34 protein-coding genes are annotated in these 43,843 nt (G+C 58.8%); 24 read left to right on the top strand and 10 right to left on the bottom strand.

The features are described 5' to 3' along the window. The first annotated feature begins 120 nt into the window (after window positions 1-120). Together JWQ24_RS12705 and JWQ24_RS12700 are read left to right on the top strand one after the other, a co-directional pair. Entirely contained in the window at window positions 121-657 is a 537-nt protein-coding gene (locus tag JWQ24_RS12705) for a TRAP transporter small permease subunit (RefSeq protein WP_299808184.1), read from the top strand. Between the two features lie 58 nt (window positions 658-715). After that, window positions 716-2,122 carry a TRAP transporter large permease subunit gene (locus tag JWQ24_RS12700; protein WP_299808181.1) on the top strand — a complete coding sequence of 469 codons (1,407 nt, stop codon included), beginning with the start codon at window positions 716-718 and terminating at the stop codon, window positions 2,120-2,122. A 198-nt stretch (window positions 2,123-2,320) separates the two neighbouring features. Here the strand turns inward: JWQ24_RS12700 and JWQ24_RS12695 are convergent, their stop codons facing one another. Both JWQ24_RS12695 and apbC read right to left on the bottom strand, forming a co-directional pair. Further along, window positions 2,321-3,409 (bottom strand): TRAP transporter substrate-binding protein, encoded by a 1,089-nt coding sequence (locus JWQ24_RS12695; RefSeq protein ID WP_299808179.1) that lies wholly within the window; start codon window positions 3,407-3,409, stop codon window positions 2,321-2,323. 206 nt (window positions 3,410-3,615) lie between these two features. Beyond that, window positions 3,616-4,758, bottom strand: a complete 1,143-nt coding sequence (apbC, locus tag JWQ24_RS12690) for an iron-sulfur cluster carrier protein ApbC (protein ID WP_299808177.1) — start codon at window positions 4,756-4,758, stop codon at window positions 3,616-3,618. A 249-nt stretch (window positions 4,759-5,007) separates the two neighbouring features. On the opposite strand from apbC, the gene JWQ24_RS12685 reads away from it, so the two are divergent. From JWQ24_RS12685 to JWQ24_RS12670, 4 genes are all read left to right on the top strand, one after another. Continuing rightward, window positions 5,008-5,877, top strand: a complete 870-nt coding sequence (locus JWQ24_RS12685; RefSeq protein WP_299808175.1) for an NAD(P)-dependent oxidoreductase — start codon at window positions 5,008-5,010, stop codon at window positions 5,875-5,877. A gap of 159 nt (window positions 5,878-6,036) precedes the next feature. Continuing rightward, window positions 6,037-7,638: an ATP-binding protein gene (locus tag JWQ24_RS12680; protein WP_299808172.1), complete on the top strand. Its 1,602-nt coding sequence runs from the start codon at window positions 6,037-6,039 to the stop codon at window positions 7,636-7,638. Between the two features lie 55 nt (window positions 7,639-7,693). Further along, window positions 7,694-7,912: a DUF1289 domain-containing protein gene (locus JWQ24_RS12675; protein WP_299808169.1), complete on the top strand. Its 219-nt coding sequence runs from the start codon at window positions 7,694-7,696 to the stop codon at window positions 7,910-7,912. Window positions 7,913-7,922: 10 nt separating this feature from the next. Then, a complete protein-coding gene (locus JWQ24_RS12670) occupies window positions 7,923-8,435 on the top strand; it encodes a TIGR02281 family clan AA aspartic protease (RefSeq protein ID WP_299808167.1) in 513 nt (170 codons plus the stop codon). Here the strand turns inward: JWQ24_RS12670 and dusA are convergent. From dusA to JWQ24_RS12650, 4 genes are all read right to left on the bottom strand, one after another. Next, the gene (dusA, locus tag JWQ24_RS12665) at window positions 8,432-9,421 is read right to left on the bottom strand and encodes a tRNA dihydrouridine(20/20a) synthase DusA (RefSeq protein WP_299808164.1); all 990 of its coding nucleotides are present in this window, start codon (window positions 9,419-9,421) and stop codon (window positions 8,432-8,434) included. The two genes, JWQ24_RS12670 and dusA, sit on opposite strands and share 4 nt — an antisense overlap. Before the next feature lie 442 nt (window positions 9,422-9,863). Beyond that, window positions 9,864-10,637 (bottom strand): DUF2182 domain-containing protein, encoded by a 774-nt coding sequence (locus tag JWQ24_RS12660; protein WP_299808161.1) that lies wholly within the window; start codon window positions 10,635-10,637, stop codon window positions 9,864-9,866. Between the two features lie 55 nt (window positions 10,638-10,692). Then, on the bottom strand, window positions 10,693-11,325 hold the full coding sequence (locus JWQ24_RS12655) for a DUF1326 domain-containing protein (RefSeq protein WP_299808158.1): 633 nt from the start codon (window positions 11,323-11,325) through the stop codon (window positions 10,693-10,695). Window positions 11,326-12,035: 710 nt separating this feature from the next. Next, window positions 12,036-12,716 (bottom strand): response regulator transcription factor, encoded by a 681-nt coding sequence (locus JWQ24_RS12650; RefSeq protein WP_299808156.1) that lies wholly within the window; start codon window positions 12,714-12,716, stop codon window positions 12,036-12,038. Window positions 12,717-13,362: 646 nt separating this feature from the next. On the opposite strand from JWQ24_RS12650, the gene JWQ24_RS12645 reads away from it, so the two are divergent. The 14 genes from JWQ24_RS12645 to JWQ24_RS12580 all read left to right on the top strand — a co-directional run bounded on the left by JWQ24_RS12645 (window position 13,363) and on the right by JWQ24_RS12580 (window position 33,730). Then, complete coding sequence (locus JWQ24_RS12645) at window positions 13,363-14,277, top strand: response regulator transcription factor (protein WP_299808154.1); 915 nt, start codon at window positions 13,363-13,365, stop codon at window positions 14,275-14,277. Window positions 14,278-14,897: 620 nt separating this feature from the next. Further along, on the top strand, window positions 14,898-15,617 hold the full coding sequence (locus tag JWQ24_RS12640; RefSeq protein ID WP_299808151.1) for a sugar phosphate nucleotidyltransferase: 720 nt from the start codon (window positions 14,898-14,900) through the stop codon (window positions 15,615-15,617). 71 nt (window positions 15,618-15,688) lie between these two features. Then, window positions 15,689-16,825, top strand: coding sequence for a DegT/DnrJ/EryC1/StrS aminotransferase family protein (locus JWQ24_RS12635; RefSeq protein WP_299808148.1), 1,137 nt, complete (start codon window positions 15,689-15,691; stop codon window positions 16,823-16,825). Between the two features lie 2 nt (window positions 16,826-16,827). Then, window positions 16,828-17,520, top strand: coding sequence for a sugar transferase (locus tag JWQ24_RS12630; RefSeq protein WP_299808145.1), 693 nt, complete (start codon window positions 16,828-16,830; stop codon window positions 17,518-17,520). A 17-nt stretch (window positions 17,521-17,537) separates the two neighbouring features. Then, complete coding sequence (locus JWQ24_RS12625) at window positions 17,538-18,545, top strand: SDR family NAD(P)-dependent oxidoreductase (RefSeq protein WP_299808142.1); 1,008 nt, start codon at window positions 17,538-17,540, stop codon at window positions 18,543-18,545. A gap of 119 nt (window positions 18,546-18,664) precedes the next feature. After that, window positions 18,665-19,834: a hypothetical protein gene (locus JWQ24_RS12620; RefSeq protein ID WP_366521440.1), complete on the top strand. Its 1,170-nt coding sequence runs from the start codon at window positions 18,665-18,667 to the stop codon at window positions 19,832-19,834. Next, window positions 19,812-21,083, top strand: coding sequence for a polysaccharide biosynthesis/export family protein (locus tag JWQ24_RS12615; protein ID WP_299808136.1), 1,272 nt, complete (start codon window positions 19,812-19,814; stop codon window positions 21,081-21,083). The genes JWQ24_RS12620 and JWQ24_RS12615 overlap by 23 nt, the downstream gene beginning before the upstream one ends. Window positions 21,084-21,392: 309 nt before the next feature. Further along, window positions 21,393-22,058, top strand: coding sequence for a helix-turn-helix transcriptional regulator (locus JWQ24_RS12610; RefSeq protein WP_299808133.1), 666 nt, complete (start codon window positions 21,393-21,395; stop codon window positions 22,056-22,058). A 269-nt stretch (window positions 22,059-22,327) separates the two neighbouring features. Then, entirely contained in the window at window positions 22,328-23,554 is a 1,227-nt protein-coding gene (locus JWQ24_RS12605; protein WP_299808130.1) for a glycosyltransferase, read from the top strand. Then, window positions 23,551-24,804, top strand: a complete 1,254-nt coding sequence (locus JWQ24_RS12600) for an O-antigen ligase family protein (protein WP_299808127.1) — start codon at window positions 23,551-23,553, stop codon at window positions 24,802-24,804. Before JWQ24_RS12605 ends, JWQ24_RS12600 begins: the two co-directional genes overlap by 4 nt. A gap of 3 nt (window positions 24,805-24,807) precedes the next feature. After that, a complete protein-coding gene (gene asnB, locus JWQ24_RS12595; protein WP_299808124.1) occupies window positions 24,808-26,796 on the top strand; it encodes an asparagine synthase (glutamine-hydrolyzing) in 1,989 nt (662 codons plus the stop codon). Window positions 26,797-26,810: 14 nt separating this feature from the next. Beyond that, window positions 26,811-28,730: a hypothetical protein gene (locus JWQ24_RS12590; RefSeq protein WP_299808121.1), complete on the top strand. Its 1,920-nt coding sequence runs from the start codon at window positions 26,811-26,813 to the stop codon at window positions 28,728-28,730. An 8-nt stretch (window positions 28,731-28,738) separates the two neighbouring features. Further along, on the top strand, window positions 28,739-30,892 hold the full coding sequence (locus tag JWQ24_RS12585; RefSeq protein WP_299808118.1) for a polysaccharide biosynthesis C-terminal domain-containing protein: 2,154 nt from the start codon (window positions 28,739-28,741) through the stop codon (window positions 30,890-30,892). Window positions 30,893-31,006: 114 nt separating this feature from the next. Then, window positions 31,007-33,730, top strand: coding sequence for an AMP-binding protein (locus JWQ24_RS12580; protein WP_299808115.1), 2,724 nt, complete (start codon window positions 31,007-31,009; stop codon window positions 33,728-33,730). Window positions 33,731-34,162: 432 nt separating this feature from the next. Here JWQ24_RS12580 and JWQ24_RS12575 read toward each other — a convergent pair whose 3' ends face one another. Further along, window positions 34,163-34,678, bottom strand: a complete 516-nt coding sequence (locus JWQ24_RS12575; protein WP_299808112.1) for a DsrE family protein — start codon at window positions 34,676-34,678, stop codon at window positions 34,163-34,165. 506 nt (window positions 34,679-35,184) lie between these two features. Between JWQ24_RS12575 and JWQ24_RS12570 the strand changes: the two genes are divergently transcribed. The 4 genes from JWQ24_RS12570 to JWQ24_RS12555 all read left to right on the top strand — a co-directional run bounded on the left by JWQ24_RS12570 (window position 35,185) and on the right by JWQ24_RS12555 (window position 39,825). Beyond that, window positions 35,185-37,347, top strand: a complete 2,163-nt coding sequence (locus tag JWQ24_RS12570) for a hypothetical protein (protein WP_299808109.1) — start codon at window positions 35,185-35,187, stop codon at window positions 37,345-37,347. A 55-nt stretch (window positions 37,348-37,402) separates the two neighbouring features. Next, entirely contained in the window at window positions 37,403-38,425 is a 1,023-nt protein-coding gene (locus JWQ24_RS12565; protein ID WP_299808106.1) for a TAXI family TRAP transporter solute-binding subunit, read from the top strand. Next, window positions 38,422-39,042 carry a type VI secretion system-associated protein TagO gene (locus tag JWQ24_RS12560; RefSeq protein WP_299808103.1) on the top strand — a complete coding sequence of 207 codons (621 nt, stop codon included), beginning with the start codon at window positions 38,422-38,424 and terminating at the stop codon, window positions 39,040-39,042. The genes JWQ24_RS12565 and JWQ24_RS12560 overlap by 4 nt, the downstream gene beginning before the upstream one ends. 96 nt (window positions 39,043-39,138) lie before the next feature. After that, window positions 39,139-39,825, top strand: coding sequence for a class I SAM-dependent methyltransferase (locus JWQ24_RS12555; protein ID WP_299808101.1), 687 nt, complete (start codon window positions 39,139-39,141; stop codon window positions 39,823-39,825). Between the two features lie 189 nt (window positions 39,826-40,014). Here the strand turns inward: JWQ24_RS12555 and JWQ24_RS12550 are convergent, their stop codons facing one another. From JWQ24_RS12550 to asnB (JWQ24_RS12540), 3 genes are all read right to left on the bottom strand, one after another. Continuing rightward, window positions 40,015-40,281 (bottom strand): acyl carrier protein, encoded by a 267-nt coding sequence (locus JWQ24_RS12550; protein ID WP_299808099.1) that lies wholly within the window; start codon window positions 40,279-40,281, stop codon window positions 40,015-40,017. Between the two features lie 58 nt (window positions 40,282-40,339). Continuing rightward, window positions 40,340-41,893: an AMP-binding protein gene (locus tag JWQ24_RS12545; protein WP_299808097.1), complete on the bottom strand. Its 1,554-nt coding sequence runs from the start codon at window positions 41,891-41,893 to the stop codon at window positions 40,340-40,342. Further along, on the bottom strand, window positions 41,893-43,843 hold a 1,951-nt coding region (gene asnB / locus JWQ24_RS12540; RefSeq protein WP_299808095.1), incomplete at its 5' end, for an asparagine synthase (glutamine-hydrolyzing). The genes JWQ24_RS12545 and asnB (JWQ24_RS12540), both read right to left, overlap by 1 nt.

Raw genomic sequence — 43,843 nt, 5'->3', positions numbered from 1 at the left:
ACGGCGCCGGGCCGCGCTGAAATGGTGCCGCCGCATCACGTCGTCGCAGCGCGAAAAGCTGCCCTTTCTCCGTGAGAAAGCGAAGTCGACGGGTGCAGACGGAGTTTTGGGGGGAGCACGGTGGACGTACTCAAAATCACGCGCGTGATCGATCATCTGAGCGATGCCTTCGGGTTCATCGCCAAGTGGATGGTGCTGCTCGCCTGCCTGGTCAGCGCCGGCAATGCGACGATCCGCTATCTGTTCAACTACTCGTCCAATGGCTGGCTCGAGATCCAGTGGTATATGTTCGCCGGCATCGTGTTTCTCGGCGCCGCGCAAACGCTGCGGCTCAACGAGCATGTCCGCGTCGATCTCGTCTATTCCGCGGTCTCGGATCGTGCGCGGCTGTGGATCGACATTGTCGGCATCATCTTCTTCCTGCTGCCGGCGATGATCTACCTGTTGTACCTGACCACGCCGTTCTTCCTGAATTCATGGCGCCTGCAGGAAACCTCAAGCAATGCCGGCGGCCTGATCCTTTGGCCCGTGAAGGGCATCCTGCCGCTCGGCTTCCTGCTGTTGCTGCTGCAGGGACTGGCCGAACTCGCCAAGCGGATCGCGGGCCTCGCAGGTCTCGTCAAGATCGACACCCACTACGAAGCGCCGCTGCAGTAACCCGACTTCTTCATTGCTACCTTGACCACAAAGCCACCTTACCAGTCAGGACCGATCGATGTTTTCCTATGGCGTGATGCCCCCGCTGATGTTCGGCACCATGATCTGTTTCATGCTGATCGGATTCCCGGTGGCGTTTTCGCTGGCCGCGGTGGGCCTGTTCTTCGGCATCGTCGGCATCTTCACAGGCCATTTCGATCCGTCCTTCCTGCAGGCGCTCCCGTTCCGTTTCTACGGCACGATCTCCAATGACCTGCTGCTGTCGATCCCGTTCTTCACCTTCATGGGCGCCATTCTCGAACGTTGCGGCCTGGCTGAAGACCTGCTGGAAGGCACCGGCCAGCTGTTCGGCAAGGTCCCGGGCGGTCTGGCCTATGCAGTGATCATCGTGGGTGCCGTGCTCGGCGCCATCACCGGCACCGTCGCCGCTTCGGTGATCGCGATGGGCGTGATCTCGCTGCCGATCATGATCCGCTACGGCTACGACATGCGCGTCGCCACCGGCGTGATCGCGGCGTCCGGCACCATCACGCAGCTGATCCCGCCGTCGCTGGTGCTGATCGTTCTCGCCGACCAGCTCGGCCGCTCGGTCGGCGACATGTATCTCGGCGCGATCGGGCCTTCCATCCTGCAGGTCGTGATCTTCATCCTCTACATCGTGGTGCTGTCGATCCTGCGGCCGAACTCGATGCCGCCACTGCCGGCCGACGTCCGTCAGCCGCTGAACTGGAAGCTGGTCAGCCGCGTGCTGTGGGGCATGATCCCCTCGATCGTGCTGATCTTCCTGGTGCTCGGCACCATCGGAATGGGTCTGGCGACGCCAACCGAAGCCGGCGCGATGGGCGCGGTCGGCGCGATGGTGCTGGCCGCCCTGCACCGCCGCCTGACGTGGCCGCTGGTCGAGCAGGCGATGACCTCGACCATGCGACTGACCTCGATGGTCGTCTTCATCCTGATCGGTTCGACCTGCTTCAGCCTGGTGTTTCAGGGCATGGACGGCGCACGCTGGATCGAGCACCTGCTCACTGGCCTGCCGGGCGGCGCGCTGGGCTTCCTGATCTTCGTCAATATCTTCGTTTTCTTCCTGGCGTTCTTCCTCGATTTCTTCGAGATCGCCTTCATCATCATCCCCCTGCTCGCCCCGGTCGCGAGCAAGCTGGGCATCGACCTCGTCTGGTTCGGCGTGCTGCTGTGCGTCAACATGCAGACCTCGTTCATGCACCCGCCGTTCGGCTTCGCATTGTTCTACCTGCGCGGCATCGCGCCGCCCGTCGTAAAGAGCAAGGACATCTACTGGGGTGCCATGCCCTGGGTGGCGATGCAGGTCATCCTGGTGATCATCGTGATCTGGTGGCCGGGGCTGGTCACCTACTGGATCGACAACTCGGTGGTAGACACCACCAACGTGAAGATCGACATCCCGCAGATCGAAATGCCGACGCTAGATTTCGGGCCGTCGAAGTAGCGGGCGTTCGCCTTCTCAAGCTTCGCCACTGAAGCCGGAGCAACAGGCAGCGCATCGACAAGATTCCCGCCGCGGTTTACCGCAGCGGGAATTTCGGCAGATGCAGTCATTAGCGACAACTTGAAGATCATCCATCGCGCAAGCAAAAACCCGGCCCCCTCGCGAGGGCCGGGTTTTTCTTCTGTGCTGCGATCTTGATCAGCCGCGGGTGCGGGAACGGATCATGAAGCTGTCGAAGGTGTATTCGGCAACCTGCCACCACAGATATTCGTCGGAGCGGTAGGCCTGCATGGCGTCGATCGACTTCTTGAAGTCGGCGTTCTTGGCGGAGATTTCACCCCACAATTCGTTGGTCGCCTTCAGGCAGGCGTCCAGCACTTCGTTGGTGAAGGGCCGCAACTGCGTGCCGCCGGCCACCAGCTGCTTCAGCGCCGCCGGATTCTGCATGTCGTAACGTGCGGCCATCCAGGTGTTGGCGTTGGTGCAGGCATTGGTGAGGATCGCCTGGTAGTGCTTCGGCAGCGAGTTGAATTTCTCCAGGTTGGTGAAGGCATGCACCGTCGGGCCGCCTTCCCAGAAGCCGGGATAGTAGTAGTACTTGGCAACCTTCTGGAAGCCGAGCTTCTGGTCATCGTACGGACCGACCCACTCGGCGGCGTCGATGGTGCCCTTCTCCAGCGACGGATAGATGTCGCCGCCGGCAAGCTGCTGCGGCACCACGCCGACCTTCTGCAACACCTGGCCGGCGATGCCGCCGATGCGCATCTTCAGGCCGGACAGATCGGCGACGGTCTTGATCTCCTTGCGGAACCAGCCGCCCATCTGGGTGCCGGTGTTGCCGCAGGGATGGCCGATGACGCCGAACTTCTTGAAGAACTCGTTGCCGAGCTCCATGCCGCCGCCCTGGTACCACCAGGAGTTCTGCTGGCGGGCGTTGAGGCCGAACGGCACCGAGGCGTAAATCGCGAAGGTCGGATCCTTGCCGACATAGTAATACGACACCGTATGGCACATTTCGACGGTGCCGTTGGAGGTCGCATCCAGCGCCTGCAGTCCGGGGACGATTTCGCCCGCCGCGAACACCTGGATCTGAAACTTGTTGTCGGTCATTTCGGCGACCTGCTTCGCCATGTATTCGGCGCCGCCATAAATGGTATCGAGCGACTTCGGAAAGCTCGACGTCAGGCGCCACTTGATCTCCGGCATCGACTGCGCGATGGCGGGCGATGCTACTGCAGCGACCGCTGCTCCGGCCGTCGATACTTTCAAAAATTCACGGCGCTTCATTCAATCTCTCCTGTTGCAGGCGTTTTCCCTAGAATTCCCTGGAGCATATTCATCGGAAGAACCGTAGTTGATTCAACCAAAGACGCTCTGGTGAAGGGTTCTGTAACACGGATCAGAGCCGCGGAAAACGCGACGTGCGCCATCGCAGCCCCATTTAAACGAAAGTTCAATGCGGCGAATGCGCTATGCATTTGTGGAGTAACGGATCAGGCGGCGGCGGTGACGCCCTGCAGCTGATCCCGGATCTGGGTCGCGATCGAACGATAGATCGCCGCGTGCGGACCCTCCGGCTCGCTGTGCACGACGGGCGTGCCGGCGTCCGACATCGCCCGGATCGACATGTGCAGCGGCACCTCGCCGAGGAACGGCACGCCGAGCCGCTCGGCCTCATGGCGCGCGCCGCCGTGGCCGAAGATGTCCGACCGCGTGCCGCATTCCGGGCACTGGAAATAGCTCATGTTCTCGATGATGCCGAGCACGGGCACGTTGACCTTGCTGAACATCGCCAGCCCCCGGCGGGCATCGATCAGCGCCAGATCCTGCGGCGTCGAGACGATCACCGCGCCCTTGAGCGGAACGTTCTGCGCCAGCGTGAGCTGCGCGTCGCCGGTGCCGGGCGGCATGTCGACGACGAGCACGTCGAGCCTGCCCCAGGCGACGTCGCGCAGCATCTGCGTAATGGCCGACATCACCATCGGGCCGCGCCAGATCATCGCGGTCTCTTCCTCGACCAGGAAGCCGATCGACATGATCGACAGACCGAAGCGCTGGATCGGCAGCATCTTCCTGTTGTCGTCGAGAACCGGCCTTTCGCGGATGCCGGTCAGCCGCGGCACCGAGGGGCCGTAGATATCGGCGTCCATCAGGCCGACGCGGAGGCCAAGATCGCGCAGTCCCAGCGCAAGGTTAATCGCGGTGGTCGATTTGCCGACGCCGCCCTTGCCGGAAGCCACCGCGATAATGGCTTTGATGCCGGCGATTTCGGCCTGCTGCGCCATCGGCGACCCCGCCGGATTGGCCGGCGGACGATGCGCCGAAACCGGCTGCACGCCAGGCTTGTGGGAATGGCTGTGCGGCGCAGGAGCCGGGGCAGCAGCACCGGGCTTTCGTTCGGCGGTCAACGCCACCATCGCGCCGGTGACGCCGGGGATCGCACGCACGGCGGCCTCGGCCTGTGCCCGCACGCCTTCCCAGGCGCGCGCCTCGGCGGCATCGACATTGATCGAGAACAACACCTTGCCGTCGTTGACGGAGATCTCCGACAACACGTTGGCATGGGGCAACGGCACGCCGCGCGGCGATGTCACCTTGGCCAGACCGTCAAGAACCTGCTGTTTTGTCACGCTCACTGGATGTCTCCCGGACGGCTGAATTCAGACCGGAGACATAGAGCTATTCGGCGTTGAGTGCATGCCGTTTCTGACGGGCCAGCCTCGCAATTTTCCGCACTGCACCAAGCCTGTCCCGGGCTTGCGGCTCGGAACTCAGCGTCTATGCTGCGGCCGAATTCTCAACCGCGGCCTCCGACCACCGGATGCCCTCCTCTTTCCCCACACACCACGTTCGGCGCACAAGCCGACCACGCAAAGGGTATGCACATGGCCAAAATTGCTTTCATCGGTCTCGGCGTCATGGGTTTCCCGATGGCCGGCCACCTCGTCGCCAAGGGCAAGCACGAGGTCACGGTGTTCAACCGCAATTCGGCCAAGGCCGCGGCCTGGGTGGAAAAGTTCGGCGGCAAGACCGCGCCGACGCCGAAGGCAGCGGCCGAAGGCCAGGACTTCGTGATGGCCTGCGTCGGCAATGACGACGATTTGCGCGCAGTCACCATCGGCGCCGATGGCGCGTTTGCGGGCATGGCAAAGGGCGCGATCTTCGTGGACCACACCACCGCTTCCGCCGAAGTCGCCCGCGAACTCGATGCCGCAGCGACCAAGGCCGGGTTTCAGTTCATCGATGCACCGGTGTCCGGCGGCCAGGCTGGCGCCGAGAACGGCGCTCTGACGGTGATGTGCGGCGGAACCGACGCTGCCTACGCCCGGGCCGAGCCGGTGATCGCCGCCTATGCCAAGATGTGCAAGCTGCTGGGACCGGCCGGTTCCGGCCAGCTGACCAAGATGGTCAACCAGATCTGCATCGCCGGGCTGGTCGAGGCGCTATCGGAGGGCATCCACTTCGCCAAGAAGGCCGGGCTCGACGTTAACGCCGTGGTCGAGGTGATTTCGAAGGGCGCCGCGCAGTCCTGGCAGATGGAGAACCGCTACAAGACCATGAACGACGGCAAGTTCGATTTCGGCTTTGCGGTCGAATGGATGCGCAAGGACCTCTCGATCTGCCTCGCCGAAGCCCGCCGCAACGGCGCCAGCCTGCCCGTTACTTCGGTCGTCGACGCGTTCTATTCGGAAGTCGAGACGATGGGCGGCAAGCGCTGGGATACGTCGAGCCTGCTCGCACGCTTGCAGCGATAAAGCCGGCATTCCGGCGGGCCGCAACCGCCCGCCGGGGCCGATTGTCATCAAAAATTAACTGAAATATCGCGTTTCTTAAGGCACCTCTTAATGATTGTGCGGCACTTATAAGGGCCGTGAAAAACCCGCGCGTGCGTGTGCAGGATCTGTTTTGTTGTGATGAGTAAGCCCGCCAACAGGCCCGAAGTGGTCCATCTTCCGGCCGAAACACCGGTCGATGTGCCGGTGCGCAATCGGCGCGTGGCGGCGCAACGCGTTCGCGAAGCCCGCGACAGGTTAACGTCGACCTCTGGAACCCGCCCTGCTTTCGACCGCGAATTGCTCCGGCAATACGCCCAGACACGGCTGTCGGCGTCGCTGGTGGTGACGCTGCTGGTGATCGGCACCGGCTTCCTGTTCGGGTTCTGGTCGCAGCCGATCGAGGCGGCGGTGTGGGCCTGCGGGATGTTCTGCATCCACGCGATGATCATCCATGCCTGCAAGCGCTACCTGGCCGAGCCGCCGTCCGCCAATGGCGCGCGGCGCTGGCGGATGAAGTTCATCCTGTTCGACCTGCTGTACGGCATGTGCTGGACCGTCGTGCTGGTGCATCCGACCGGCGTCGATATAGTCTCGAACTCGCTGATGATGTTCCTGATGCTGCTGGTGGTCGCGGTGTCCAGCATGCTCGCCGCCAGCCTGCCGATCGCCGCCTTTGCGGCGACCGCGCCGGTGACGCTTGGCGTCGCCTTCAACTTCATCATGCGCGGCACGCTCGACAACTACGTGCTGGCCGCCCTCGCCATCGCCGCCGAGGGCTATTTCGCGCTGCTGGCGCACCGGCTGCATTCCAACACGCTGGCGACGCTGGAAGCACGCGCCGAAAAGGACGCGCTGATCGGCGAGCTGGAACAGGCCAAGGCGATCTCCGATGAAGCGCGTCACCGCGCCGAGGCCGCCAACGTCGCCAAGTCGCGCTTCCTCGCCCAGATGAGCCACAAGTTGCGCACGCCGCTGAACGCCATCCTCGGTTTTTCCGAAGTGATGAAGAGCGAGATCTTCGGCGGCCACGCCGTGCCGGTCTACAAGGACTATTCTGCCGACATCCATAATTCCGGCGTGCACCTGCTGAACCTGATCAACGAGATTCTCGACCTGTCGCGGATCGAGGCTGGCCGCTACGAGCTTAACGAGGAAGCGGTGTCGCTGGTCCACGTGGTGGCGGATTGCCATCACTTGCTGAAGCTGCGCGCTTCCAGCCGCGGCATCACCATCCACGAAGTGTTCGAGCACGGCATGCCGCGGATCTGGGGCGACGAGCGCGCGACGCGGCAGATCGTGCTCAACCTGCTGTCGAACTCGATCAAGTTCACGCCGCAGGGCGGCGAGATCTGGCTGAAGGTCGGCTGGACCGCCTCCGGCGGGCAATATCTCAGCTGCAAGGACACCGGCTCGGGCATCGCCGAAGACGAGATCCCGATCGTATTGGCGTCGTTCGGCCAGGGTTCGAACTCGATCAAATCCGCCGAACAGGGCGCTGGCCTCGGCTTGCCGATCGCCAAGAGCCTGATCGACATGCACGGCGGCACCTTCACGCTGAAATCCAAGCTGCGGGTCGGCACCGAGGTGATCGTCACCTTCCCGCCGGAGCGCGTGATGTCGGCGCTGGCGCCGATGACCGAGGATGGCCCGCCGCTGCAGCCGGATTTTGAGACCAGCGTCGCCGACGAACGCCGCCGTCCCCGCAACAAGCCGATCATGAGCGCCGGCACCGGGCTGTAAACGAAATCTGAGACGAGACTTGCGAAAGCGATCCGAACCGCCTCACTATCGAACCATGAGCAAAGAAACGCCGTGCATCGCCGTCTGCATCATCGACCCCACAACCGCCCTCTGCCTGGGCTGCGGACGCACGCTTCCCGAGATCTCCGGCTGGTTCAGGATGGAGAGCACGGAGCGGCTGGACATCATGGCGCAGCTCGACGCGCGCATGATGGAAGCTGGTCTCGCGCCATCGTCCACCTACGCGCCCAGAAAGAAATCCGCGACCTCCTGACAGGTGCGCTGTGAGCCGCGTGCTGCTGCTGGTCGTGCTGGTCGCAGCCACCGCGGGCGCGGCGTGGGCCTATGGCGATCCCGTGCAGATTTCCAAAGCCAGCGCGCTGGTCTCCGACATGCTGCGCAAGCAAATGCCGCCGCCTGCCCGCGCCGTCGAAGTGCCGCGCGGCACGACCGGCGAATTCGGCCTGCAGGCCAAGATCAACGGCGTCAACGCGCCGATGGTGATCGACACCGGCGCCACCTCGGTAGTGCTGACCTGGGAGACCGCGAAGGCCGCCGGGCTGCCGCTTGAAATGCTGGTCTATAATGTCGAGGTCGAAACCGCCGCCGGCCATACGCGCGCGGCGCGCCTAACGCTCGACCGCCTCGCGGTCGGCAAGCTCGTCGAGCGCTCGGTGCCGGCATTGGTCGTGCCGCGCGGCCAGATGAAGACGAATTTGCTCGGCATGAGCTTTCTCGACCGGCTGGAAAGCTGGGAAGTCCGGCCGGACAAATTGATGTTGCGCGGCTACCCTTAAGCCGCAACTTCTTCCGGCGCATCGACTTCGACCAGCGCGATTGCCGCGCGCAGCACATCGATGCCGGCGCCATGCTTGGTGCCGTTTTCCGCCAAATAGCGCCGGAACGCACGCGCACCGCGCACGCCGTGAAACGCGCCGACGAAATGCCGGACCATCGAATGCAGCCGCGTGCCCTGCGCCAGTTGGTCCGCGATGTACGGCATCATCGCCTCGAACACGTCTTTCATCGACGCGTGCGGCGCTGCCTCGCCGAACAGTTCGGGATCGACCGCGAGCAGCCGCCAAGGCTCCTGATAGGCCGCACGTCCCAGCATCACGCCATCAACGCGATCGAGGTGCGCCGCGGCTTCCGCGATGCCGGTAATGCCGCCGTTGATGACGACGGGCACGTCGGGCAGCGACGCCTTCAGCCGGTAGACGCGGTCGTAATCGAGCGGCGGGATGTTGCGGTTTTCCTTCGGCGACAGGCCATTCAGCCACGCTTTTCGCGCATGCACGACTAGGCCATCGGCACCGGCGGCGATCACCGCGCGCGCCAGGGTATCGAGCGCCACTTCGGGGTCCTGGTCGTCGATGCCGATCCGGCATTTCACGGTGACCGGCACTTTAACCGCCGCCTTCATCGCCGCAACGCCGCGCGCGACCAGCTCCGGCTCGGCCATCAGGCAGGCGCCGAAGCGGCCGTCCTTCACGCGATCGGAGGGGCAACCGACGTTGATGTTGATCTCGTCATAGCCAAAATCCTCACCGATCTTGGCGGCCTCTGCGAGGTGCGCCGGTTCGGAGCCACCGAGCTGCAGCGCCACCGGATGCTCGCTGGCGTCGAAGCCCAGCAGCCGCACGCGGTCGCCGTGAATGATCGCGCCGGTCGTCAGCATCTCCGTATAAAGCCGCGCCCGCCGCGACATCAGCCGGTGAAACACGCGGCAATGGCGATCAGTCCAGTCCATCATCGGGGCAATAGCAAATCTAGCTTCTAACATATTGTTTTCATTGAACTCTGCAGCGTGATTCCGTCCAACCGATTTCTGGGCCGACAAATGATCCGAGCGACAGAGCTAATGCATTTTCCCTTTTTTTTCAACCAGTTGAACCATTTATGGCTTCGTCATCCAGCTCGCCTTCGCTGATCTTTGTTCGATCCAGAACTGTACTTCTGCACCGGCCAAGCGCGCGCAATACCGCGATGGTACATGCTACCGGCGACGACCGCTGCGACCTCGCTAGCGTCGAGCAAACGATCAGAAGGCCACTCAAAGTCGGAAGCAAAATAGCGCGACACTCTGGCCGTGCCCAGGCCCGCAATGCCCCGATCGTAGTTTCGGCGATAGCAGAGTAAGAAAACTTGCATACGGCAGGATGGGCCTAAAATGCTGCGATAGATCATTCTGTCGAACGGCTGTGAACTATCGTAGAGTTTTGTTTTCAAGCTGCGCGCGCAAGAACTATGGTGCCAGATACGATCATGGCCACACCAGCGGCGCGACTGAGCCGGTGGCCTAGCGGCAGCAACTTCTCGCATGCGACATAGAGGGCGAAGGCCGCAATCCAGACAAGGTTCATGACTCCGCTGACAAACAACAGCACCATCAGGAACCCGCAACAGCCGAGGCAGTAGCTGCCGTGCCGGAGCCCCATGCGTAGTGCGCCCAACGCGCCCGGTCTCCAGTGCCGGCTCAGGAATAGAACCGGGCTCTGGCAATAGCGAAGGCAGGCGGTCTTGATCGGCGTGAACTGGTAGAGCCCGGCCGCAAGTAGAATGACGCCGTCGAGCGTAGCGCTGTTGCTCGCCATCGCCATGGACAGCAGCCCGGTGCGTTCAAGCCCCCACTGTGCCGAGGCCGCGATGAGGCTGAAACCTGCCCATACCAGAAGATAACCACCAAGAAAGATCCAAGCTTCCACGGAGGGACTAGCCGCTTCCCCGTGCTTGCGCTTGATCGCGATAAACAGCAAGACCATGGGGGCAGCACTCGGCACCATCATGGCGATCATCATGACCCACCACATGGTGAACACGAGCGCCGCGTAGAAAGTCGACCAGGGCATCGGCTCCATCGGCATGCCGACCATGCTCATGTCTATGCCTGCCCCGGCGACCAGATAAACCCAGGCCAGCGCCACAACACCAGCAAGCCCGACCGCAACGATCAGACGGTCGCGTCGCAGCACCTTTTCGAGCGCGAACGTCTCAGTCATAGGCTCACCCCGGCCGCCGATGCGGTAGACCGCAAGACCGAACTTTAGCGCAGCATCACGCCGCGACACCTTGAGGTGTCTGTACGACGTTAGCGAGGGAGCTGTGCGTGCCTTTTGTGTCGAACTTGATCGCCCCTGTCGAGTGGATGTTGGCGGAGGCAATCTCGGCGGATCTGTGTTCAAAGCCGTCGGGCATCACAACTTGAATGCGATGGGGAGTGCCCGTCACCGGGTTCTTGATCGGCTCGACCTCGGTCTCCAGCACCCCCTTGGCAACGAGACGCGCGACGCGCCTATTCTTGTCGAACGAGAACTCGAAGGGCACAAACAGCGGATCATGGATCGTAGTGACGATCAGGCTGAATATCTGGAAAAGCGTACCCTCGGCCGAATTCTTGCCCGACATGATGTTGAAAAGTGCCTGGCGCTGCTCCGGCGTGGCGCGCTCGTCGATGATCGGTTGCATCTTCCCATTGCCCTCATGCAGCGCTCCGGGAAAATCAACGGTTGCGGCGAAAACGAGACCATCGAGCTTGGTCCCCTCGAAGTGTCCTTTTGTAATCCTCATGCCGACCAGGCCTTTGCACGAGCCGTGAGTGGGCGGGGCATTGAAATCGCAGGGACAGCCAAATGCACAATTGCAGTTCTTGATCCATTCGCCTTCGAGACGCCAGTCAGATGCAGCCATGGCACACCTCCCATCACGTTGTCAGGTTGGACTATGCAGCCGCTCGATTACCCTCTTCAGCGTCAAAGAGTCCGCATCAATGCGAGCAAGATCGAGACTGGATCTGAAGGACCCGCATTTCTCCTTGAGCTATGGTCGGTTATCTGACTGCTACTTGCTATCCTGATTTACCGAAGAATAGCAGAAAACGTCCGCAGCGTACAGGCGGAGCCATATATGGTAGTGGAATAGTTTTGCGCTCTGCCTGGACGGCTATGATCTTCCCGGCGCCTGTGGCCGATGCATATACCCAACGAACCGCTCACAGGATCAGGAGCAATCGAGCCGGGTCACGGTCCAGTCCATTCGACGATTGCCCCATTCTCGTCGCGCATCGGCTGCAAGGGACAAGCGCAATAGCTATGAAGTAGGCAAAGGACGTCGTTAAATGATCGAACATGATTCAGATACCAGCCCCGACCATCAACGCTCACGTGTTGCTGCCTGGCAACCGTTATTCAGGTGAGTGCCAGGATTTCGTTGTCTGGCTACGCATCATCGGAAACGCCAATAACTTCGACCAGCATTTCCCCGCACTTGTTCGCTTGACGATCGTTACCATCACCCACGACAACGTCGACCTCCAAACAAACTACACATTAGCGGCGCTCCAATGTGTGGAGATGTTTTTTGGCTTTTTACCACGTCGCAACCGCCGTCGCCTATTTCACTCAATCCAGCCAGATGGCCCGCACCGGCTTGTCCTCAGGGGGGCTTGCAGGATCGTCGTGCGAAATCGCAAGCGCAGCGAGCACTGTCCGGTTACTGATTTCGAGCTTCTTAAAGATGTGATGAAGATGCACTTTGATGGTGCCGTCGGTAATACTCAGCCGCCGCCCGACTTCCTTGTTCGACAACCCTTCGGACACCAACCGCATGATCTGGCGCTCGCGGTCCGTCAACGTCGTCAACGCGCTCTCCGTGAGAGCGCCTTGCTCCCGAGATGCGGTCTGCCCGGAAGAAGGCTGCGGCAACAGCGCCCGGCCTTCCGCAATCTGGCGCAAGGACTGCAGCAGAACTTCGGGCGCCACATCCTTCGGAATAACGCTGTAGCGGTCGGGCGCGACTGACATAGCCAGTTCGCGGTCCTTATCAGTGGCTGTGAAAAAGACCAGTCGCGTGGAAATATTTTCGGAATTGACGATGGAGAGGATTTCAGACCCGGTCGCGCCAGATATTGAGGCGTCGATAATGGCGATGTCCGGAACTAGATTCCGAAGCGCTTCGATGCAGCTCGAACCATCACTGCAACATGCAACAACGATGAAATCACAGTGGCCCTCGAGCAACTTGCTCAAACCCAGCAAAACCACGGGATGGCGGTCTGCGATCACAACGCTGTTACAACGCATTGAGCGGTCCTCAGCCTCTCGCCCCAAGACGTAACCCTACGCGTGCTCCGTTACTTCGTCTTTAACTTAGACGTGATCACAACAATTTTTCAAAAATAGGCAGCATCGCGTCAATGCGTACAGCGCAGAACGACATTACGAGGCTTGTTATGTTCGATTGCGTACGCTCTCCCCAAGGGTATCGGTACTGGCACAAATCCCAAGAGACGAAGCCCCATGAAACTACGGAGTGCTTAAGGCAAAAGACTACCTCTCAATCCGCCCTTTGAAGTTCCACTGCACTAACGTTTCGGCAATCGAGTACCTAAATACGACATTTTACAACGTTTGATATACATCGAGACGCCAGTTCGCTCATAGACTGCAGCGCGCACGAGCTAAAAATCGCCGGCGCTGTCTTGAACACCTCCCGACTCCCGGACATCGAAAGCCGTTAGCTATGATGAATGACATACGCTCGCAGACGCTTACGCCTATAACCAAAGATATATAGGGATATCGCGAATTCGAATCTAACATTCATAAAAGCGTTAAAATTTCGGAGACACCGAAATCTGCCAACCAGATATCCTGCGAACGAAGGAGAGCACGCCACCTCTGGAACCACATATTCAAAAACCAATTGCGTAAAGGCCGGGAGAGCAAAATGTTGAGGCAACAATCTTTCGCCACAGTTCTTATTGGAAAAAGCGTTTTAATTAGAGAAGGAATTACTAGAATTTTATGCGCAGCAAATTTTCGTACTCCAGCCTCCGTATCCTGCGTAGAAGAATTGCCGTCGACCAAACTCCAGAAGCACCAACTGCTATTTCTCATTGTCCACACGGGAGATGACTTCGACGTCGCCCTTGAACAAACCGAACTCTTGCGGAACAAGTATCCGAAAGGACGCATTGCGATCCTAGCCGATCACTATCGGCTAGACGAACTGGTTTCGGCATTTCGGGCGGGCGCCAACGGGTATTTCGTCGACGTCATGACATGCGATGTATTCATCAAATCCATTGAACTGGTGATGATGGGGGAAACAATATTCCCGCCGGCATTTCTCTCCTTTGTTCTCGATTTCAAGAGCGATCACGTTGGCAACGCGGCGCTGCACTGCGAAAACGAACAAGGAATTCTCGTCAGGATAGAGGACACGATCGCGCCGCAGCTTTCCCCGCGGGAAAAATCAATTCTGCACTGCTTGATCGAAGGCGACTCCAACAAATGCATAGCGCGAAAGATCGATATCGCAGAGGCGACAGTGAAGGTCCACGTCAAGGCGATCTTGCGTAAGATCCGGGTGCAGAACCGGACGCAGGCGGCCATTTGGGGGATGAACAATGGGTCACTGACAAGACCAGAAAATAGTTGCGCCCTGTCTTCAGCCGTCGATACGAGCAGGCACTTTGCAAAGCCCATCGGGATGGTCTCCGAGATCAAGCAAATAAAAGCATTCGATCCGCCAGAGGCGCCTCCCCCCCAGGCTAATCACGTTGGGGTACCTCGGATCGACCGCCTGATCCGCAAGAGCATCGACCGAAGGATCGATGGAACGGAACGGCTGGGAAAATAGGTAGCGGTCTCAGCGAGACCGCTCACCGGCGGCAGCCGACTTGAACATGGGAAAACCACGGCGATTAACAGCCACCGGATTGGTGCGCGTTCTCCTCGCGCTCTTGCTGGCACGCTGCCCGGCAGGCTTGGGGGCGTCGGCAACGACACTCCCCGCCACGGCGCAATTGATCTAATCCGTTATTTCAACCAATGACTGCCAGAGCATTTGCTGAGCCGCTCACGCGCCCGACGGACCTCAGCCACCAAATACAGACAAAGAATCTTGCAAACCAGCTTATTGCGCACACCGCTATTTGACCGTTAATGACATCCCGGCCGGGTCGATGCGACACCCCGCGCCAGCGCTACGCAGACGGCACGCGCGCACCTCACGTACTACCTTCACTTGCTTCACTTTCAGCATTCGTCAGAGCCATACGCCTCGATGGATTGCAGTCATTGTCCGCACCACACCGTCATTGAAAAATCGTCTCATGCAAACACACGAAGACGCGCGGATGGTTTGCGTCTAATTTTTGTCAAAATCGCTCCAGCCCGACTATCAAAGTAGATATCCGACTGTCGTGATTTAGATGAGATATTTGAACGACTGCGCCCTTTAACACCACGGAGGATAAGATGAAGGCTGTTATTCAATGCGGCGGAAGGGGAACGCGCTTACGTCCACATACTTCAATTTTGCCAAAACCACTTATGCCAATCGGAGCACGGCCTGTGCTTGAGCTTGTGCTCAAATGGCTCAGACGAAATGGGATCAGGGACGTTTTCATCACGACCGGATACCTGGGCCATCTCATTCGCAGCGTTTGCGGCGATGGGGATCAGTGGAACATGCGGATCACCTATACGCAGGAGATGGAACCGCTCGGAACCATGGGGCCGTTGTCACTCTTGCGCGAACACCTCGACGAACCATTCCTGGTTCTCAACGGTGACGTACTGACCGATCTTAACCTCAGTCAGTTCGTGCACGGTCATCGACGAAATAACGCGCCTCTCACTATCGCTACCGCCAACCGTCCGACGAAGATGGACTTCGGCGTGATCGACGAGACCGACGGGCATGTGACCGGCTTTCGCGAGAAGCCAGAACTATCGCATCTTGTCAGCATGGGCATTTACTGCATGGATCCCACAATACTCGAACGCATTCCCTCGGGGGTTCCATTTGGCTTTGACGATTTGATGTTCCAGATGCTGGAAGATGAAGCACCTGTGAACGTGTTCAAACATAATGGCCTATGGCTCGATATCGGGCGGGTGGAGGACTTCATCAAAGCTCAGGACGTCGCATGGGACGAGCAGTCGGCCGCGTTTTCAGCAACGGTCGCCGCCTGAGGCACCATATATTGTAATGATCTCTCCTGCTCATTCACCGCTTCTCTCAGCCCGGGATTGGAGACTTACACATGCTATTGGTATCAGAGCCAGCCTTCGGAGCGGAAGAGAAAGCAGCCCTGGCCGCTGTCATCGACAGCGGCTGGGTGACGATGGGCGACCAGGTCCGGGAGTTTGAGCAAGCGTTCGCCCGCATGCACGAAGCCGAAGATTCAATCGCCGTCGGGTCCTGCACGGCAGCCCTCCACCTGATCCTGCATGCGCTCGGCATCGGGCCGGGCGATGAAGTTCTTGTTCCATCGCTGACGTTCGTAGCCACCGCCAATAGTGTCCTCTATGTGGGAGCACGGCCGGTCTTCGTCGACATCGGCTCGGCGGAGGTTCCTTTGATGTCATTGGATGAAGCCGAAGCCAAGTGCACCGCCAGAACCAAAGCTGTCATTATGGTGCATTTTGCCGGCTACCTCGCCCATCGTGACGCCTGGCAGTCCTTCGCTCGCCGCAAGGGCTTGCTCTTGATCGAGGATGCAGCACATGCCCCGGGGCTGCCAGAGGTAGGGACCTTTGGCGAGGCGGCGGCATTTAGCTTCTATGGCAACAAGAATATGACTACCGCCGAAGGGGGCGCGATCATTGCCCGCAGCCGCACTTTGAGGGAAACCATCCGGCAAGCGCGATCTCACGGAATGACCAGCAGCACGCGACAACGCCTCGTCAGTCGCCGTCCGGACTACGATGTAACGATCCTCGGATTTAACTACCGTATGGACGAGTTGCGTGCTGCCCTTGGCCTCGCACAGTTAAAGAAATTGCCGGAATGGAATGACATCAGGCGGAATCTATCGCTGAGTTATCGCCAGCTCATTGCAGAGCACTGCCCATCGGTTATGGTGCCCTTCGAAGCTCCGTGGCGATCGGCCCATCATCTGATGCCAGTCGTACTTCCGATCGCGAGTAACCGACAGCGCATCATCGATCGGCTACGCAAGCGCGGTGTCCAGACCACAATCCACTATCCACCTGTACATCGCCTGATGTTTTACCGAGATCTCTACCCCGATGCTTCTTTGCCGCGAACCGAAGAATTTTCCCGACGGGAGCTCACGCTACCTCTCCATCCCCGAATGGTTCAGTCCGACGTCGAGTTGGTCGTGAATTCCCTTGCGGCCGCACTTGGCGCTGAGTTCCCGGTGGGGGCAGTCGCATGACCATGCGCGAGACGGAAAACCAGCTATTCGCAACCTCTCCTGTTCACTACGTAAACTTGCGACGCACCCTTGATATTCTTTGCGCCGGTACGGCGGCCTCCGCTCTCGCGCCTGTGTTCCTGATCGTAGCGATCGCTATCTGGATCGAAGGTGGCAGGCCTATCCTGTTCTCGCAACTCCGTCTTGGACAGAATGGACGGCCATTCCGCATCTACAAGTTCCGCAAATTCGGACCGAATTGCGACCTCCACGGTTATCCACTCACAATGGATGGAGATGGTCGTCTAACAGCGATCGGCCGCATCCTCGCTGCAACCAAGCTGGACGAATTACCGCAACTCTGGAACGTTTTTCGGGGGGACATGTCCCTCGTGGGGCCCCGACCCGAGTCGCTTGTTTTCATCGACTGCTTCCGCAATGGGTTCGAGAAAATTCTCGAACACAAGCCCGGCCTTTTTGGTCCGTGTCAGGTCTTGTTTCGGCATGAAAACAAGCTTTACCCGAACGACATCTCTGCGGCAGATTTCTATCGTCAGACCTTGTTCCCAGAAAAGGCAAAAGTCGACCTCGCCTATTTCTCTCGCCGAACGCTTGCTTCCGACCTCGGCTGGATTCTTCGTGCAGCCCGGGTGATCGCAATGGATTCCTGGGCCACATTTACGCGAAGCGGTTCATCAAACGATTCCAGCAAATGAGATGGAAATCGACGAACATGAGCTACCTTGGAGCAAAAATTCTCGTAACGGGTGCCGATGGTTTCATCGGTTCTCACCTGACCGAAGCGCTTGTTTCGGCGGGAGCCGACATTACCGCCCTGGCCCAGTATAATTCCTTCGATAGCCACGGCTGGTTGGATGATCTGCCGGAACCCACCCGACGGAAGATCAACCTCGTACGTGGCGACATTCGCGATGCGGCTTTCGTCAGCCGTCTCGTGCATGGCCACGACATCGTCTTTCATCTGGCCGCACTGATCGCGATACCGTATTCGTATCTCGCAGCCCAATCCTATGTCGAAACGAACGTACTCGGCACGTTGAACATGCTCGAAGCTGCGCGGCAACACGGCACCGAGCGGCTCGTGTGCACTTCGACGAGCGAGGTCTACGGCACCGCGGTGAAAATGCCGATCGATGAATCTCATCCGCTGCAGGGACAGTCGCCCTACTCCGCATCCAAAATAGCCGCCGACATGATGGCCGAGGCATTCGCGAGGTCGTTCGGCGTACCGGTCGTAATCCTCCGACCGTTTAACACGTTTGGCCCGCGGCAAAGCGAGAGAGCGATCATCGCCACCATTATACGACAGGCGCTTGATCCTTCCTGCCCGGCGATAATGGTCGGTGACGCGACGACCGTGCGCGATCTCACATTCGTTACGGATACCGCGGCGGCATTCATGGCTGCTGGCATCGCGCAGGGCATCGAATACGGCCAAGCCTACAACGCTGGCAGTCAGCGAGCGATCATGATCGGCGATCTGATCGACGTCATTCTCGAGCTTACATCCAGCCGCAAGCCGATTCTTCAGGATGAAAAGCGGCTTCGGCCAACAAATTCGGAAGTACGAGCGCTTCTCGCTGATTGCACCCGCTTTGTACGTGAGACCGGATGGTCGCCGCAGGTAACACTGCGTGAAGGACTGGAACAGACAGTTAACTGGTGGCGTGGCCGCCTTTCGGCGAAGCAAGTCCGGCTGCAGAGAGATTTCATCACATGATGACCCCGCGCAGTTGCATCCGAGTTGCCTTGTGGTGCAGCGTCGCTGGCGCGCTCGTCATTTCCAGGATAGCCCTATCGGAGCCCCTCTCAAATGCTAAACTTGTTCTTGCACCGAGCATGGATTTTCCTAACTACCTGGTACCGGCCGTAGATCCATCCCTCGGCACAACCTTCGTGCGTGTAACCAACTCCGAAAGTCCGATGGGAAACGGTGTAACCTGCAGTCGCCCCTACTGCACTCATCGGTATTCGAGCGCTCAAGCCTGGAATGCCGACCAAAGCTTGCTTTTGATTGTCAACGGTTGCGGCGGCTTGTGCTTTCTTGATGGGCACACCTACGCTCCACTCTTCCGGCGACAACGGGCGGGTGAATGCGAATGGCATCCACAAGATCCGGACCTCATGATTTGCATTTCCGGGCATCGAATTTCGCGGTGGGCACCGCGAAATAACACCGAAGAACTGATCTTTGAGACAGAGGCCTATCGCGAACTTCAATTCGGCCCATACAAGGGCAATCCCTCATGGGATGGAAGCCGCATCGTCGTGCGCGCCACGAGCCAAACGGGAGCGCTCGTCGCATTCGCATTTGATCTTTCGAGTCGTCAGAAATTTCCTGACGTTGACCTGGCGCGACTTCCTGGAAAAAATAATTATTGCGGGATCTCGCCGCTGGGCAAGTACATCTTCTGCCAGCAATCTCTCAGTGACCTCACAGATCAAGCATTTGTGCTTACCACCGATGGAAATCTCATCCAGAGCTGGACCGAACATCATCGGCCCGGCCATGGCGACATGACCGTCGATAGCGATGGTCAGGAAGTCTATGTTGGAATTAGCAAATCGTCTCCTGACCGGTATCAGGTGATCAAACGGAGACTTCAGGACGGGCTGGTCACGGCGCTTGCTCCATACGGCGATGCACAGCATGCCTCAATGCGAGCGATACGCCGTCCCGGATGGGTTTTCCTGAGTTATGCCGGCAACCCGCTCTCGTTGACCGGCCGTTTGCGAGTGGCCCCTTTCGCGCAGGAGGTTATTGCACTGAAGATAGATCGCAGCGGCGAGTTCCGACGTATCGCTCACACGCTTAACACGCCGTACGACTACTGGAGCGAAACGCACGCATCACCCTCTCCCGATGGATCACAAATCATTTGGTCGAGCAACTGGGGGCAGCGAGGCGGACCGGTGTTTGATTTTGTTTCCCGCATCGACTGGGCTGATTGGGATAGCCGTGAAGGGCTAAGGCAAGGAGACCATCATGAACGGCAAACGTCGCAGTAAGACCTTCAGCTGTATCCCCACCGTCTTCTGGGCGGTGATTGTTGTCTTGACGAGCAGCGAAGGCAGCCTCGGAGCACAATATAGACTCGCTCCAGGTGATACTGTCGAGGTGTCGGTTGGCGGCGTTCCTGACCAACGCAATAGAGTACAGATTCAGATCGACGGCACTATCGCTCTTCCCGGAGTTGGCACGGTGGAAGTTGCGGGTCTGAGCCCGGCGGAATTGCAAACCCGTATGGAGACGTTGCTGCAGGCCAGGATATTGCGTCAGCGCTCACCAGACGGGCGCGAGCAGGCTCTCGTTGTCAAGCCCGGGGACGTCATGACGAGCGTTGTGGAGTATAGGCCGATCTACATCACTGGCGACGTCCTCACGCCGGGGCAGCAGGTGTATCGAGCATCCATGACCGTGCGCCAGGCTGTCGCTGTTGCCGGCGGCTTTAGCCTGTTGCGCTCGCGCGCGCAGCAAGGCACCGATCCGGCGGATCTCATGCGCGACTATCAATTGTTCTCAACCGAATATATCAAGGAGTATTTTCACGTTGTACGCATCAATGCGGAACTGCGAGGCGATGACAGCTTCGATCAGACCGCCCCTAGGGAGATATCCTTGCCGGCATCCACAATCGACCCCATTTTGCAATCCGAGGCGCAGTCGCTGAAGACCGCGCAGATCGACTATCGCAGGGAACGAAGCTTTCTGGAAGACGCAGCAAAACAATCAGATGCGCAGCTCGCCACCCTCAGAAAGCAGCAGGATGGTGAGGAAAAGGGCGTGCAAGCCGATGAGGAAGAACTCGAACGGGTCATCAAACTGTTTGGCTCGGGATCATTGCCAAGTCCTCGCGTTACGGAAAGCCGACGTGCCCTCTTACTGTCATCGACGCGGCGACTGCAGACCACCGTCGAGCTTATGCGGCAGCAACGTCAGCGCGAAGATTTCTTGCGCCAGATCGAGCGGATCGCCAGTCAACGAACCATCAATCTACTGCGCGAGTTGAAAGATTCAAACGCTCGCATGGCAGACCTACGAGTGAGAATGCAGGCGCTGAGCCAAAAAATGCAACCTATTGGTGGCGTCGGAGCGGCGCCGATCGGGACAAGCGATCTCCGGCCGGAAGTCACCATCATCCGGAAGGTCGGCCAACAATGGGACAGGATCGCCACATCGGTTGATTTCGATGTAGAGCCGGGGGATGTGGTCGATGTTGCGTTGCGCCCTTCGGCTGCGGCCAGCGCATCAAACTGAGCCATTGGCACGAACGGATTACCCACAATAGATACCGCCTCGCCTGCTTCCGGCGCAATGTTTTGAGAAAAACCGCACGCTGAGGCGCTTGCCCTGCTTTCTCGCCGCAAGATATTCATCAGTGCACTCGGCCAACCGTCCTGCGAGCTGAAAATTTCTTCAGCCAAGCGAGCAGCCGGGTTACCCCCGATTTGAAATTTACAGCGCTTGCTGAAATTGGAATGATTTTGACGCCATCAGTCATTCATTTGATTGAGGTGCCCGTCCTTCATTTGAATGTGAGACAGCAGGCGAGAAGGGAACAACGAAATGCTGAATTTGAACCAGAGCGCCACGTTGCCCAGCGCGATTGCTTCGCTGCATCCGTGCAAGGAATCAATCTTCAACATCTCGAATCGTGCCCCCGTCTTGCCCGATGCCAATCCTGGAGAGAACCATGACGAGCTACGCGCGGCTATGGGGCGTATCGGTTGCGGGCATATCTTGCTCATACGTGACCGCGTCATCGAAGCGAGCGCAACCGCCCGCGCAATATTGGGACGCGAACGCTGTCATATCGCTGGTCGCGAAACACTCTACAGTTCTCTAAAGCAACTGCTTAGTCGTGCGGGAGCCCAAATTCCCGTTGGCTCGACGTCATGGCTGGCGACTTCCTCTAAGGAAGGAATCACGACTCTTGTAGATCAGGTCGTCAATGCCCGGTCGGATGAAACGAGCACTGTCATCCTGCTCGATCTCGACGCTCATCCGGAACCGATGCCCCGTACCCTCCAGCGCCTGTTTGCCTTCACAGCGGCAGAAACGCAGCTTGCCGTCGAGTTAGCGCGAGGTCGCAACTTGCTTGACATAGCCCGCTCCCGACGACTGAGTCGAACGACAATACGCTCACATTTGGCTGCTCTGTTCATCAAGACACAGACGCGACGGCAGGCAGAGTTGGTAGCACTACTGGGACGGGTCGCCGTCTTACCCTGAAGAGAAGGACATCCAATGGATTCACATCCATACCTGATGCCCACCAGGCGCTAAAGAAGATCTCGACAACAACAAGCGCATCACTCCTGCGAGATCACCTGGACCTTTCGATGCTATCCTCATTCAAATGAATGGAGACACTTTCTGATCGTCTCGTAAGGTATCACCACGTTGGCGGGTGCCTTGTACTCGGAGAAGGCGGAAGCCAGTCGCACGAGATTTCTCGATTTGGCGGAGCTGCATGGCGGCGGTGACCGAAAGGGACTAGCATGACGTTGCACGTGCTCTGCGTCGGAGGTGAGGATCATGCAATGCGGATCCCCTTCCTGTCAGCTCTGCGGAGCCGCGGATTCCGGGTGAGCGCCGCCGGCACGGGCGTTGCGCGTCCGTTTTCAAAATGCGGCATAGATTACCATGGTTATGATTTCGATAGATTTGGCGCGCGTATTGCTGATCGGATGGCCATCGGCCAGTTGTCGCAGCTTGTGAGGGATATTCGACCCGACGTTGTTCAGACGTTTGATACAAAACCAAACCTGCTTGCGCCGCTTGCAATCCGAGGTACGGTTCCAGTTGTACGCACCATCAACGGAATGGGGTGGGTCTTTTCCTCGGCGCACCTGAAAGCCCTTGCGCTCAGGCCGGTCTACCTCGCGTTGCAGCGGCTGGCCGCACGCTGGACTACGGCGACTGTATTTCAAAACACAGCTGATAGTCGCTTCTTCCACCGCTACCATCTGCTCGGCAGCAGCCCGGCTGTGCTGATCAGAAGTTCGGGAATAGACGTCGGCGCCTTCGAGGCAGCACAGGTCCAGACGCACTCCATTTCGATTGCGAAACTTCGATCCGAGCTGGGGCTGGGCGATAGCGAGGTCGTGCTCACGGTGAGCCGACTGACCGTACAGAAGGGTATACCCACGCTTCTTGAAGCGGCGGCAATTGTCCATGCGGTTCGGCCTGATGTCCGCTTCCTGCTTGTCGGCCCAAGGGAGAGCGAGGGTCCCTTTGCTGTGGATCAGGCTTTGGTTGATCGGTATGCACCGTACGTGATCGCGCTCGGTGCGCGATCCGACGTTCCCGCACTTCTCGGCATCGCCGATGTCTTTGCCTGCCCCACTGAATATCGGGAAGGCATCCCCCGTGTCCTGCTGGAAGCAGGTTTAGCAGGCGTGCCTATGGTAGCCACGCGGGTGCCAGGTTGCGACGACGTGGTTGCGGAGAACTGGAATGGACACCTCGTGCCTCAGCGCGACCCGCGCGCACTCGCCGCAGCTATTCTTGATCTTCTCCAGGACCCTGGCCGCGCAAGAGCCATGGGAGCGCGCTCCATCGAACTCGTGCGCCGTGAATTCGATCTGAACGTCGTAGCCGATGGTTATTCCGATCTTTATCAGCAACTGCTTTCCTCCGGCAGGCCACGAGACGCCCAGATCCCCCCATCCCACGACAGTACCGAACATCACTCAGCCAACTTTCACAGCAGCAAAATATCATGATGGGTAATGCGCTTCTCGCTTTTGGCATTGTACTTACGACAGCTTCACAGCTACGCCTTCCAGCTGTCCCGCTGGGCGTTGGTGAAGTCTGCCTCGTCCTATGGCTCGCCCACGCCTCGTTGCGTCTGGTGATTTCCGGTCGAATTTACAACGCAAGCGCGGTGCTCCGAATGGGTGCATTTTGGGCCTGCTTAACTTTGGCCTTAAGCGTCGGAACGTGCGTGGCACTTCTAAGTCAGGAACTGGACCCTGACACGATGTTGCATGACGCATTTGCGTATCTATTGGTGGCAGCCATCAGCTTCCTCGTCGCGGCGACAATACAAGCCGACGGCCCGCTGCGCCAAACCGAATGGCTTCTGATCGCCTTCTGGAACGCCGCCCTACTTCTTCAGATCGCCATGGGGTGGGGCGTCATCAGCCTGCCGTCAGTTGACCCCTGGTACTGGGACCGTTTTCGTGGATGGGCCGAAAATCCCAATCAGGTCGCGCTAAACTGCGCCGTTTTCACGCCGCTGTCCCTCCGCCTTGCGCTGTTATCAAAAGGGTTTGGCCGCATCGCCGGATTGTTCAGTTTCCTGCTCACCTTCATCGTCGGCCGGATGACCAAGAGCGATACATTTCTTATTGCGATGGTGGCAGTCTTGGCGCTTTTTCTCGTGCTGCGTTTGAGAACCTGGCTAACCTCGCCGGAACACAGGTTTGGTCTCCGATTCGCGATGGCGGCCTTCATTATCATCGCTGCCGTTCCTCTCACGCTCTCGTTAACGCCGTATGCCGTAGCGACCGCCGATGACGTTGAAAGTCTGGCTATCAATTTGACAAAGGATCATGGTGGCGACGCCACGAAGCGTACCGCGTCCCTGCGACTACAACTCTGGACCGATGCGCTATATCGCGGGCTCGAGTCCGGATCTCTAGGGCTAGGACCTGGACCACATCTTGAGAAGCCGTTTGTCACCAATAGACAGGCGCTACCAAAACCTTTCGAAGCTCACAGCACGCTGCTTGACATATTCACGCAAGGCGGCCTGCTCGCAGTGATCGCCGTTTGTGGCCTCCTCGCCGGCACTTTCGTGCTCGTGCTACGCGCGGGGTTCGACGCTTTGGCGGCATTGATCGCTGCGCTGTCCATTTTTAGCATAAGCCATTTCATCCTGCGTCAACCAATCGTGTGGTTCGCGCTTGCTCTGTGCCTGATCCTCGGCTCGGCACCCGTCCCGTCACCGCACGCGCGCACTGGAAGGTGAACCATGTGTGGCATCACCGGAATCCTTCAGATGCCGCGAGCTTCTGGATCCGCAGATCTCGCAGCGATCGGACAAATGACGAGTCGTTTGCGCCATCGCGGGCCGGATGCAGACGGCACCTGGTGTGATCGCGACGCCGGGATTGCGTTTGGGCACCGCCGGCTCTCGATCGTGGACCTCACAGATGCAGGCCGACAACCGATGCTTTCCAAGAGCGGCCGGTTCATCATCACATTCAATGGCGAGATTTACAATTATTTATCGCTGCGGCAGGAGCTTCAGGGCCTAGGTCAAAACTTCATCGGCGGTAGCGATACTGAAGTTCTGCTGGCGATGATTGAGAGATGGGGGCTTGAGACAGCCTTAAGCCGCAGCAACGGAATGTTCGCAATCGGCCTATGGGATCGCCAGAACCGCATTCTCCATCTAGCCCGCGATCGAATGGGAAAGAAGCCCCTCTACATCGCCAGAACGCGAAGTTCGGCGGTCTTTGCCTCAGAGTTAAAAGCGATCGCCGCATTCCCCGATTTTGTTCCGGAGATCAACGCGTGCGCGGTTGCCGAATTTCTCGCTCAGGGCTGGTTGTCGGATGAACATTGTATATGGCGAAACGTCTTCAAACTTCCGCCCGGCAGTATTCTATCCTTCAGTGCCGGTGACCTTCTAGCTCTACGGGATGCAGCAGAGTTGCGAACGAGGACCTACTCCTGGTGGTCGCTGACCGATGTCGCCAGAAACGGCCGAAAGAATCCCGCTCCCGCCGACGATCGCGAGCTCGTGTCGAATCTTGACAATTTACTCCAGAAGGCCGTGGGCGACCGCATGGTCGCTGACGTGCCAATCGGGCTATTTCTATCCGGCGGCATCGACAGTTCAACTGTCGTCGCCCTAATGCAATCTCAATCGACGCGGCCGGTCCGCACGTTCACTATTGGGTTCGGCGAACCCACCTTCGACGAAGCGGCCAACGCTGCGGGAGTGGCCCGTCATCTCGGCACGGACCATACAGAACTCCGTCTCACTCCCGCGGACGCCAGAGCAGTCATTCCCGAACTGCCTTGCGTGTGGGACGAGCCGTTTGCCGACGAATCGCAGATTCCGACGTTACTTCTCTCTCGTCTCGCTCGCCGAGATGTAACGGTGGTCCTCTCCGGCGACGGCGGTGACGAATGTTTCGGCGGGTATTCCAGGCATCTCTTGACTGCCCGTCTGGCTTCCCTCCTTAACTCCAATGGACCACTTCGGCGAACGGCGGCAATGGGCGTGGGCTTGCTTGCACGCGGTTTGAGGGAAGACATCATCGACGCCCTGCCTCTTCCGAACCACCTGCGACGGATGATCCAGGGCGACCGAATTAACCGCCTGGCGCAGCTGTTTGGAGGCAATGATGCTGACGAAATGTATCGGCAAACGATGCGTTTTTCCCAGCTACAGCTAACGCCGGAGCAGACGGTCACCGATTCGGGCAAGGCGCCGCTGCTGAACGATCTTCTATCCGACTTCATTGTTCGAGACATGATCGGCTATCTCCCGGGCGACATTCTGGTAAAGCTTGATCGCGCCAGCATGGCGACGGGCCTGGAAGCACGCTGTCCGATTCTCGATCATCGCGTCGTGGAGTTCTCCTGGCGATTACCAAACACTGCAAAGGTGCGCCACGGCCAAGGCAAGTGGATCTTACGGCAGGTTCTCAACCGCTACTTGCCGCACCACCTGATCGATCGACCTAAACAGGGTTTTGACGTCCCTATCGGCGCCTGGTTGAAAGGCCCCCTGCACTCGTGGGCCGCGGACCTTCTCTCCGAGCCACGTCTTCGCCGCCAGGGTTTGCTGGATGCACGAAGAGTTCAGAACTGCTGGTTGGATCATCTGAGCGGCCGCCGCGATCACTCGCGACCGCTATGGGCGGTCTTGATGTTGCAGTCTTGGCTCGAGACGATGGTTGAGCAGAAAGCATCTGGACCAGCGGGCATGTTCGAGCCCGCACAGTAAAGGAACAAGCCGCCATGGAAGCGTTGGTAGGCAACCGCATTCGACCGCTAACGGCTCTTTCGCCGGACCTGACGGAGAACGAGTCGGAACGATCTCTCGTATCACACGACGGCCTGCACACGTTGAAGCAAGTGATCGATAGTGTGCGGAAATACAGGCGGCTCGTCGTCACGATAATTGTCGTGGGGACCCTGCTCGTCGCGGTCGTCAACCTTCTAATGCCACCTTCTTACCTGGCGACGGCTGCACTTGCTATTGATGTTCGACAATCGGGTGGATCTGATGCTCTCGGCAGCGGTGCTTCCGCAGCACCTACGCCCGGCGCCGAGGAGTCCATCATCGATACCCACGTCACAGTACTGCTGTCCGATGCATACTTACGGCGAGTTCTCCCTGCGCTCAGCGCGCTCGAAGACGCGAAGAACAGTGATCGGACAAGGTCGCGAACCGGGGTGCAAATCTTGCTCACGCACCTTGGTAACGCATGGTTAGCGACCAAGGAGTTGATCCTTTTCAAAAAACACGAAACAAGTGAAGGCGCCGCACTCACCGCGCTAAAGCGCAGCCTGAGGGCTGGCCAGGAACGTCGCTCCAGGATCATCGGCGTTACCGCTACGAGTTCCGATCCGCAGCGCGCGGCGGACATCGCCAATACGGTCGCACAATCGTATGTCGACGAGGTCACGCGCCAGAAACAAAGCGAAGTAGAACAGGCTTTGAACTCCCTTTCGACGCAATCATCCAAGGTTCAGAGCGATCTTGCAAAGGCGGAGGAGGAACTAAAAACTTACCGTCTTGGCCCGTCCTCTTCCTCGCGTGACACGCTGGAATGGCGGGTAACAACGCTGGCACAGCAGTTTGAAACGCTCCTGCGGCGGCGGCAGGAGCTAACTGCGAGGGGTCTGGTCGTACAACCAGACGTCAGTCTTCTCGCCACTGCCTCGCCGCCAGAGCGCCCGAACTCGTTGCACCCGCTTCTTATTGTTCCTCCTGCTGCAATTATCTTCGCTCTGCTCAGCTGCGTTCTCGCCGTGATACTAAGTCGTCTCGATCGGACCCTGCATACGGAGACCGAGGCTACGGAATTTCTCCGTATTCCATGCTTCGGATTGGTACCTTCGATCCCGCCGGATCTCGGTAAAAATCCACAATATTCTTTGGGGCAACCCGCGAGTCACTATGCCAGAGCAATTCGCTCCATTCTGGTATCTATCCTGACCTCTGGCCCGACAGCTCCACGATCGCAGCGTATTGTTCTTGTGAGCTCCAGTATTAGCGGCGAAGGCAAGACAACACTTGCACGGGGCCTTGGTCTCTACGCCGCTCGATTCGGGCTGCGTACTCTACTCCTGGACTTCGGTCAATTTTCCGGTCGACGCGGTGACGAGAGCGCCAGTTTGCTCGGTCTGTTAACGCACGACCGTCCACTGTCAGACGTCGTCGAACCTATCCAGGATACTGGCATTGACTATCTGGCGGCAGGCTTGTCTGAAGAAATTCGGCTCCGGGTACTCGCAAATCCAAAAATCCCTGCGTTGCTCCGACAAATGAATGACGCCTACGACCTGGTCGTTATCGACGGCCCCTCGCTGCTGGAAGCTCCGGAAGCAAGACTTCTGGCGAGTTGGGCTGATCACGTTTTGCTCGCCATCCATTGCGGAGTCACCCATCGAGAAATGGCGCGGACCACGCTGCACCAGCTCGCTCGGACAGAACATCTCAACGTAGCCCAGAATACCAGATTTTCATCAGTCTTAACTCGCGCAGATCCGTCACAGGGTAACCAGTTCGGTGGGCGCGCAGAGCAACTGCCCAAGGGGATCTGGGTCGCGCTCAGCCAGCGGATGAAGGCAGCAGTCACCCGGAGGGCGACGGGCAACGCCGCAATCGACATCAAGCGCTCCGCAACGTCCAACCTGAGATCCCGAAATTAGAGGGTCGCATGATTATCGAGACTTTCGGCCCGCCTGGCGCAGGCAAGACAACCTTTAACCGAGCGCTCGCTCAGCGCTTGCGTGACCGTGGGTATACGGTCGATCTTGTACTTACATTACCACTTTCTGATCGCAATTTTCTGAGCCGCGGCGGATTCGTTCCAGCGCTGCTGCGCATCACCCGCGCGATCTTCGCCACCATCGTCATCTTGTGCCGGCCGGTCGCAAATGCCCGCGGACTGCGCCTGGCGCGGGATCTGCTCCGACTGATGCCACCCAGGAACCCCATTTGGCGGATCAGACTTAGTCAGTACATTATTCGGCTTTCCTGTGTATGGAAGGACTCGCACAAGCTGGATCACATCATCTTATTCGACCAGGGGCTTGTACAGGCCGTCTGCACCCTGGCACTGTTCAGCCGGGCAGACGAGAAAGCGATCGCGATTGCAATCGGCATGAGGACGCAACCGGACCTGCTGATTCGCTTCGATGCTCCGAAGGAGCTGTTGGAAGAGCGCCTTCATGAGCGGACGCGCCAAGCAACGTTCGCGGAGAGATGGTTCGAAGCTGATGTAGACACATTTCTCGAAGCAAAGCCGATTACCGACTACGTTGGCTCGCTGCTCGAGACCGAGCATCAGCGAATGATTTGCGTTAATTCGCTTGACCCGAACCTCATGCTTAGAGCCCTCGACCTCGTCGAAGAGGAAATTTCCATTAAGGTGGGAATTGATAAAACGGCGCACTCGCGGTCCGACCCGGGGCCCGATAGCCCCGGATCCTGCACTGGAAAGTTCGCGTCAGCCCCGTCAGCGCCACAGAATATCGCTATTGCCACAGTTCAATCCGCACCGGAACTCAGCCGAAGCCTCTCTAGCGCAAGCCTATGGGCCTTCGTTGTCTACGTTGGTGGTGCCGGGCTGACCTGCCTGGCTCAACTTGTAATTGCCCGCAAGATTGGAGCGCCGAGCTACGGTATCTATTCGTACGTCTCGGCCTGGACGACTCTTCTCTCCTACATCGCAGCACTCGGATTCAACGTGGTCCTTCTGCGGTTTCTAGCGGCCTATTGCGCGACGGAGCAGTGGTCGTTAGCGCGCGGAATTATTCGATTTGCGTTCGGACGGTCGTTCCTGGCTGCGATGGTGATCGCAATCTGCGGAGCTGCCACCGTGTTGTTGCTGGCCGACGGCTTTCCGCGCGAACTGGCGATCGGCATGGCCACCGTCCCACTGGTCACGCTGGTTGTGATCGGCTCTGCCACAGTGCGCGCGCTGGGCGGCGTCATTTCTGCGATTGCTCCCGAGCGCATCGTTCGGGATGGTCTTATGGTCGCGCTGGTTGTGCTCGCCGGGATGTTCGGCGCCACCGCAGTCAACGCCACGACGGTCTTGATGGCTTTAATGGCAAGCTCCGCCGTCACCGCGGGCATTCTCGGACTAAGCTTGCGCAAACTTTGGCCGCCGCAACTACGGTCCGCTGTGTCTGCTTACGCCCCCAGCGATTGGTGGCACCTCGCCCTTCCCGTCATGATCATGATCGGGCTCGATGTACTCATGAGCCGCGCAGGCGTGATCCTGCTAGGTTGGAGCGGCGACACTCGTGCGGCGGGCATCTTCGCGCTAGGGCTGAATTTGGCCCTCTTTCTTGTTCTGCCTCGTATGGCGGTGGCAACGTTCTTTGCGCCAACCGTCTCGAAGCTTCACGCACAGCAGAATGAAACGGCGCTTCAAAGCCTGTTTGCCCGAGCGACCGTCCTTTCGCTGGCCGGAACGATCGCTCTGGCACTTCCACTCTTGTTCCTGACGGAGCCGCTGCTCCGGCTTTTCGGAGAAGATTTCGTCGCAACAGCGTCAATTGCGAAAATTCTTGTCCTCGGACAGATCGTCGCAGCCGCAACCGGTCCGCAGCAAAGTCTTTTGACGATGATGGGACACGAACGTGCAGCAGCCGCCATGATGATGGTCGGAGCTATCATCAACATTGCAGCTTGTTTGATCGGAATCGCCTACTTTGGAGCAATAGGCGCTGCTGTTGCGACGGCCACCACGAACGTGGTTTGGAATGCGGCTATGGCGATCTACATCTACAAGCGCATAAACATGATTGCAGGTCTGTTCTTTGCGATTGTGGAGTTTCGCCGGCCGGCAGCCACGAGCTAGCCTGAGAAATGGATCGACGACGCAAAATTGAGCTGCGGTGTCCTCCTCATGCGAGGGATGCCAGTAACCGTTTAATAGCCTAGAGATTTTTCTTCCACAGCGGTGAGTAGGGTCATGCAACTTCAGACACCTTCTGATGCCTCATTGCCGAAAAGCGTAAAACGCTTCGCTGACCAAAGCTCATTTTTTGGAGAAAGGGGGGAGGCAGAAAACGCTCGCTGGATGAGATCTCCCGAGTTTCCTCTCGATATGGGAGGCCCTGTTAATCGGCCGTACGATCGGATGGGAGCAGATTTTTCCAGCGTGCCCGCGATCGAGCACCTCAGTGCAATCGCAAAGAGATTTTCTGACAGAGTGGCTGTCAGCGATAGTGCCCACCAAATCACGTATTCGGATTTTTTGGCCCGGATTTTGACGCTGGCCCAGGTAATTTCAACAGCAGTCCCCGAAGGACAAGCCGTCGGGTCGGTGTTGCGAAATTCGGTCTGGCAGCCGATCGCGATGCTTGCATGTATGGCGGCGGGAAGACCCTTGGTCCTGCTCAATACGCGCGATCCAGTCCAACGAATGACGGCCATCGTCGCAACTGCGCGGATTTCTCTGCTGATCGGCCAGGACAACAGCAATTCAGAGTGGATCGAAAAAGCCGGCCTGCAGTTGCTCGATATTACGCAAGTCAGCGAACCTTCAGCCGCCGCCTCACCGCTTGCGCCAACCCCGGTAGATGCACCTGCCGTTGTGCTCTACACCTCGGGCAGCACGGGACAGCCAAAGGGCGTTGTGAACAGCCAACGCAGCCTTCTCCAGCGCGTCCAGCAATATGTGGATGCATGTCACATAGATGCTGCGGACGTATTCATGCCTTTGAGCGGTCCCACGACCATCGCAGGCTGTAGAGAGATGCTCTCCGCCTTGATGACCGGCGCAAGATTGCATATGGCGGACGTCGAGGCTCTCGGCCTTCGCGGTCTGCTGCGTCAGCTTCGGTCGCAGCGGGTAACAATCACGTACATCGTTCCTGCTCTCCTGCGCGCAGTGGTTGCCGCGAGCGAGGCCGACGATTTCGAATCGCTTCGGATTGTCCGACTGGGCGGTGAGAAGGTGTTGTGGACGGATATCGCGCTCGTTCGAAAAGTGGTGCAGCCCCACTGCTTCATCCAGATCAGCTATTCGTCGACCGAAACCACCGGCACGCAGTGGTTCCTTCCGAACGATTTCAAAGAACAGGATTTCAGCGTTCCTGTTGGCTATTTGCTGCCGGGGCTCTCATATGCCGTCGTTGACGACAGCGGGACACCTGTCCCCGCCGGCGAAGTCGGAGAGCTGGTCGTCAAGAGTATGTATGTTCTACTTGGTTACTGGGAGAACGGCGGGCTTTTCCCTGCACTACCGGACCCAGGTGATAAACGCTGTCGCATCTTCCCGACAGGCGACCTCGTTGTTGTCAATGAGTACGGGTTATTGCAGGTGGTCGGACGAAAAGGACGTCAGCTCAAAATTAATGGACGGCGTGTCGAGCCGGCCGAACTCGAAACTGTGGTACGCGGGATTCCTTGGGTGCGGGACGCCGTCGCTATCGTCACCGATTCAAACGAGTTGGTTGTCTTCGCATCATGCGGTGATCACGCGGAGGCTACTTTTACAACTGACGTTCGAGACATCATCAGGCAGAAACTTCCCACCGCATTACATCCGACCAGATTGCATGAGGTCGTGGAAATTCCGCGCCTCGCGGGAGGAAAGATCGACGTCGCGAAACTCAAGGCGCTGGATCTTGAAAGCCGAGGAGGTTCGCCATCGCCTCGACAGCCTGACTTGAACGAAACAATGCACGCCAAGAAAGTCGTGGAGCAGGTGTGGACCCGAATCCTCGGCACGGCCGATGTTACCGGTCGCTGGGACGAGGCAGGCGGCGATTCACTCAAGCTTTTGCGCTGCGTGATGGACCTGGAAGAGCTGATCGGCCAAGAGCTCAATATGGAAGCCTTCACGGTGGACATGAGCGCAGCCGATATGATTCGGACCGTCGCCATCGGAGGTAGATCGGAGCGGCAGGAACACGATGAAGAGCGCCTCCCTCATCTTGTGATATTGCCAGGCTCAATGGGCTATGGTCCGAGCATGGCCGCATTCGGAGCGCAATTAAGCAAGGTCGCTCATGTGATCCCGATCCGCTACCCGGACCTGACTTCGACCCTGGCTGGACGCGGCTCGATCGACGACATGGCTGCGTTGGCTTTGGAACAGATCAACGCCGTTCAGCCTCGCGGCGACATACGTTTGATCGGTTACTCATTAGGCGGCGGTGTGGCTTTTGAAGTGGCTAGCCGGCTGATCGCGGAAGGCCGTTCGGTAAAGTTTCTCGGCATTCTGGACACCAATATTGGCCCCCGCAAGCGTCACTATCAGGAGACCATGTCACGTACGCTGCAGCGAATTAGATCGCACCGGGTCACAATGTACCGAATGCTTTGTCGCTCGATCGCGAAATGCGTTGTTCGTCTTCGCTGGGAAGTGAAATTCTGCCGAATTATCGATGCGAAGGCTTGGACGCATCTGGCAGGTACCCGCTTTATGCTCAGGTTGGAACTCGAGGAGATTCTCCGGATGCAAGCATTCGGCCGCTGGCTGGCGGGTGCCAAAGGCCGCTTGCCTATCACCGGAACGCTATTCCTTTGTAATCGGCGCGGGTTGCCAGCGCATCTTGGCTGGGAGTCTATGTTTGCGCAGCTAGACCTCATTCCGATCGCCGGCGGCCATCTTGATCTCGTTGTCGAGCCGCATCTCGCCGTCAACCTACCGGTCATCGAGCGATCCGTCGCGTCGTCCTATTCCTGAGCTGCCTGCGCTATCGAAATTTGATCAACTTACGATAAAGGAAGCATTGGTCCACGGGTGTGTGGATCAACCGCACTTACGTCAGCCGTGTCGAACGGTCAGAATGATATTGCAAATTTTTGGCGTCCCACTGGGCGTGGCGCAATGCAACGGCTCCCGCGGCGAGGGCGTAGAACCTGGACTTGCATCAAGGTTGTAGGTTGGAGTGGCTGACTACGGGCCGTTCCGGACATCGACGCCATTGTCGGCGCCATTCTTGCGCCTCGACGTCATTCCGATTACCGGCGGCCATCTTGACCTCGTGGTCGACCCGCACTTGTCCGTCAACCGACCGGTCATTGAGCGAGCCATCGCGTCGTCCCATTCCTGATCCTCGACAACCGGATCCGACAGGTCGGAACGAGATTCAGCTCGCAAAAGAGTCCCCTGGAATCAAGGTCGCAGGTAGCTCCAGCCTTGCTCTTGCAGCTCCATGAGCCGGACCACTCCGGATTTGGTGACCTTCGCCTGCGAGATAAGAGGAATATCTTTCGCCTCAACTTTTGTCATATTCTCGCGGGTATTCCCGCATGCTGAAAAGGTGAGCTGTGGCATGGTTTCGTTCATGGATTTGATGCGCGCTTTGACGGGAGAGGTGTCATCTCGCAGCATGTGCAGTCCTGGTCCAAAGGCGACCACTTCGATCTCAACCTTTTGGCCGAGCTCGCTGTAATGCTGAGCTACATTGCTGACATTATTGAGAGCGAGATTCATTGTTGCGGGGTCATTGACGTCAACCTGCACAACGAGCCGATGTGGCTGCGTTCGGGTGGCGCCGGTGGTCATCTTGGCGCTAACATTCATTTTGGAAGAAGTTCTGATTTCCGCAGAGCCGCTGGTTTGGGTACTCAGCACCAAGGTGAGCCCAATGGCGGCCACGCCGGCGAAGACGACGAATGATCTGTTCATGGTGTTTCCTTGAGTGTGCTGGGAGTGCTGGCTCAAGTGCGCACCACAGCGTAATCGCGCGCGAACGAGCGGGTCAAGAATGGTTCAGACAATGCGGGCGTGATCTACTTAATTGCCGCGATTGGTGCGTCTACCTCGTTGTGGCTACCTCCATTGCCACATCGACAAACGACAGACGAAGGCTGTGTCATGAAAATGGTCATACATAAAAGCTCACCTGAGTTGTCACGATGGGGTCACAGGCAATTGGGGTAGCATCGCATTGGCTACCGCGATCCAAAACTGCTGAGAGCTCACGCGTAACAAGAACAGCCGTTGCGCGTGCCTCGGCTGCAGTGGGAACTTGCATTCTGTGGCTTTTCATTGGAGCCGCGGAGGATGGACTATGCGATGAAGGCCAACTCCGCGCGCAGGCTTTCACTGCATCAACCCAAACGGGACGTACGATCCCAGAGCCCTACGCCATTCGAAACGGATTCTTCCTGATCTCGCAGGTTACCGAGACGATGGCCGTCGAGCGGCAGAATCTGGAGATCGGCCGTGAGAAGATCAGCAATCTTGCAGGTCTGCCAATTCTCGTTCAACTTTCAGATGTAGCGCAAGAAAACGCCGCGCAGGCCTCCGAAGCCGCTCAAGCGTGGGAGCGGAAGCAGGCCCTTGAACGGAAACGGAACAGCGCTGGGGCCCTCGCACCTGCGCTTATCTCGCCCCCCCGAGCAGAGCTCAACACGGTGCAGTCGACCGCTGAAGCGGCCAGCACCACGCTTAGACGCGCGCTTGATCAAGAGCGAGCCAGGGCAGAAACCCTTGCGCGTGAACTTGCGACCCTCCGGGCGGAACTCGATACGGCACGGGTGGCAGGCAAGGAATCTGCCCAGGCCATCGAGGTAGGGATCAGGCAAACGCAAGCGCTCGAACAGGAGCGAGACAAAGCAACCAACCTTGTGCGTGAGCTTACCTTCCTTCGAGCGGAACTCGACGTGGCCCGGATCGCGGCTTCGAAAGCCGTGCAAGCCACCGAGGCCGAGATCAAGCAAGAACAGGCGCTCGAACAACAGGAGCGAGGCAATGCAGAGAACCCCGCACGGGAGCTTGCGGCTCTCCGGGCTGAACTTGACACGGCGCGGATCGCAGCTTCGGAGGCCGCGAAGGCCACCGCGGCAGAGAGCGAGCAAAAGCAGGCGCTCGAACAGGAGCGGGCCAAGGCAGAGAACCTCGCACAGGAACTTACTTCTCTTCGGGCGGCACTCGATACGGAGCGGAACACAACTTCGGACGCCGCAAAAGCCACCGCGGCAGAGAGCGAACAAAAGCAGGCGCTCGAACGGGAGCGGGCCAAGGCAGAGAACCTCGCGCAGGAACTTGCGACTCTCCGGGCTGAACTTGATACGGCGCGGATCGCAGCTTCGGAGGCCGCGAAGGCCACCGCGGCAGAGATCGAGCAAAAGCAGGCGCTCGAACGGGAGCGGGGCAACGCAGAGAACCTCGCACAGGAACTTACTTCCCTTCGGGCGGAACTCGATACGGCGCGGATCGCAGCTTCGGAGGCCGCGAAGGCCACCGCGGCAGAGAGCGAACAAAAGCAGGCGCTCGAACGGGAGCGGGCCAAGGCAGGCACCCTCGCCCATGACCTTACCTCCCTTCGGGCGGAACTCGATACGGCGCGGATCACAACTTCGGACGCCGCAAAAGCCACCGCGGCGGAGATCGAGCAAAAGCAGGCGCTCGAACAGAAGCTCAAACAGCGGCGAGACAGAACAGAAGCCCTCACGCGCGAATTGACCTTCCTCCGGGCAGAACTCGACACGGCGCATGCAGCGGTTCCGGAGACCGCGCGGATCATCGAGGCTGCGAAGGTCGAACAAGAGCGGGCAGTTGAAAAGGAGCGCAACCGGACCGAGACACTCGCCCGCGAGCTTGTCTCGGCGCGCAAGCAGGCCGAGGAGCAGTCCACCCGTCTGACTGCCGCGCACGCTGAGGTGCTGCAAGTGACAGAGACAGGCAGGGCCATCGCAGCAGAGCAGAAACTGGCTCTCACAAGCGAACGCGAGCGTGCCGACGCCCTTGCGCAGGAGCTTGCGCTCGTCAGGAATCAACTCGAGGCCGAAAATCGGCAGCTCGCTGCCTTGAATGCTTCTCGGCCCCTCACTTCACGCGGGCCTACCATTGATAGTCCGCACGAGCGCGCGGCCAAGTCCGGTTCAAAGATGACCGAGGGAAAGAGCCGCTCGCCGGAGCGGGCCTCCGCCCAAGCTGCCGCTTCGATTTCGGAACGGTCGCCCGTGTTGGAATTGCCTCCGGAAGCGCGATCGACCGCTCGCGAATCCGCGCCGGATTTGGACCCGAAAGTCCCTACGGCGCCAGAGGGATCTGCGTCGGCGAACGCAACTCCCCACTCCGTGGTGGACGAACAAAGGCTGCTTATTCGGGCAAACGCATTGCTCCGGCAAGCTGATATTAGCGGCGCTCGCCCGTTGCTTGAACACGCTCTTGAGCGCGGCAGCGCACGAGCAGCCTTTATGCTGGCCGAGACTTACGACGCCCGCGTGCTGCAATCGTGGCGTGCACGCGGAATCCTCGGTGATCTTGCGAAGGCACGCGAACTGTATGAAAGAGCACAAGCGGGCGGCATTGAGGATGCGAAGGAACGGATCGAAACGTTGAAATAGCTGTCGGCTCCTGGCGCGTTAACCCAAGGTAGTCAGCCGGAGAATGGAGACTCACATGTCGCTCATCAAACTCTCATCTGCGATGGCATTCGCGGTGCTCGGCCTTCAACTAACTGCAAACGCCCAATCCCTCCCGACGCGCGAGACGCCGGCTATGGCGGCGACGAAAAAGACCGACACGGCTGCGAAAGAGCGCATCAATGCATGGACTGTCGGCCTCGCAGGCGGGCTCATTGAAGGCGCTCCGCTTCGTCTCGCGGCAGAGATCGCTCGCGTCGTAAATGAGGAGGACAAGCTACACGTCATCCCGATCGTGACCCGCGGAGCAACGGAAAATGTCAATTCACTATTATATCTCAGGGGTGTTGATGCGGCGATCATCAACACGGATGCTCTTGACGAATATAGAGCTCAGGTCCCGTCTATCGAACGGCGCATTGTCTACGTTCTGAGTCTCTTTCCATCCGAACTGCACATCTTCGTCCGCCCCGAGATCCGATCGCTCGAAGACCTCAAGGGAAAAAAGGTCAATTTCAATACGCAAGGCACGGCAGCCGCCTATTCCGGTCCGCTGATCTTCAGCCGGCTCGGTCTAAACGTGGAAAAGATGTTCATTCCGCACCAGGTAGCATTGGAGCAAATGAAGCGCGGAGAGGTCGCGGCCGTCGTGTTTGTGACGTCGAAGCCCGTTGACGCCTTTCTAAAGGGACGATGGGATCCCGGATTCAAGTTCCTCGCCGTCGAATACGGCGCCAAATTCGAGGACTACTATCTTCCGTCGTCTATCGACGCGACGGACTATCCGAGTCTGGTGCCGAAGGGTGAGCGGATAGCGACGATTGCAGTCCCCACCATCCTTGCGGCGTACAACTGGCCGCAACAGTCCGACCGATACCGGCGAGTGGCGCGCCTTGTAGATCACCTGTTTAGTCGCCTCGACCGGTTGCAGTCCCCCGGTTTCGATCCGAAATGGAAAGAGGTCAACCTGCGCGCCAGCGTACCGAGTCTCGGCCGGTTTCAGCCAGCGCAGGAATGGCTTGATCTTCCGCAGGCCGTAACAGCGGGACGGTCCCAATGAAGGGTGTGGGTGCTCTCGCTCTGACTGTGCTCTTAACCCTGAGCCAGGCGGTGTGTGCTCAAACCGGCGGCGCCATCGATCGTCTGAAGACCTGCTCACAGTTTCAAGGCATGGATCGATTGAAATGCATCGACGAGCTGTTGGGGGAGATGGCTGAAACACCCGATACCGCGCCGTCTCAAGGCCCGAACTGGATCATCAGCGAGACGACCTCGCCGGTGGATTATCGGCCGCAGATTGAGGCGCTGACGACTGCGCGCGCGGCGTCGCAAAATGCCGCCTCCGCGTTCGCCATCCATTGTCGCGCCCAACGCACAGAGCTGATTATTTCCACAACGGGTTCCTGGAAACAGGTCCCGGATGGTGAGGTGAAGGTCGTGCACCGGATCAACGAAGAGCCGGCTGTCGAACAGCGCTGGAGAGCCCTAGAAATGGGGAAAAGCCTTGCCTTTCCAGGCGACGTCGTCCGCTTCCTGCGCTCAATGCCGGATGGCGGCCGGATTTTGGTTAAAGTGTACGCAGGTAAAGACCCGCCAAATGAAAGTACGTTTCAATTGGTCGGCCTGGATTCCGTCCGACGCAAGATCGCAACGGCGTGCAACTGGCCCCAGCCCTGACCAACGCGCATACTAAAGCGGGCGCCGCCAAATTCCGAAGTACACTTGCTATTGAATCGTTGCCGGACAACTTTCCCGCAGGCAGGCTGGATCGCCATGAACGAAATAATCAACGTCACCGCGGCTTACGATAAGGGATGCACTCAATTTATGGGAATAGAGCTGCTCGTCGCATCCGGCGCGCTCATCCCCCGGCCGGAGACCGAATTGCTTGGCGCTAGCGCTGTGGATGCCCTGCGTCAATTAAACATGCCGGCGCCGCGAGTGATCGACATGTGCTGCGGGGCGGGAAATCTGGCATGCGCCATCTCGCTCAAAATTTCCGATGCGCGGGTCTGGGCGAGCGATCTTACCGATGGATGCGTCGATGTCGCACGTCGCAATGCCTCCTATCACGGTCTCACGGATCGATTGTCGGTGCTTCAAGGCGACCTGTTCGAAGCCTTTTCAGGTCTGCAACTCGACGGCATCATCGACCTGATCGTCTGCAACCCACCTTACATTTCCGAAGCGCGTCTCAGAGGCGACCGTGCCGCCCTGCTCGAGTTCGAGCCGCGTGAGGCCTTCGCAGCCGGTCCTTACGGGCTCAGCATCCATATGCGGGTTGCAAAAGACGCGCTCCGATATTTGCGGCCGGGCGGCATCCTGCTGTTCGAGGTTGGCCTCGGTCAGGAGCGGCAGGTGACGACCATTCTCGAGCGCAGCAAAGGCTATGAGAACATCAGGGTGATCACGAACGAAACGGGCGAAGGCCGCGTTGTTATGGGATACTCAAAAGCATAGCGGGTTTATTTTCTGAGCAGGAACGACGCATTTCAGGGCCAGTTCAACGGGCAACCAGGCGACCCATAACGCATCTGGCGCACGTAACCATATTTTTGATGGCCGTGATCGAATGCCGGAACTCGAGCCGGCGGCGATCGAACCCCTTCGGTCGTGTTCACGACCCCGCTTGTACGCGGCAGGCAAACATCAGTTCTTCTTGCGGATGACGTATTGTGCAATTCCCTCGATTGAATCGAGATTTTCCGGCAAGAGTTCGCTGTCTTCGACCGTGATACCGAAGGTCTCCTCGATAAAACCGATCACCTCGAGCACCCCCGTCGAGTCGATGACTCCTTGGTCGAGCAGCGACGTATCGAACTCCAGCAAGTTCGTTTCAGCGATGAAGAAATTCGACACCAGGAAATCGCGAACTTGTTTTCGATAGGTATCGAGTGGTTCCTTGGTTAGCAACATGAGTTGTTTACTCCGATGCGAAAGAGGGAAATCACGATCTAATCATCCGGCAATCAGCTTATGACAGGGCTCTCTTATTGAGTTTTGCGGTATCTGTCCGTGGCAGGCTAGGCACGATCACGATGCACTTTGGCACCATAAAGCTTTCAAGGCTTCTCTGGCATTCTTTCCGGAGTTGCTTCTCGTCAAGCGTTCTTCCCTGCTCGACCACGACAAACGCCTTAACCGCCTGCCCGAGGAGCTCGTCGGGAACGCCAATGACCGCGGCTTCCCTCACGCCCGGAATATTCATCAGCACGTTCTCCACTTCCTTGGGAGCGACCTTCTCTCCCCGGGATTTTATGATCTCGTCGCTGCGGCCGATGAAGTAGAGGTAGCCTTCCGCGTCAATCCGGCAGTAGTCACCGGTGTACAGGACCTGCTCACCGGGCAGAGGACCGGCCTTGAGTTTCCTGGCCGTGGCTTCTGGCTTGCCCCAATAACCCCGCATCACCGTCGCACCGCGAATGACAAGCTGGCCAACTACGCCGGGGCCCACGCGTCTGTCGTCCTCGTCGACAATCCACATTTCAGTGTTCGGGATAGCGATCCCAACGCTCAACGGCTTCCGGTCGATATCCTCCGGCGGTAGGAACGTGCAGCGCTTGCATTCAGTGAGGCCGTACATGGAATAGATCCGCGCTGCCGGGAACAGGTCCTGCAGAAGACGAATGTGCTTAATCGGCAGCGCAGCGCCGGTGTTCGTGACGTAGCGGATGCTCGAAAGATCGTGCTCCTTTATCGACTTCAACCCCGATAGCATCGAGAAGATCGTCGATACACCGGGCAAGCCGGTCACCCGCTCGTCCGCGATAAGCCCGAGGATCTGCGCCGGAAAAGCGAACGATCGTTCGAGGACCAGCCGGGCGCCCGTGCGGACCGCCATGATCATTTGATACAGCCCGTAATCGAAGGCGAGCGGCAGGACATTCAAAATGACCTCGTCTTCGCGCAGCGCCAGATATGAGGCTATCGACGTGCACGCGGCCAGCATGTTCCGGTGCGTCAGCATCACGCCCTTGGGATCACCCGTCGATCCCGAGGTGTACACGATGGCCGCGAGGTCAATATCGATGCAGTAGCGCGCCGGCGGTGCGTCATGGCCGGCGGCGCCTGCCGCGTCCCAGTGTACCGCATGGGGTAGCCCCGTCAGTTCGACATCGTCGATGGACCCGGAGACGATCACCCGGCGCAACCACGGGCATGCCTCGGCGGGCTCCTTGAATATCGGGTAGAGGTGCTTGTCGGTAATAAGCGCCGACGGCTGGCAATCATCGAGCAAGTAACCAAGCTTGTCGCGCTTGGTGAGCGGATTGACGATGCACACCACGGCATTCGCCTTGAGCACGGCCCAGAAGCTGACGACCGTCTCGACAGTGTTGTCGGCGAAGATGATCACCCTGTCGCCGCGAACGACTCCGCTCGCGACCAGATGATGCGCGATTGCGTTGGAGCGCGCCTCGATCTCACCATAGGTGACGCGACGCTCGCCACACACCAGAGCGACCTTTGCACCGAGGTGACGGGCGGAGTGGATGAGGTAGTCGTGCAGGAGCGGTACAGGACCATGCATCAGGAAAGGGCCGCCTCAACCCGGTTCTGGCGATCGACATCGACGGTCAAATCAAGAGTGTGGAGCCCGCCGGGACGACTCGTGACGAACTGCTGGTGTAGGAGCTGGGTCGATATCACGCCGACCAGCGCCATGTTGTCTGAGTTCGAGACGTCGCCGCCGCTGGTCGCGGCCTGCGCCCGACACTTGCTCAACAGACGCGCGACCGCGCCCGGATCGAAGACGTTTGCGTCGCGGATCGCCGTTTCCGAAAGCACTTCGGCAATATAGGCGGGCGCGTCGCGGGCGACGAAGCAAAGCGCATTAGGCGCGCGGAATGGCTGCTTCTTGCGGGCGATGATGTCCGCCGGTACGACCGACTCTGCGACGTGCTTAAGAACGTGCTTCTCGTCAAGGACGCGGAGCTTGTAGGCAGGCGGTAGCGAGTTCGCCAGCGCGACCACGTCCTCGTCCAGAAACGGGAAGCGGCCTTCGACCGAATGGGCCATGAGCATTCGGTCGCCCTGAGAGGACAGCAGATATCCCGACAGCAGTGTTTGGATCTCGATATACTGATCCTGCGCGAGAGAGCTCCATTGCGCGAATTCCGGAGGCAGACGGGCGATCAACTCGGAAACCGCATTCCGGTTCGCCGCCTCGGCGCGCATGTCGCTGGAGAACAGTCGCTTGATGGCGCTTGTGGTGCGCCAGCGAGGGTCATGCGCGAAGCCTGGCGTGGCGTGCTCCGACAGATTGCGCCCAAAGAACTGCCGGGCCATCGCTTGCTGTTGCATCGGCGAGCGGGTGAGATAGGGGTAGAGACGCTCCAGCAGTCGCGCGCGGCGCATTGAAACAGGTTGCCGCCCCCAGAAGCGGCGGACCTTTCCTTCGCGAAAGAGGTCGTAGCCGGCAAACATTTCATCGGCGCCTTCGCCGGTCAGCACGACCTTGACTCCACGGGCCCGCACCAGTCTCGACAGCAGGAACAGCGGCGCCGGTGCCGTCCTCAGGATCGGACGCTCGGTGTGGTAGATGACCTGCGGAAAAACCTCGGCAATGTCGCTACGCGAAACTACCACCTCATGGTGCTCACTGCCGATGGCGCGGGCCATCAGGCGCTGGAAATCGGTCTCGTCATACTCGACGTCAGAAAAGCGCAGCGAGAAGGTTTGGAAACGCTCGCCGGCAGAGCGCCGTCCCATCGCTGCGACGAGCGAGCTATCGAGCCCACCGGAGAGATAGCTGCCAACCCGAACGTCGGAGCGCACCATTCGAATCGACGTCGCAGATTCCAGCGCGCTGCGCACCTCCTCTACGGCGTCGTCGAGTGAACCGGTGAACTGGCCGTCGCGCGGACCAGACGATTTTGGATATCGCGGTTTCCAGAACGATTTCTCGTGAACGTCGCCGTTTTCATAAATGCGGAAATGCCCCGGGGCGAGTTCCCTGATTCCTTGAAACACGGTCTGCGGCGGCACGACTGTCCAGAAAGTGAAGGTCTGATCGATGCCGGCTGGATCGAAGGCACGGGGAATCGCTGCATCTGCCGCGAAAATGGCCTTCACTTCGCTGGCGAAATATAGACGACCTTTGCGCTCGCAATAATGCAGCGGGCAGATGCCGGTCCGATCGCGCGACAACACCAGGCGGCGGGCTGTCGAGTCCCAGATCGCGACCGCCCATTGCCCCGTCATCCGTTCGAAGGCGGCCTCGCCCCAGGCCAGATAGGCGTTGACAATGACCTCCGTGTCGCTGCGGGTCCGGAACCGGTAGCCGAGGACGATCAGCTTCTCACGCAATTCGACATAGTTGAAGATTTCGCCGTTGAACACGATCCACGTCGTGCCACTCGTATCCGCGAGAGGCTGCTGGCCGCTCGAAATGTCGATGATGGACAAGCGGGCATGTGCCAGTCCCGCGCGTTCGTCCCGGTACAGGCCCCGCTCGTCGGGACCGCGATGGGCTAGCGCG

The organism is Tardiphaga sp. (genome assembly GCF_028290495.1).
In the GTDB taxonomy this organism is placed as follows: domain Bacteria; phylum Pseudomonadota; class Alphaproteobacteria; order Rhizobiales; family Xanthobacteraceae; genus Tardiphaga.
Note: the sequence above shows the minus strand (reverse complement) of the source record. Positions and strands in the feature narration are given on the sequence as shown.

What these genes read in the sequence shown, in the direction of transcription:
- JWQ24_RS12700 (WP_299808181.1), top strand. Translation starts at nt 716, where the DNA reads ATGTTTTCCTATGGCGTGATGCCCCCGCTGATGTTCGGCACCATGATC.
- JWQ24_RS12695 (WP_299808179.1), bottom strand. Translation starts at nt 3,409, where the DNA reads ATGAAGCGCCGTGAATTTTTGAAAGTATCGACGGCCGGAGCAGCGGTC.
- JWQ24_RS12685 (WP_299808175.1), top strand. Translation starts at nt 5,008, where the DNA reads ATGGCCAAAATTGCTTTCATCGGTCTCGGCGTCATGGGTTTCCCGATG.
- JWQ24_RS12680 (WP_299808172.1), top strand. Translation starts at nt 6,037, where the DNA reads ATGAGTAAGCCCGCCAACAGGCCCGAAGTGGTCCATCTTCCGGCCGAA.
- JWQ24_RS12675 (WP_299808169.1), top strand. Translation starts at nt 7,694, where the DNA reads ATGAGCAAAGAAACGCCGTGCATCGCCGTCTGCATCATCGACCCCACA.
- dusA (WP_299808164.1), bottom strand. Translation starts at nt 9,421, where the DNA reads ATGTTAGAAGCTAGATTTGCTATTGCCCCGATGATGGACTGGACTGAT.
- JWQ24_RS12660 (WP_299808161.1), bottom strand. Translation starts at nt 10,637, where the DNA reads ATGACTGAGACGTTCGCGCTCGAAAAGGTGCTGCGACGCGACCGTCTG.
- JWQ24_RS12655 (WP_299808158.1), bottom strand. Translation starts at nt 11,325, where the DNA reads ATGGCTGCATCTGACTGGCGTCTCGAAGGCGAATGGATCAAGAACTGC.
- JWQ24_RS12650 (WP_299808156.1), bottom strand. Translation starts at nt 12,716, where the DNA reads ATGCGTTGTAACAGCGTTGTGATCGCAGACCGCCATCCCGTGGTTTTG.
- JWQ24_RS12645 (WP_299808154.1), top strand. Translation starts at nt 13,363, where the DNA reads ATGTTGAGGCAACAATCTTTCGCCACAGTTCTTATTGGAAAAAGCGTT.
- JWQ24_RS12640 (WP_299808151.1), top strand. Translation starts at nt 14,898, where the DNA reads ATGAAGGCTGTTATTCAATGCGGCGGAAGGGGAACGCGCTTACGTCCA.
- JWQ24_RS12635 (WP_299808148.1), top strand. Translation starts at nt 15,689, where the DNA reads ATGCTATTGGTATCAGAGCCAGCCTTCGGAGCGGAAGAGAAAGCAGCC.
- JWQ24_RS12630 (WP_299808145.1), top strand. Translation starts at nt 16,828, where the DNA reads ATGCGCGAGACGGAAAACCAGCTATTCGCAACCTCTCCTGTTCACTAC.
- JWQ24_RS12625 (WP_299808142.1), top strand. Translation starts at nt 17,538, where the DNA reads ATGAGCTACCTTGGAGCAAAAATTCTCGTAACGGGTGCCGATGGTTTC.
- JWQ24_RS12620 (WP_366521440.1), top strand. Translation starts at nt 18,665, where the DNA reads ATGGATTTTCCTAACTACCTGGTACCGGCCGTAGATCCATCCCTCGGC.
- JWQ24_RS12615 (WP_299808136.1), top strand. Translation starts at nt 19,812, where the DNA reads ATGAACGGCAAACGTCGCAGTAAGACCTTCAGCTGTATCCCCACCGTC.
- JWQ24_RS12610 (WP_299808133.1), top strand. Translation starts at nt 21,393, where the DNA reads ATGCTGAATTTGAACCAGAGCGCCACGTTGCCCAGCGCGATTGCTTCG.
- JWQ24_RS12605 (WP_299808130.1), top strand. Translation starts at nt 22,328, where the DNA reads ATGACGTTGCACGTGCTCTGCGTCGGAGGTGAGGATCATGCAATGCGG.
- JWQ24_RS12600 (WP_299808127.1), top strand. Translation starts at nt 23,551, where the DNA reads ATGATGGGTAATGCGCTTCTCGCTTTTGGCATTGTACTTACGACAGCT.
- asnB (WP_299808124.1), top strand. Translation starts at nt 24,808, where the DNA reads ATGTGTGGCATCACCGGAATCCTTCAGATGCCGCGAGCTTCTGGATCC.
- JWQ24_RS12590 (WP_299808121.1), top strand. Translation starts at nt 26,811, where the DNA reads ATGGAAGCGTTGGTAGGCAACCGCATTCGACCGCTAACGGCTCTTTCG.
- JWQ24_RS12585 (WP_299808118.1), top strand. Translation starts at nt 28,739, where the DNA reads ATGATTATCGAGACTTTCGGCCCGCCTGGCGCAGGCAAGACAACCTTT.
- JWQ24_RS12580 (WP_299808115.1), top strand. Translation starts at nt 31,007, where the DNA reads ATGCAACTTCAGACACCTTCTGATGCCTCATTGCCGAAAAGCGTAAAA.
- JWQ24_RS12575 (WP_299808112.1), bottom strand. Translation starts at nt 34,678, where the DNA reads ATGAACAGATCATTCGTCGTCTTCGCCGGCGTGGCCGCCATTGGGCTC.
- JWQ24_RS12570 (WP_299808109.1), top strand. Translation starts at nt 35,185, where the DNA reads ATGGCCGTCGAGCGGCAGAATCTGGAGATCGGCCGTGAGAAGATCAGC.
- JWQ24_RS12565 (WP_299808106.1), top strand. Translation starts at nt 37,403, where the DNA reads ATGTCGCTCATCAAACTCTCATCTGCGATGGCATTCGCGGTGCTCGGC.
- JWQ24_RS12560 (WP_299808103.1), top strand. Translation starts at nt 38,422, where the DNA reads ATGAAGGGTGTGGGTGCTCTCGCTCTGACTGTGCTCTTAACCCTGAGC.
- JWQ24_RS12555 (WP_299808101.1), top strand. Translation starts at nt 39,139, where the DNA reads ATGAACGAAATAATCAACGTCACCGCGGCTTACGATAAGGGATGCACT.
- JWQ24_RS12550 (WP_299808099.1), bottom strand. Translation starts at nt 40,281, where the DNA reads ATGTTGCTAACCAAGGAACCACTCGATACCTATCGAAAACAAGTTCGC.
- JWQ24_RS12545 (WP_299808097.1), bottom strand. Translation starts at nt 41,893, where the DNA reads ATGCATGGTCCTGTACCGCTCCTGCACGACTACCTCATCCACTCCGCC.